The organism is Tsuneonella suprasediminis, assembly GCF_003605755.1.
GTDB classification, from domain to species: Bacteria; Pseudomonadota; Alphaproteobacteria; order Sphingomonadales; family Sphingomonadaceae; genus Tsuneonella; species Tsuneonella suprasediminis.
The window spans coordinates 1-53,307 of sequence record NZ_RAHJ01000022.1 but is presented as its reverse complement, the minus strand read 5'-3'; the positions used below and the strand labels follow the sequence as shown (position 1 = coordinate 53,307).

Sequence of the window (53,307 nt, the reverse complement as noted above, 5' to 3'; positions counted from 1 at the left end):
AATGGCGAGGGATTCGAATCCTTGCCCAGGTAACGGGGAATTATCGCATGACCTTCCAACGCCAACTTCTGGCCGCATCGGCCGCCGCCGTGGCGCTCGCTTTCGCCAGCCCGTCGGTGGCGCAGGAAATGACATACGAATACGCGCAGCCCGGGCAGGCCGCTCCGGTCTATACCGAAGAACCGGTGGTGCAGCCGCTGCCCGCTGCCCCCGCCGCAACGCCTCCCGCAGCGCCCCTGCCCGCAGCGCCGCCGATGCATGTTGCCCCCCCTGCGGAATGGCAGCATGACCATCGCCATGCAGAGGGCAGCCCGTGGGCAGAGCCAGTTCCTGCACCGGCCCCCTACCCTGAATATGCCGCGCCTATGGGCGGATATGCACCGATGGCCTATCCCGGTCCGGTCGGTGCACCGGCCTATGGCTATGGCGCGCAAGCTCCGGCCCCTGCACCGCAGTTCGACCGTGACGCCTGGCTCGACAATTGTCAGGACCGGCTGCGCGGAGTGAAAGAAAAAGATCGCGCTGGCGTGATCGGCGGCTTGCTGGGCGCAGTGGCTGGTGGCGTTGCCGGCAACCGCATCGCCGGATCTGGTGAACGGCTGGCCGGATCGCTGATCGGCGCCGGGGTCGGCGGGCTGGCCGGGATCGCCATCGGCAGTGCCATAGGCGCATCGAACAATCACAAGCGCCGCGCCGAATGCGAGGCCTATCTCGATCGCTACACTGGCGGATATCCGCAGCAGGGCGGATATGCCTATGGCTATCCCGGCTACGGCTATGGCTATGCCTACACAATGGTGCCGATGATGGTGGCCGTGCCGCAGCGCCGCGTGGTGCATGAAACAGTCACCGAAGAATGGGTCGATGTGCCCGCCCCTGCAGTACGCAGCCGCAGGATCGATCGCCCAGCGCGCCGTTCGGTCCCCTCACCAGCACCAACCGGTGATAAACGGATCAAATATACCAAGACCCACTAGACCTGCCAGCATCCGCCTCTGGTACGTTGAGTGATGCGATATACGTTCTCGGCCCAGAGGCAGGTGCGAGGCGGCAACGGTTTATCTCTCACCGTCCAAATAAAACGGACCTGTCTTTTCTGCCGGAATACAAGGCGACCGCAAACCGGCAATGGCGCGTCCCGCAGCTGAGGGCCCACGAATCGTTATATCAAGCTCACTTCCAATGCGAGGTCGATCAGATGTCGCCGCCTGTCAGCCGTTGGCAAATCAGATCGAGTTGATCGAGCGTCCGGTATCGGATCGATACTGTGCCTGCGCGCGGATCGGCATCTGTCTTGATCTGAACGCTTAGCCCCAGAAATTCTTCCAGATGGCGCTGAACTGCGGCGATATCTGCATCGCTTGCCGGATTTCGAGCTGCCCGGGTCTTACGCCTGCCACTCGGTTCTTCGCCGCTAGCACTGCCACGCCGCACGAGACGCTCCACCTCACGGACGGACAACTTGTTCTTCACCGCCTGCCGCGCCAGTTCGACCGCATTGTCATTGCCGATCAGGGCGCGGGCGTGCCCCATGGTCAGCGAATCCGCCTCCACCATATCGAGCACTTCTTCGGGAAGGAGCAGCAACCGCTGCAAGTTTGCGACGTGGCTGCGCGACTTGTCGACCAACTGTGCGATTTCAGCCTGCGTCATTCCTTCCAGATCGGCAAGCCTTTGATAAGCCCGACCTTCTTCAACAGGATTGAGATCTTCGCGCTGAACATTCTCAATCAACGCGAGCGCCATAACCTCACGCTCGTCCAGATCGCGAACCAGTGCCGGGATTTCGTGCAGCCGCGCCTTCTGCGCGGCGCGCCAGCGACGTTCGCCGGCCACAAGCTGATAACGCCCCCCCGCCAGCGGGCGAACGATGATCGGCTGAATAACCCCTCGCTGTGCGATCGACTGGGCGAGCTGATCCAATGCATCGGCATCGAAATGCTTACGGGGCTGGTCGGGAAGTGGCTCTATCGACGCGACTGCAAGGCTGGAAAGTCCAGAATTTACTGATATTTCAATACTTTGGTCGCCACCGTTAGTGCGATCGGATACCAACGGCTCCTCCCGCCGCGTCTCCCCCAACAGGGCGCCCAGCCCTTTGCCAAGCTTCTTCTTGGGATCACTCTTAGGCCGCTCGGGAATGGAAAAGCGAATGGCGGAATCCTTGGAATCGCTCATGCCGCCTTCCTTTCACCCGGAATTCGCCCGATCAATTCCCGCGCCAGCGAAATATAAGCGCGACTACCAGGGCAGTTATGATCATAGACCAGCGCGGGCAGCCCGTGGCTCGGTGCTTCGGAAAGGCGGACATTACGCGGGATCACCGAGTCAAACACCAGATTGCCCAGACAATCGCGCACATCGTCTGCCACCTGATCGGTCAATCGATTACGCCGGTCGAACATGGTCAAGGCAATACCGATAATTCCAAGATCGGGATTGAACCGATTTTGCACCCGTTCCACCGTTTGCAAAAGCTGGCTCAACCCTTCGAGCGCGAAAAACTCGCACTGGAGAGGAACCAGCAAAGTATCCGCCGCACTCAATGCGTTTAGCGTCAACAGACCAAGCGACGGAGGGCAATCGATAAAGGCGATATCATGCCCGATATGCCCGGAGAGCGCATTCGACAGGCGCGCGGTGCGATCTTCGACTGCAACCAGTTCCACTTCGGCGCCGCTCAAATCCTGAGTGGCCGGAACGATATCCATTCCGGGAATGCTGGTGGGCTGAATGCACGATGCCAGTGGAGCGCCTTCAACCAGCAATTCGTAGCTCGAACTCTCCCGGTCGTCGTTGCCAAGGCCAAGACCTGTTGAGGCATTACCTTGCGGATCGAGATCAATCAGCAACGTCCTCCAAGCGGTGGCGGCCATAGCGGTGGCGATATTGATCGCTGTCGTGGTTTTTCCCACCCCGCCCTTCTGGTTTGCAATGGCGATTGTGATCATACGGGCTTCGCCTCCTTGGCTCTTCCGATGACGATACCCGATTCGGGATCGGTTAGCGAGGGTTCCACGTGAAACATGCGACGCAGTTGTCGCGGTAGCTCGCTCACTTCATGCCCCGCTGAACGCCCCTTGGGCAACAACCATAATGTGTCGTCTGTGGAAAATCGCCGCGATAAGTCGAGCAGTTTTGGCAACGGCGCAAAGGCACGAGCCGAGATGACCGATGCTGGGACAGGATCGACAAGCTCCAAACGCTTCCCTTCAATCCGGCATTGCCGCAGGTCAAGTTCGGCAATCATCGCCCCCAACCATTCGACCCGTCGTTTACGCGACTCGACCAGACAAACATTCCAATCAGGTCGTGCAATGGCAATCGCCAAGCCCGGAAAGCCAGCCCCAGTCCCTAGATCGAGCCATAAATCCATCGCTGTTTCACGTGGAACATGGCGGAGCAGCTGGACCGAATCCGCGATGTGGCGCTGCCACACAGAATCCAGCGAAGCGGCCGATACCAGATTCTGGCGTGTATTCTCCTGCCGCAGACGATCAGCGACAAGTTCGAACCGCGCGATGCTATCTGAACCGCATAGGTTTAATACCAACTCTCTCGCTTCGTACTCACTACTGATCATGCCGCAATACCCTCATTGTGCCGACGGACACGCACTAGCAACGCTGCGAGGGCAGCTGGTGTCACGCCCGCCACCCTACCTGCAGCTGCGAGTGTCACCGGGCGCGCAGTTGTCAGGCGTTCGATCATTTCATTCGAAAGACCCGGAACGGAGGCATAAGAAAAGTCCCCGGGAATTTGCACTGCATCGCTGGCACGCAAATCCCGCAATTCCGCTTCTTGGCGTGCCAGGTATGGAGCGTAAGCAGCATCTTCGGCCAGCTCCAAACCTATATCATCCTCGTTAAAACCCTCCGGCAACCATTGGGTTAAGCCCTCAGCGCTCAATTGCGGGTGCGCCAGCCATTCATGCAATGGCTTGGGGCCGGCATCCCGCTTCACGTCGAGCCCGGAATTAAACAGATCAACTGACGAAACTGAAGCTGCCAGCGCATCGTTCCACGTGGAACGTTTGACGGAGCGATCTGCAAACCAGGCCGCCCGTTGAACCCCCACACATTGTGCGGAGATCGCAAGGGGGGTCAGCCGCGTACCTGCATTGCTGGCCCGCAAACGAAGTCGGTACTCGGCACGAGCCGTCAACATGCGATATGGCTCACTCGCGCCGTGGAGTGTCAGATCATCGATCATGACGGCGATATAGGAATTCGTTCGGTCCATCATCGCAACGTCGCGCTGTTGTACAGCCGCTGCCGCATGCATACCTGCCACCAACCCCTGAGCCGCCGCCTCCTCGTAACCGGTGGTGCCATTTATCTGACCCGCGCAATAGAGGCCGGGAATGGCCCGCACCTGCAAACCGCCATCCAGAGCGCGAGGATCGATATGATCGTATTCCACTGCGTAACCCGGCACCATCATCTCTACACGTTCGAGACCGGCCATTGTGCGCAGAAATGCCAACTGCACATCAACCGGCAATGAGGTGCTAATCCCGTTGGGATATACCAGATGCGTGGCCAGCCCTTCCGGCTCCAGAAACACCTGATGCCCGTCCCGATCACCAAAACGGTGGATTTTATCCTCAATCGAAGGGCAGTAACGAGGCCCGGTTGCCCCGATTGCACCGCTGAAGAGAGGCGACCGGTGGAGGTTGGCACGGATCACATCATGGCCCGCCTCTGTGGTTCGGGTTATCGCACATGCAAGCTGCGGATTGATACGCCGCGGCGTGAGCGGCGACATTGTCCACTGCTCCGCATCGGACCGCTGCTCTTCAAGGCGTGCCCAATCAATGGTGCGGCCGTCAAGACGAGGCGGGGTTCCGGTCTTGAGACGAGCCATTGGCAGATCCGCCTCGCGCAACTGGGCAGCGAGGATCTGCGCCGAACTCTCTCCGATGCGCCCTCCATCAAACCGCTCCTCCCCGCGAAACAGCGTACCACCCAGAAATGTTCCTGTGCACAGAACAACGGCAGCTGCGTGGATACGGGAACCGTCGGCCAGATCGAGACCGACGATCCGGCCCCCATCCAATACCAGCGCCGCCGCTTCACCTTCGACAATGGTCAGATCGCCTTGCGTGCCCAGCATCTGCTGAACCGCCGCTTTGAACAGGGTCCGGTCCGCCTGAACGCGTGGGCCCCACACCGCGCTTCCTTTCGAGCGGTTGAGCATTCGATAGTGGATGGCCGCAGCGTCTGCCGCGCGTCCGATAATGCCATCGAACGCATCTACCTCGCGTACCAGATGCCCCTTGCCCAAGCCCCCGATGGCCGGATTGCAGCTCATTGCACCCACCGTCTGCCGGTCGAATGTCACCAGCGCTACACGCGCACCCATTCGGGCGGCAACAGCCGCCGCCTCGACGCCAGCATGTCCGCCGCCGACTACGATGATATCAAATTGCTTCATGTGGCGTACTAAATACGGCAGCTATCGAAGCGGGTCAAAGCCTTGTTCCACGTGGAACCTGCCGTTCACCTCAGCTTGCCGTGTTTCACGTGAAACACCCACGTCACTTGCCGATACAGAAACGCCCAAACAACGCATCAAGCATATCTTCGGTGGTGGCGCGCCCGGTCAATCTGTCAAACGCCACACGGGCAGAACGCAGCTGTTCGGCTACGATCAGTGCATCTCTCTGAATATCGATGCCGTGCAGCGCTTCATAGGCATCCTGAAGTATTGCATGCTGGCGGGAGTTAAGAGCCCCCTCCCCCGGCTTGGGAAGACAGGTGCGGGCATGTTCAATCAGTTGACGTTTCAGCTCGCCAATGCCGAAGCCGTCGCTGGCAGACACCCGCAATCTGGGAGAAGCCTTTGTCGCATGACCTGCATCGGCCTTGCTCTCAATCTCCCAAGCATCATCAGGCCCCTGCCCTTCCGGGCCAAGCCAGAGCACCAGGTCGGCATTACACATTGCTGCCTGTGCTCGCCCGATTCCTTCGCGCTCGATCGCGTCCTCGCTGCCATCATGCAAGCCCGCAGTGTCGACGAAGGTGAACGGTACTCCATCAATCGCGACAGAGCGCTCGATAATGTCACGCGTTGTCCCTGCTATCGGAGAGACAATTGCCGCTTCATTTTCCAACAAAGCATTGAATAAGCTTGACTTTCCAGCATTCGGCGGGCCAGCCAGCACCACTCTGAACCCTGCCTTCAGCGGTTCGCTACGCGGCCTTGCCAGCCACTCGGCAATGTCTTCCGCCAACGTATCGACTCGTGATCCGAAATCGCCGGGAAAACCGTTGACATCGTCCTCATCTCCGAAATCGAGCACCGCCTCGACCAACGCCGAAAGACCCAACACGCGCTCGCGCCAGTCATCGACGGTTCGCGACAAGGCTCCCGATGCCAATGCCATCGCCGCGCGCCGCTGCAGTTCGGTCTCCGCTTCAAGCAGGTCGGCCAGCCCCTCAGCCTCGGCCAGATCGATCCGTCCGTTGGCAAAGGCGCGGCGGGTGAACTCTCCCGGCTGGGCCCGTCGCAGCCCCGCTTCCGCGAGCGCAGCCTCCACGGCGGACACGACCGCGCGTCCGCCGTGGAGGTGAAGTTCCACGGTATCTTCACCGGTCGCGGTGCCTGGCCCCGGAAGCCACAGGACCAGCGCCCGATCGAGCAGATCGCCTGCGGTACTATATAAAGGAGTCGCCACGGCCCGCCGCGCCTGAGGAACTTTGCCAGACAGCGCCGCCAAAACGTCGCGCGCGCGCGGACCGCTGATCCGCACAACAGCAATCGCTGCGGGCGGTGCACCGCTCGATAAAGCAAAGATCGTGTCGATCACCGCGGCTGCCTGCCGATAAAATTCAGCGCTGAATTCTACTTGTCCTTATCGGATTTGCCCGCGGCAGCACCGCTGGCCGCACCCTGCGCCTTCACCGCGCCTTCAATGAAATTCTGAAACAGCTTCATTCCCACCTGCCCCATCGGGGCAAGCTGATTGGCATATTCCTGAAGCTTTTCAGTGCTGCCCACGCCCTTCATCGCCTTCGTCATCATCTCGACATAGACATCGTTGGCCTGGCCGACATCCGGCAATCCCATGAAGGCCCGCGCTTCTTCCGGCGTGCAATCGATTTCGACATGGACCTTCATCACAGCTTCTCCGTTATACGTAAGACTGTACATCTTGGCTTGCCGCACGCCATCCGCAAGCCCTACGCGTAAATCAGCATCGAAACACGGGAGATATTGCGTGACTACCGAAACCACGATCGACACCCTTTCGGGCGACTCCAGCTTTTCCGCATATGTTGCCAAGCCGGCCAGCCAGCCCAAGGCCGCCATAGTGGTTATTCAGGAAATCTTCGGGGTGAATGCAGGCATTCGCCGCAAATGCGATCTGTTTGCCGAACAGGGTTATCTGGCCGTTGCCCCCGACCTGTTCTGGCGACTGGAACCCGGTATCGAACTCGATCCCGATATCGAGCCGGAATTCCAGCGCGCGCTCGATCTGATGGGCAAATTCAATCAGGATCAGGGCATCCGCGACATCGAAGCGACAATCAAATGGGCCCGCGCGGAAAGTGGCGGCAAGAAAGTCGGTGCAGTGGGCTACTGCCTTGGTGGGCGGCTCGCATACATGACCGCCGCCCGCACCGATGTTGATGCATCCGTGGGGTATTATGCAGTGGGCATCCCCGATCTGCTGCGCGAAAGTCACGCCATCGCCAATCCGCTGATGCTGCATATCCCGACAGCCGACGGATTCGTCCCGCCAGAAGCGCAGAAGGCGATGCACGAGGGGCTGGACGATCATCCCAGGGTTACCTTGCACGACTATGCCGGATTGGATCACGGATTCGCCACTCAGTTCGGCAAACGACGTAACGAAGAAGGGGCTACTCTGGCTGACACCCGAACCGATGCCTTCTTTGCGGAGCATCTGGGCTGATGATTTTCAGTTCGGCGACGCGACACCACACCGAAAACCTGTTCGCGCGAATGTTGCCACTGGCCCTGATGGCCGCGCTCAGCCTGTTGCTGTTCTGGGCAGGAGGGGCATGGCGATGGGGCCTTCTGGCGACGATTCCCCTGTTGGCAGTGGCTGTGTGGGATTTCTTTCAGAGTAAGCACACGCTGCGCCGAAATTACCCGCTGCTTGCCCGCGTGCGTTGGGCGATGGAAGATCTGCGCCCATTCGCACGAGCCTATATCGTCGAAGGCGATCTGGAAGGGCGGCCCTTTAATCACGACGAGCGCGCGCTGGTCTATGCACGGGCGAAGAAAGAGCTGGACGATCATCCGTTTGGCACCGAACTGGATGTCTATTCCGACGAATACGAATGGCTCGCCCACTCCATCGTACCGAACGAGAAAGCACCCGAAGACTGGCGCGTGACGGTCGGCACGGAGCAATGCAAACGTCCTTATTCCGCTGCTTTGCTGAACATTTCCGCGATGAGTTTCGGTTCGTTGTCCGCCAACGCGATCATGGCGCTGAACAAAGGGGCCGCGCTTGGTGGATTCTATCACGACACCGGCGAAGGCGGCCTGTCGAAATATCACCGGACACACGGCGGCGATCTGGTCTGGGAAATCGGCAGTGGATATTTCGGATGCCGCGATGAAAAAGGTGGTTTCGATGAAGGGCGGTTCAGCGAAACCGCCAGTATCGATCAGGTCAAAATGGTCGAGATCAAGCTCAGTCAAGGGGCCAAACCGGGGCACGGCGGAGTGTTGCCGGGTCCGAAGGTAAGCCAGGAAATCGCTGAAACCCGCCATGTGCCCGTGAGACAGGATTGTGTATCCCCCGCTGCCCACTCCACCTTCTCCACGCCAATCGAATTGCTCGAATGGGCGGCCCGATTGCGCGAACTCTCCGGCGGCAAACCTGTCGGTATCAAGCTATGCGTGGGTCAGCCACACGAAGTGTTCGCGATCATGAAGGCGATGCGCGAAACCGGTATCCGGCTCGATTATATCGTCGTTGACGGTGCCGAAGGTGGCACTGGTGCTGCACCGGTGGAACTATCCAACCGTGTGGGCATGCCATTGCGCGAGGGTCTGATTCTTGTCCGTAATGCATTGATTGGATGCGATTTAAAGGGTGAGATCAAGCTAGGCACATCGGGCAAGGTGCATTCGGGGGCAGGCCTGGCGATGAATATCGGCCTTGGTGCCGACTGGTGCAATTCCGCGCGCGCGATGATGTTTTCGCTGGGCTGCATACAGTCGCTGCGCTGCCACGAAGATACTTGCCCCACCGGAATCGCCACGCAGGATAAGACCCGGCAACGCGGTCTGGTGGTGGAAGACAAGGCCGAACGTGTCGCCAATTTTCAACATGCGACGATCGATGCCCTCCGCACGATCGTTGTCGCGATGGGGCTGGACAATCCCTGGCAGATTACCCCGGATCACATCAACGAACGGCTCAACAGCGCGCGGGCCCGTGCGATCGACAGGATCTACGATTTCCTCCCGGCCGGAATTCTGTTGTCCGATCCAGAATCTACACAGTATGCTCGGTACTGGAATGCCGCACAGGCACACACTTTTGAGAGGTTGAGATGAGCGCGCGCAAGGGGCTGGAAAACTGGCATCGCATTCTGAATGGTGGAAACCAACCGGAAGAGCTTGCGACGATTATCCGCGAAGATGCGGTGTTCCATTCCCCGGTCGTGCATACCCCGCAAATGGGGCGCGACATTGTCATCGCCTATCTCGCGGCGGCAGGCGTAGTGCTCAATACCGACAAATTTCACTATGCGCGCGAGCTGGTGGATGGAAATCAGGCAATGCTGGAATTTTATACAGAGCTGGACGGCATTCAAATCAACGGTATCGACCTGATCACTTTCGATGACGATGGAATGATCACCGATTTCAAAGTGATGGTTCGCCCACTGAAGGCGATTAACAAAGTATGGGAAATGATGGGCGCACAACTGGCGAAGGCATCAGCCTAACCGCTCAATCACAAAATCGGCCCGTTCAGCGGGGCTGACAAACGGCAAGTCGATCAGGTCGTAGCCATAGTTCCGCCAGGCCGCGCATACCGCGCCATCGCTGGCCTGCGCCTCGGCCCAATCCTGAATCCGCTCTTCATCCGAACGGTAGATTTCCTGCCACGGCGGCGCACGAAATATTGGGCCAGAATACCGTACATCGCGGCATATCCGATCCATTGCTTCCGGCAGCGGTAGCCCTTCGAGCCGCAAAAAACCCACAGTATCGGGAAAGCCCCGATCGAACACTGTGGCGCCTTCACGCGCCCCCGCCCGCTCAAAACTAGCAAGCTCTTGCGCAAACATCGCATCGGCAAAGCCCTGTGGATCGTGCTCTCTCAGCGTCATGCCATCGGGGGCTTGTAAAATGGCGCGCGCGGCCTCTTCCTCCACAGAGAAACCGCGCCGCGCCAATTCGGCCAGCAAAGTCGACTTGCCCGCACCCGGGCCGCCGGTAACTACCGCGCGGATCGGGCCAGACATCGACACCTACTGATTCATTGTTGCGAAGAAATCTTCGTTGGTCTTGGAATCCTTCATCTTGTCGAGGAGGAATTCCATCGCATCGACAGTACCCATCTGCATCAGGATACGGCGCAGGACCCACATCTTGGAGAGTTTATCCTTCTCCACCAGCAGTTCTTCCTTACGCGTACCGCTCTTACCGACATCCAGTGCCGGGAAGATGCGCTTGTCGGCCACCTTGCGGTCAAGCACGATTTCGCTGTTACCGGTGCCCTTGAACTCTTCGAAGATCACTTCGTCCATCCGGCTGCCGGTATCGATCAGTGCAGTTGCGATGATCGACAGCGATCCGCCCTCTTCGATGTTGCGCGCCGCGCCGAAGAACCGTTTGGGCCGCTGCAACGCATTGGCATCGACACCGCCGGTCAGCACTTTGCCGCTGCTCGGCACCACAGTGTTGTAAGCACGGCCAAGACGCGTGATCGAATCCAGCAGGATCACCACGTCTTTCTTGTGTTCGACCAGACGTTTCGCCTTTTCAATTACCATTTCGGCCACTTGCACGTGGCGCTGCGCCGGTTCGTCGAAGGTGGAGGAGATCACTTCCCCCTTCACGCTGCGCTGCATGTCGGTCACTTCTTCCGGGCGTTCGTCGACCAGCAGGACGAGCAGGAACACCTCAGGGTGATTGTCGGTGATCGCCTTGGCAATGTTCTGCAACAAGACAGTCTTGCCGGTGCGCGGCGGCGCCACGATCAGGGCGCGCTGCCCCTTGCCCTGCGGGCTGATGATATCGATCACCCGCGCGCTCTTGTCCTTCACTGTCGGGTCGAGCGTATCGAGCGACAGCTTCTCTTCCGGGTACAACGGAGTCAGGTTGTCGAAATTGGTCCGGTGGCGAACAGCGTCCGGGCTATCGTAATTGACCGCTGTGAGGCTGGTCAGAGCGAAATAGCGCTCGCCTTCCTTGGGTGCGCGAATTTCGCCTTCCACTGTATCGCCAGTGCGAAGGCCCCATTTGCGAACCTGATTGGGTGAAACGTAAATATCGTCAGGGCCAGCGAGATAGTTTGCTTCAGGGCTGCGGAGAAATCCGAAACCGTCGCTCAGCACTTCGATCGTGCCGATGCCCATGATTTTTTCTTCGTATTCCTCGTCTTCAGCGAGTTCGCGCAGGATGGAAAACAGCAGATCCTGCCGCCGCATCGTGCTGGCGCCTTCGACGCCCAGTTCTTCGGCCATGCTCACGAGCTCGGCCGGTGCTTTTTTCTTCAGTTCTTTCAAATGCATGGAATGATTCCAGTTGGAGGTGTCACGGCCGGCCGGTCATCTGGGCTTGGAGAAAGCGGACCGGGGCAGATCGCTCAAAATGCGATGCTGCCCGAAGCCGGTTGATAGGCAGAGGAAATAATGCGCGCCGCGAGCGGCGTCAATCGAATGCGTATGCGGTTCGTCGTTCGGTCATATCGGACGAACGATCACCAGCACCACGATAAGCGCAGCGACAATCCCGGGCACTTCGTTCAGCAAACGCAGCTGTTTATCACGCAGCGGCCGTTCGCCACGGGCCAGTTTCTTCGCATACCCTGCCATCCATCCGTGATAGCCGGACAGCAACAGCACAAGAAACAGCTTCGCATGCAACCACGGCTCGGCCCACAAATGCTGAGTGGTGGCGAGCAATATGCCAAGAACCCAAACAACGATAATCGAAGGATTGAGGATGATTTTGAGCAATTTCCGCTCGCGGTCGATCCATTTGGCATCTTCGGGGGATCCGACATCGGATTCCTGATGATAGATGAAATAGCGTGGGAGCATGAACAGCCCCGCCATCCAGAAAATCACGAAAATGATGTGACCGGCCTTCAGCCACAGGTACGTCATCGCCAGCGCGCCTTGCATGATGTCCAGATAGGGATTGAAAGCCGCATAGTCACCCCCTCCAGTTACGAACTGTGTTTTTCAACCGTTCAACGTGTTCGATCGGAGTACGCCGGTCGATCCCGTGCCCCAGATTGAACACATGCGGACGACCGGCAAAGGCACGCAGAATTGTCTGGGTGCGTTGTTCCAGCGCCTCACCGCCAGCCAGCAGCAGCAACGGATCCAGATTGCCCTGCACCGGCATCCCGGCAGGCAATTCGCGCGCAGCCCATTCGGGGTCGATTGTCTCATCCACGCCCACTGCATCGACACCGGTTTCGCGAGCATAGGTGGGGAGCTTTTCGCCCGCACCCTTCGGAAAACCGATCACCGGCACGCCGGGGCATCGCTCATGGATAGCCGCGGCGATGGCGGCATTGGGCGCAATGACCCAGCGGGCAAATTCGTCCGGGGCAAGACTGCCTGCCCATGAATCGAACAACTGCACCGCTTCGGCACCGGCCTCGATCTGACCCACCAGATATTCGACCGTCACATCGATGATCGCATCGATGATGGCGCCAAATCCCGCCGGATCGCTATAGGCCATTGCCCGCGTTTCGTGCTGGTCGCGGCTGCCCTCGCCATTCACCATGTACGTCGCAACGGTCCACGGACTGCCTGAAAAGCCCAGCAACGTCGTCTCAGGGCCAAGCTGTGCCTTCACGCTGGCCACGGTCGCGTAGATCGGATCTAGGCGCTGAGGGACCGCCTGAAGCGACGAGAGCGCATGATCGACCAGTCGCGGAGTCAGCTGCGGCCCTTCGCCTGCCAGAAATGCCAGATCCTGACCCATCGCATATGGAACGATCAGAATATCGGAAAACAGGATCGCCCCGTCGAACCCGAAGCGGCGGATCGGCTGAATCGTCACCTCTGCCGCGGCCGCGGTATCATAGACCAGTTCGAGGAAACCGCCCTTGTCCGCTCGCAGCTCGCGATATTCGGGAAGGTAGCGCCCTGCCTGACGCATCAGCCACATGGGCACCGTGTCGGCACGCGTTCCGCGCAGGGTATCGAGAAGGAGACCGGGCATCGTTTTAAAGGTCCAATCCAATACAAATAAGATTCTTAGATAAGATGATGGAGTCTGTTGGCCCTGTGGATTGTGGGGACAGCCGCGCCCTGCCCGAATTCTCCCCCGCTGAACAGGGCAAACGGACCAACGAATCATTACAATTCCGCGTCAACCAAAGGTTATCCCCGCTGTCCCCAGCGTGGGGAAAGGTCAGCGAACCTGTCCACAAACTGCCGGTTGCCGGACTCGTAATGGGCATGAAACGGCGGGCTTTGCTTGTCCGCAGCCTTGTCCCATGGTTTATGCCGGTGGTTGTCCACAACCTGCCAGAGCCTGTTATCGATGCCGCGCCTCCACCTTCACCTGTTGTCGGATTCCACCGGCGAAACGCTTGAGATGATCGCCAAGGCGGCTCTCGCGCAGTTCGAAGAAACCGATATTCAGCGCCATTTCTGGCCAATGGTTCGCAGCCGCCAGCATCTCGACCGAATCGTGCCCGATCTGGCCGCCAATCCGGGGCTGGTACTGTTTACGTTGGTCAATGCGGAAACCCGTGCCCGGCTGGAAGAGCATTGTCGTACCATTGGCTTGCCCGCGGTTCCTGTGCTCGACGCAGTCACAGAGGCGTTGGAGACGCAGCTTGGCCAGGCCGCGCATGGTCGCCCCGGTCGCCAGCATTCGATGGACGATGCCTATTTCAAACGGGTGGAAGCAATCCACTACACCATCGCGCATGACGACGGGATTGCATACGAAGACTGGGAAGATGCCGACATCATTCTGGCCGGGGTGTCGCGCAGTTCGAAAACGCCAACCAGTATCTATCTCGCCAATCGTGGGTACAAAGTCGCCAATATCCCGCTGGTGGTGGAAAGCCCCCCGCCCGATCTGCTGTTTCGTCTGCGTCGCCCGATGGTTGTCGGCCTGACGACCGCGCCCGAACGTCTGGTACAGGTGCGGCGGAACCGGTTGCTGACAATCGCAGACGGGCAGGAAAGCACTTATGTCGATGCGGAGCGGGTGGCCGAAGAAGTGCGCTTTGCCCGGCGCATGTTTGCCGACAATGCCTGGCCGGTGATCGATGTGACCCGCCGGTCGATCGAGGAAACCGCCGCGGCGGTAATCAAGCTGTATAACGAACGCGAAGCGCGCGAGATTCCTCCGGTCGTGGGGCCCAAGCCAATATGACCCTGATCCTTGCATCCAAAAGCGCCAGCCGCCGCGCTATGCTCAACGCCGCCGGGGTAGTTTACGAAGCGATACCTGCCGATGTCGATGAACGGGCGATAGAGGCGGAACTTGGCAACAGCGATCCGGCGCATGTGGCGCTGGCATTAGCTAAGGCGAAGGCCATCGCTGTGGCCAATACCAATCCGGGGCATCTGGTGCTGGGCAGCGATTCACTGGTCAGCGTCGGTGGCAAGCGGTTCGATAAGCCTGCATCGCGTGCGGATGCCGCGCGTCACTTGCGGGAATTTTCGGGCAAGCCAATGGAATTGCACAGCGGTGCGGCGTTGGCGCGGGATGGCGCGGTGTTGTGGAGCGGGGGCGATCTTGCCCGCTTGCATGTACGCGATCTCTCCGATGCGTTCATCGAAAGCTATCTCGGTGCCGAATGGCCGGAAATCGCCGGTTGTGTCGGCTGTTTTCGGATCGAGGCGCGGGGTGTGCAATTGTTCGAGGCGATAGAAGGCGATCAGTTCACTGTGCTGGGGATGCCGCTGATAAAAGTCCTTGGCGCGTTGCGCGACCTGGGAGTGATGCAGGCATGACCACTGGTGCAGCCAATAAACCTTATGCCGAAGTGATCGGTGATCCGATTGTACAAAGCAAATCCCCCGTGATTCACGGATTCTGGTTGGAAAGGCTGGCGATTGACGCGGACTATCGCGCTACATTGGTGGCGAATGGGGGCCTGCCGGATTACCTCGCATCGCGCCGGGCCGATGCCGATTGGCTGGGGTGCAACGTAACGATGCCGCACAAACAAGCGGTCATCCCGTTGCTCGACCGGCTCGACCCCGTTGCGGAACGGATCGGCGCTGTGAACACCATTGTTCGGGAGGGGGACGCGCTTGTCGGGTATAATACCGATGCGGCGGGTTTTCTCGAACCGCTGGCGGATCGGCTGGCAGAGGCGCACTATTTCCGCATGGCCCGGATCATTGGCACTGGCGGTGCGGCACGGGCAATTGTCGCGGCGCTGGCGGGTGAGGGGTTCACTCTGGTGCTGGCGGGTCGCAATCCCGACAAAGCGCGCAATTTGCTCGACACTCTCGATCCGGGGGGGGAGCATCACGCCATCGATCTGGCGCACTTTGCCGATGCGACCGATTTTCCATTCGATGATCGTGAGGGATGCCTCGATCTGGTGGTCAACGCGTCCCCTTTGGGAATGCGGGGGCAGCCTTCGTTGAATTTCGACTGGAGCCATGCACCGCCGGGATCGGTGGCATACGATATCGTCACCGATCCGGTGGATACCGCGTTTCTGGCCAGCGCCCGTTCGCAGGGTCTGCAAACAATCGATGGGCTGTCGATGCTGATCGGTCAGGCCGCGGCGGCGTTTGAAAAGTTTTTTGGTATGTCCGCTCCGCGCGATGCGGGCAGTGAGGCCGCCCTGCGTCAACGGTTGATAGCATGACGCGCCCGGTGATTCTCGGCCTGACCGGTTCGATCGGCATGGGCAAATCGACCGTAGCGGAAATGTTCATGGAACTGGGGGTGCCGGTGTTCGATGCCGATGCCACCGTGCGCCGATTGCAGGGGCCGAACGGTGCCCTTGTTGCGGCGATAGAGGCAGCGTTTCCCGGATCGACCGGCCCGGCAGGTGTGCGGCGAGAGGCGTTGGGCGAACAGGTGTTTGGCGATATGGCCGCGCTCGCCCGGCTGGAGGCGATTGTGCATCCGGCGGTGGCGGAAGAGCGCGGCGCGTTCATGATCGAACATGCCGGGCAACCGCTGGTGGTGTTCGACATTCCGCTATTGTTCGAAAAAGGCGGGGCAGAGCAGGTCGATGTTGTTGCCGTGGTGTCGGCACCGGCGGAAACTCAGCGCACCCGTGTGCTCGCGCGGCCAGGTATGACTCCGGAAAAGTTCGCCCATATCCTGTCGTTGCAAGTACCCGATGCGGAAAAGCGGATGCGCGCGGATCATGTGATCGACACCGGTACGACGCTGGCGGAAACCCGCCAGCGGGTGAAACGACTCGTGGCTGCGCTGACTGGCCGGTAACCGCCGCGAATTCGTGAGTCGCGCCCTTGTCACATGGGTGTTTCAGGGCGATATAGTTGCTGATGCGCGAGATCGTTTTCGATACCGAAACAACCGGGCTTGATCACAAGACGGGCGACCGCATGGTCGAGATTGGCTGTATCGAAATGGTCAATCGGGTGGCCACGGGTCACACATTCCACGCCTATTATAATCCCGACCGCGATATGCCCTCTGCGGCGGAGGCGGTGCATGGATTGTCTGCGGCGTTCCTTTCGGACAAACCGCGGTTCCATGAACAGGTGGATGAACTGCTGGCCTTTATCGGGGATGCCCCGCTGGTGGCGCACAATGCCAGTTTCGACTTCGGCTTCCTCAATGCCGAACTGGAAATCGCCGGGCGCGAGCCGGTGTCGCTCGACCGGATGGTGGATACCATTGCGATTGCCAAGCGGCGGCATCCGGGCGCCAAGCTGACGCTGGACGCATTATGTACCCGTTATGGCATCGACCGCAGTCACCGTATCAAGCACGGCGCATTGCTCGATGCCGAATTGCTGGCACAGCTTTACGTCGAACTGACCGGTGGCCGCCAGATCGGGCTGGAGCTGGCAGCGGGTGAGACCGACGGCGATGACAGTGTAGTGGGCATGCCCACACGCCCCGAACGACGGCGCGAATTTCGTCCGCCGCGTCCGCATTCCGCATCGGAAGAGGAATTAGCCCGCCATCGGGCATTTATTGGCCAGATGGACGGAGCGATTTGGAACAGTTGAACGTTCCGAATGTGAGCGATCGCTAGTGGTCGCACCAGAAGAGGAGTAGGTTGACGATGGATATTCGCGTTTCAGGCCACCAGATCGAAACTGGCGCTGCGCTGCAGGAACACGTTGCTGATCGGCTTAACGCTATCGTCGATAAATATTTCAATCGCGCGCTGTCGTCCAATGTCACGTTCGGCAAGGCGCCTGCTGGCGCGTTCAGTTGCGACATCGTGACTCACGTGATGCAGGGCCTCATCCTCAAGGCGCACGGTGTGGCGCAGGATGCCCATCAGGCGGCCGATGCGGCTGCGGAAAAGCTCGATAAGCAGCTCCGCCGATATAAGCGCCGCCTGCAGGATCGCAACGCACAAAGCCAGCAGGCCGTGCTGGAAGAAGAGGCCGCCTACACGATCTTCGCCGCACCCGAGGAAGATGCGGAAGAAGAGACGGGCGGCGATGCGCCGATGATTATCGCGGAAACCACCGCCGATATTCCAGAGGCCAGCGTCGCAGATGCTGTGATGATGCTCGATCTGCGAGATACCAACGCTATGTTGTTCAAAAACGCTGGAACTGGACGGCACAATATGGTTTATCGCCGTCGTGATGGTTCGATCGGCTGGGTTGAACCGCGGTAGATCGCGATCTTCGGGAGAGGATACGTGATCGGTCCTCTCCTTTTCCATGATCGAGTGTTTGGTTTTTTAAGACCATGATGAATGTTATCTTCAAATTGCTGCCGGAGGCTGTGTGGGTCGATGATCTGCACGACAAGCGCTCCATTATTGAAGCTCTCGCGACCCGTTTCGCGAAAGTCTATTCGCTCGACCGTACGGCTGTGCTCGAAGGGCTGGAAGAACGCGAAGCGCTTGGCAGCACCGGGTTCGGTCGTTCGGTTGCCTTGCCCCATGCGCGGATAGACGGGCTGGCTCGCCCGGTGGCGGCACTTCTCAAGCTGGAAAGCTCGGTCGATTTCGATGCAGCGGACAATATGCCGGTCGATATCGTGATTGGCCTGCTGTCGCCTACCAATTCCGGCGCGACCCATCTCCATGCGCTGGCCGCGCTGTCGCGGATGGTGCGGGACGAAGATATGCATCGTGCGCTGACCGAAGCGCAGGACACCGAAGCGCTCTATGCCCTGCTGACCAACGCATCGGACCGTGACGCTGCCTGACCATGCCCCAGATGGTGGCGCCGGGGCCGCCCTGCATCATCGCGCGCTGGAACGGCTCTATGCCGCCGCGCCGGTCAACCGGCTGTTCAATTCACGGCTGGAAATCACCGGTGACGGTGCGGCCCGCATTCACTTCACGATAGACGAACGAGTCTATCACGCGGCGGGTGCGGCGCACGGTACGGTTTATTTCAAGATGCTCGACGATGCGGCGTTTTATGCGGCCAACACGCGGATCACCGATCGTTTCCTGCTGACGACATCCTTCAACCTGCATTTTACCAAGCCGGTGAAATCGGGAGAGGTCATCGCGGAAGGCCGCTGGATCAGCGGGCGCAAGCGCGTGCTGGTAGGTGAATCGCGCCTGACCGATGCGGAAGGCGACGAAATTGGGCGCGGCACGGGCACGTTCATGCGATCGCGCATCCCGCTATCGAGCCTGCCGGGCTACGCCGATCCGGCATAGCGATGGATTCGCGCCTCCCTGCCCATCTGGAAGTCGGTGCGATTCGCCGCCTGGCCGAGTCGCAAGGCGGGTTCGCCACTGTGCTTTCGCGGGGCGAGCGTGACGCCGGCACCATAGCAATCGTAATTATCGGTCGTGATAAACCCGACGCGCTGTTCGAACGTATGCCGCAGTTGGACGGGACCCGTGCTTTTGTGCGCGTAAAAGAAGAAGATATTGAAAATAAACAAGAATTTACGGAATATTTGAATCAGCGCAGGGAACGGGATCCCGATTTGTGGTTAATAGAGGTAAACGTCGCTGATGAAGAACGGTTCATCGCAGCTTTGCCGGGATAATCGCCGCCAGAGTTGACTTCGCAGCCGCAGCATCTATTTGCGCCGCCACCTTTACGGGCGCAGGCGGCTCGGGCGACATGGGGTCGGCCGGTCAGCGCGCAGACGGGGGGCGGCCGGCAGGCAATGTGCAGAACCCACTGTTAACGCACACGTTGCGATAAGGGTTCCCAGTCTGCGACGGGCGCGTCCACCGCCTAAACCGACGGATAAATGAAGTTTCATCGCGCCACTCTCGCGGCAATTGCCGCGACGACAGTGTTTACGCTCTCGTTCGCCGATGGTTCCGGCGCAAATGCCCAGCCGGGCGAGAACCAGCCTCAGATTGCTCTGCCGTTGACCGAAGAAACGGTTCCGCAGGCAGAAAACGTCCAGTTCGTGTCAGAACCGGTCGTACAGGCGATTACCGAACAACCCGAAGATCAGGTGGCTGACGGCAACGATGCCGATATGCAGGCATTGCCGCGCAACGCCGGTTCGCTGCGTCAGCTTGTCGCTACGGTGCCTTCCGGTGAAAAGCTGTCGCGGCAGATGAAGTGCCTCGCCGGTGCGATCTATTTCGAATCCCGTGGTGAGCCGCTCGCCGGGCAGCTTGCTGTGGCGAAAGTGATCATCAACCGCGCTGAATCGAGCGCCTTTCCGTCGGATTATTGCGGTGTTGTCTATCAGCGTTCGCAGTTCTCGTTCGTGCGCGGTGGCCGCATGCCGCATATCCGCACGGCCTCTGCCGCGTGGAAGCGTGCCAAGGCAATTGCCCGGATCGCGCACGAGGATCTGTGGGAAAGCAAGGCCGACGATGCGCTGTATTTCCACGCTCGCCGTGTGAACCCGCGCTGGAGCCGCAATCGCGTGGCGGCAGCTACCATCAGCTCGCACGTTTTTTACAAGTAAGCTGTTGCAGGCGCGCGCCTGCAGCCGGGATCAGCCAGCGATATCCACCCATACAGGGGTGTGATCGCTGGCTTTTTCGCGTCCGCGATATTCACGGTCCACCCCGGCGGCGGTCATCCGGTCGGCCAGTTCGGGGCTGAGCAGCAGGTGATCGATGCGAAACCCGTGGTCCCGCTGCCACCCGCCAGCCTGATAATCCCAGAACGTCCACACCCCGCCACGCGGGTTCAGCGTGTCGATGGCATCGGTCCATCCATCGCCCAGTAAACGGGCATAGGCATCGCGCGATTCGGGTTGCATCAGCGCATCGGCGGCCATCGCCTTAGGCGACCAGACGTCTTTATCTTCTGGAATAACGTTGAAATCGCCCACGACCGCGCAAGGGATTTCCTGATCCCACAACTCGCGCATGCGGGCGCGCAGCCGCTCCATCCATGCCAGCTTGTATTCGAATTTCGGCCCCGGCACCGGATTTCCGTTGGGCAGATAGATGCATGCGATCCGCACCCCGTTCACATCCGCTTCGATATAGCGTGAATGATCGTCGTCCGGGTCGCCGGGCAGAGTGCGCTGGGTTTCGACCGGCTCGACTCCGTCGGCCAGAATGGCGACGCCGTTAAACCCTTTCTGCCCGTGCCAGATCGCGCGATAGCCGATTTTCTCGAACGCGTCGGCGGGGAAGCCTTCATCCTGGCTTTTGATTTCCTGCAGGCAGGCGACCGTCGGCCGGGTTTCTTCCAGCCATTCGATCAGTCGGGGCAGGCGCGCTTTGACGCCGTTGATATTGAAGGATGCAATCCGCATCCGGCGACTATTAGATGCCGAAGCTGGAACCGCAACCGCAACCGGCGGCGGCCTGCGGGTTTTCAACCCGGAATGCCGCCCCGCCCAGCGATTCGACGAAATCGACGGTGCTGCCCGCCACCAGATCGAGGCTGACCGGATCGACCACCAGCTTCACCCCGTCGGTCTCGCTGACGCTGTCGTCGGCATCGGCATCGTCGGACAGGTCGAATTTATACTGGAACCCGGAACACCCGCCCCCTTCGACCGAAAGGCGCAGGATCGCCGGTTTCGACTGGCGTTGAGCAATCGCCGCCACACGTTTGGCGGCAGTCGGAGTCAGGATGAGCGGATCGGGCATAAACACGATGTAGGGAGACTGCCGCCCCCACTCAAGATCATGCAGACTGTATATAAGTCCGCATCGCTTCCGCCTCTGTGGCGATAGCATCGACCTGCGCCTTCACCAGATCGCCGATCGAGATGAAACCGCACATCTGCCCGTTCTGAATCACCGGCAAGTGGCGGATGCGCCGCCGGGTCATCAGCCCCAGTGCTTCGTCCACCGATGTGCCCGGCTCCACTGTAATGGCAGGTGCGGTCATCACTTCGCCCAGCGGTTTGGAAAGGCTCGCCTCGCCTTCCTGCCCCAGACAATAAATGACATCGCGTTCCGAAAAGATGCCCGCCACTTCGCCGTGGCGCATCACCGGCAGTGCGCCGATTCGCCGGGTGGCAAGCACCGCAAGCGCTTCGCGCATCGGTACATCGACATCGCACGTCACGATATCCGAACTGGCGCGGCCTGCGATCAGCTGGGCAATATCCATCGTTCGATCTCCCCATCATATATCGTTGTCTTGCGGGCAAGAATGCCACGATCCGCCGTGAAAGGCCAGCGGAGGGCATTGCTATGGCGGCTGGTAAGGGCCATGTGGGGCGGGTGAAGACCAATCCGCCCCCTTCCCCGCTCGACGATCCAGAGAATGCCGCATTCGCCTGGAACAAATACCGGCGCATGATGCAGATCGTGGGCGGAGTGACAGTCGTGGTCGTGATCGCTTCGCTTGTCGGCCTGTGGCTGACAGTGGAAGATGCATCGATTCACTTTTACATCGCCACCGGGCTGGGCGTGGCATTCACCATGCTGCTGGCCGGGGCGCTGATGGGGCTGATGTTCCTGTCGAATGGCACCGGGCACGATGCCGCCGTCAGCGATCCGTTCGACGGGGAAGAGTGGCCGGGCAAGCGGGATTAGGGCCGCCTTCCATTAGATCGTTATTTCGAGGAGCGGTGCGGCAATTCGTGTAGGTACGTCGTTTCCATCACAACCGTCGCCATAAGCAGTGTCTTTGCGCCATGGATTGCTTCACTGCGTTCGCAATGACGAAGGGAGGCGGAGGTGCGTGGGACATAGAGGGTGGCGGCAGACGCCCCCTCTGCGGCACGGCAGTCCCCGCCAACAACCCGCGCAACACCACCGCTCGCGCCCACTCCCCCCAGCCCAGGCACACCGTCGCCCCGGACCTGATCCGGGGCGACGCTTTTCTTCCCGCACCGCGTTGGAGGAAGCTGGACCCCGGCTCGGCGGCCGGGGTGACGGAGTGGTCTGGTGACGGGATGGTGGGTGGAGCGACTCAGCGACTACCGCGCCGCCCCCTCCCCTCGTCATTGTGAGGCGACGTGAGGCGACGTGGCAATCCATGTACTGCCCTTAGCAACCGTCACAACCGCCGCGATGGAGGGGCCTCGGGAGAAAGCTTGGTTCACACGAAGGCACGAAGGCACGGAGTGGGGTTGGTTCAGGGGTTGGAGCCGCGCTGCCGATGATTGGCCAATACTATAGCGTGCACCGCCCCCCCCTCGTCATTGCGAGGAGCGTAGCGACGCGGCAATCCATGGACCATTCCTTGTCACAACCGCAGTCGTGGCGGCTGAGCACGCTTTCGCTCTCCGTGTCACTCGCTACCCAACTGCCGTGTCAGTCGTCCGCGTTACTTCGCAGGCGCAGTTCCTCCACCGGCTCTCCGCCGATCAGGTGCTGCTGAATTATCTTTTCCAGCGCGGCCTCGTCGCACGAATGATACCAGACCTGATCGGGCCAGACGACGGCGATCGGCCCGGCCTCACACACTTGCAGGCAATCGGCCTTGGTGCGCTGCACGACCGATCCGGCCAGCCCCAGTTCCTTCAGCCGCCGCTTGAGATATTTCCACGCGCGTTCGCCATCTTCGCGGCGACAGCATTTCTGCTTGTCCGACACGGCGCACAGGAAAATCTGCCGCTTCACCTGTTCGCCGCCGATTTTCGACAGCGCGTTGCGGGCTTTCTGCAGGTTGGCCTGAGAGTTGGCGGGCGTGCTCATACCGGGCGATGTAGTGACTCGACCCGGTTGCGGGAAGGGCTCGCGCGACTAACCGCGCTTGCCGGCAATTCGACTGATTTCGGCCTTCACCAGACGTTCGACAATCTCGGGCAAGTTGCGATCGAGCCATTCGGCCAGCATCGGGCGCAGCAGGCTGCGCGTCAGTTCTTCCAGCGATGTTTCGCCCGAACGCACGATTTGCGGCGGCTTCCCGGGTTCGGCCAGCATTGCCAGCGCGGCGAGATTGTCGCGCATGGCGTCGCGCACTGCCTCTGTGGTCAGCGGGCCGAGATCGTCATCCGCATCGTCAGCACTGTCAGTTGTGGAATCGGCCGAGGGGACTTCTTCCGCCAGATGGCTCGTGCCGAGATCGAGGATCTCTTCATCGTCCGCGATATCGCTATTGCTGGCGGGGGCCGGAGCGTCCATCACACGGGCGATTTCGGCCAGTCCGTCGTTTTCGCGGCGCTTGCGGGTTTCCATCGCGATATTGCGATTATCCCGGGCGATCACTTTCTTGATCGATTCGAGGATTTCCTCGACCGATGCTTCGCCGTCTTGTCGCATTGGCATGTTGCCCCCGTAACCTGCCTCAGTTGATCCCATACCGCCTGTGGCGAATCAGTTGCCGGGTGTTTCGGTCACTGATTCGGCGGACGGGGGAATTTCCGCTCCGGGCGCGGGGATGTCAACGGTTCGTGTCGATTGCGGTTGCGGATCGGGATCGTGAGCCCAATCGTTCCACTTGCCCTGCACCCGGTCGTAATAGACCGCCGGATCATACAGCGGGCCATCGTCGCCCAGCCCCAGATCGCGCGCCTCCGCCCGGCCCATCGCCGCCAGCAGACTGAAACCGGCGACATAGGCATTGCGCCGCGCAGTCACCAGTTGCGCGCGCGCCTGTACCAGTTCCTGTTCCGCGTTGAGAATGTCCAGAATCGTGCGATTGCCGACGGTGTTTTCCGCCTGCACCCCTTCAAGGCTGAGCGAAGCCGCGTCGATTGCCTGCTGGCTGCTTTCGATAATCGCCTGCGACGCCTTCCAGCTGGCGTAAGCAGAGCGGACTTGCGCGATCAGGTTGCGCTCGGCGCCGATCTGTTGTTCCAGCGCAGCGGAAGAGCGGGCCTGTGCCTGTCGTTCCTGCGCCGCCGGGCGGCCGCCCTGATACAGCGGCAGGCTCAGCTGAACCCCCGCCTGCACCGCAGTGGAGGTTTGCGGATAGCTGGTTGCGACTGCCCCGCTTTTGAGCGAGCCGAGGTAATTGTTATACGTGCCGCCGGTGAACAGCGACACAGTGGGCAGGCGAGCGGCCCCGGCCACATCGATATCGTATCCGGCGGCCTTGGCGCGTTCGCGCGCGGCGATCAGGTCGGGGTTTTCGACCAGCGCGGTGGACACGGCATCTTCCAGACTGTCGGGCAAACCGGGCAGCGGCGGTGGGGCCTGCAGATCATCGGGCGCCAGACCGACAATCGCGATATAGTTTTCCCGCGCGGCGATCAGGTTCGATTGCGCGCTTTCCAGATCGCTCTGTGCGGTGGCGAGGCGGGCCTGCGACTGCGCGACATCGGTGCGGGTGAGATCGCCGATTTCGAACCGGTCGCTGGTCGACTGGACATTCACGCCCAGCACTCTCACCTGATTGGCCGACAGAGCGACCAGCGCTTCGGCGCGGATCACATCCATATAAGCGGCCACGACCTGGCTGAAGACCGAGGATTCGGTGCCGCGCAAATCCGCCCTGCCCGCCTGCACGCGGGTTTCAGCTGCTTTGATCCCGTTCCTGACCGCCCCGCCGGAATAGATCGGCACTGCCAGATCGAGGTTGGCCACAACGTTGCGCTTGGGGGCGATCAGGCTGGTCGAACTGGATTTGACGAATTCGATGTACTGCGAATTCGTGGTCACACTTGGGCGGCCGGCAGCCTTCTGCAGCGGGACGTTTTCGTCTGTCGCGCGCTGTTGGGCGCGGGCCGCTTCCAGTGTCGGGTTACCGCGATAGGCCGCTTCCAGTGCGTCGCGCAGAGTGTCGGCATGCGCCGGAGCGGCAGCGGCGGCGGTGAGCGCAGCCCCTGCCATCAGTGCGGCCCTGCAGTGTGCGCGGGCCACGATCAGAAGCTCCAGCTCTCGGCCTTGTCGAACTGCGTCAGCCGCGGAATGCCGATTTCAGCCAGCGGCCACAGCGCGACAGCGCCCGCAGTCTTGCGACCGACAGCCAGCCGGGTGACACCGCGGCGCACCAGCCCGGTGACAAGGCGGCCATCGTCGGCTAGCCGGTTGGTCAGGCTGTCGGGCAGCTCTTCCACCGCCCCATCGATCAGCAACAGCGTGAAATCCCCGCGCTTGCGCGATGCAGCGACGGCATCGTCCGGGGTGATAACGGTGATCGATCCCACCAGCGGTTCGAGCAGCGCGGCCAGATATCCGCTGCCGCCATCGACCACCAGCGCTTTATCGTCGAGCGTAGGGGCCGCTTCGGCCAGCATCCGGCCGTGGACCAGCGGCGCGGCCAGCATCTTGCCATCGCCCAGCGGCACGGCGCGGTCGATGTAAGCGGCGGCGCGCGCGGATTCGGGCACGAAATCTTCCCGCGGGACCGCGGCCATGCGTGCGATCACCCACGGTTCGTTGACGCCGCTGGTACGCAGTTGGCTGTCGATCATCGCCTTGCGGGCGGTGACAAAATCGGTTGCGGTGCTGGTTGCGACGGTCATTCGATAACTACCTGTATTGCGCGTCTGGTCCTGCCGGGCGGGATGGCATTTCCCTTATGCATAAAGCCACCCTCTCGCCAAGCGCTTTGACGGGGTAGCGCGGATGCGCCTATCGGGCTGTGGCGATTCGATCAGCAGGAGTTTGGTTTCGATGAGTGACTTGGTGACTATCCGTGAAGACGACCTGATCGAAAGCGTCGCGGACGCCTTGCAGTACATCTCCTACTATCACCCGATGGACTATATCCGCGCGCTGGGCGAAGCATACGAGGCGGAGCAAGGCCCTGCCGCGAAAGACGCCATCGCGCAGATTCTGACCAACAGCCGGATGTGTGCCGAAGGGCATCGCCCGATCTGTCAGGATACCGGCATCGTCAACGTGTTCGTCAAATGGGGGCAGGAATGCCGCCTCGATTCGCAGCGCAGCTTGCAGGAAGTGGTCGATGAAGGTGTCCGCCGCGCCTATGGTAATGCGGAAAATAAGCTGCGCGCATCGGTGCTGGCCGATCCGGCGTTCACCCGCCGCAACACGCGCGACAACACCCCTTCGGTGCTCAGCGTCGAAATGGTGCCGGGACGCACGGTGTCGATCGATGTCGCGGCCAAGGGCGGCGGCAGCGAAGCCAAATCCAAGTTCAAGATGATGAATCCCAGCGACAATATCGTCGACTGGGTGCTGGAAATGGTCCCGCAGATGGGTGCCGGGTGGTGCCCGCCGGGGATGCTGGGCATCGGCATCGGCGGGACCGCGGAACACTGCGTCAAACTGGCGAAGCAGTCGCTGATGGACCCGATCGACATGGGCCAGCTGAAGGCGCGCGGGCCGCAGAACGATATCGAAGCGCTGCGGATCGAGATTTTCGACAAGGTCAATGCACTGGGCATCGGCGCGCAAGGGCTGGGCGGGCTGGCCACCGTGCTCGACGTGAAGATCATGGACTGGCCGTGCCACGCCGCGAACAAGCCGGTGGCGATGATTCCCAACTGCGCCGCCACCCGCCACGCGCATTTCACGCTCGATGGTTCGGGGCCGAGCTATCTGGAAAAGCCCAACCTGGCCGACTGGCCGCAAGTCGAATGGACGCCGAGCGCCGAAGCGAAGCGGGTCAATCTCGACACGCTGACCGCGGAAGAGGTGCAGAGCTGGCAACAGGGCGACCGTCTGCTGCTGAATGGCAGGATGCTGACCGGGCGCGATGCCGCGCACAAGCGGATTCAGGATATGCTGGCCGCCGGCGAGCAGCTTCCGGTCGATTTCACCGGGCGGGTGATCTATTATGTCGGCCCGGTCGATCCCGTTCGTGACGAAGTCGTCGGCCCGGCCGGCCCGACCACGGCCACCCGCATGGACAAATTCATGGAGATGATGCTGGAGCAAGGCCTGCTGGCCTGTGTCGGCAAGGCGGAACGCGGCCCGGCGGCGACCGAAACCATTGCTCAACACAAAAGCGCCTATCTGATGGCAGTCGGCGGCGCGGCCTACCTCGTCGCTCGCGCGATCAAGGAAGCCAAAGTGGTGGCATTCGAAGATCTCGGCATGGAAGCGATCTACGAATTCACTGTGCAGGATATGCCGGTAACAGTGGCGGTCGATGCCGATGGCAAAAACGTCCACCAACTCGCCCCGGCCCGCTGGCAGGAAAAGATCGCTGCTGAACATCTGCTGCCAACAGCCTGATTTTCGGCACCTTCGTTCGGCCCCATCCGTTCGACGAAGGGTCGATTCACTTCGACGCGCGCGCTGGCCTGCGCGCGCGTCGTAAGGCACTACACCTTATGACTATGGCCGATTCTGCCACCCTTCCCGATACAGAGGCACCCGTGCGGGTCGAATTCCGCACGGTGCTGCTGTCTATTGTCGGGCTGTGGGCGTGTTATTTCGTTCTCGTATCGCTGCGCGCCTCGCTGGGGCTGGAATTGCAGTACGAACTGTTGTGGCGCCGCGCGGTCGTCACATTGGCGGGGATCGGGATCACGCTGGTATTCTGGATGGTGCTGCGCCTGTTCGACCGGCGCGCGCTGATGGTGCAGATTATCGCCGCGCTGCTGCTGGCGATCCCGGCATCGATTATGATTGCCACCGTCAATCAGCAGGTTTTCGCCAGCGTGCAGGACGATGTCGAAGCGGCGATGGCGGAAAAGCGCGGTTTTCAGGTCCGCAAGGACGGTAAAGGCAACAAGATTATCGAAGCCCGCCCTGTGGCCAGCCCCGATGTCGATGGCCCGCTGGGCCCCGATGCCACGGTGCGCGGGCGGATCGTGGTTCCGGCCGATCTGGGTGAAGAGGAACGCTGGCAGGGCGTGCTGGAAATCGCGCTGGGCCGGTATTTCCTGCTGTTCGCATGGGGTTCGCTCTATTTTGCGCTGGTCGCCATCGAACGTGCGCGACTGGCCGAACGGCGGGAGGCGCGCTTTCGCAGCGCGGCCAAGGCCGCCGAATTGCGGAGCTTGCGGTATCAGGTCAATCCGCACTTCCTGTTCAACGCGCTCAATTCGCTGTCCTCGCTGGTGATGACCGGCAAGGCCGAGCAGGCGGAAGAGATGATTCAGGAACTGTCCAACTTCTATCGTCACTCGCTGGCCGATGAAGCGACAGTGGATGTCGAACTGGGCGAGGAATTCGCGTTGCAGCAACACTATCTGGCGGTCGAACAGGTGCGCTTCCCCAGCCGCCTGAAAGTCGCCATCGATCTGCCGCCTGCGCTGGAACAAGTGCGGGTGCCGGGGATGATCCTGCAACCGCTGGTGGAAAATTCGGTGAAATATGCCGTCGCCCCGGTCAATCGCCCGGTCACCATCACGCTGTCCGCCCGCGCGGAATATGGGCGGCTGGTGCTGACTGTCAGTGACGACGGGCCGGGTGCGCCCAAGGGGGGCACATCGGGTTTCGGCATTGGTCTGGCCAATGTCCGCGACCGGATTCAGGCCCGCTTCGGCAGCGATGCGATCATCGAATCCGGCCCTGTGCCCGGCGGATATCGCACCGAATTGCGCTTGCCTGTGGTGACCCATGCCTGATTCTGCTGCCGAACGCCCCAAAATGCGGACTCTGATCGTTGATGACGAGCCGCTGGCAGTCGAACGGATGCAGGTGATCTGCGCCAGAATGGACGGGCTCAGTGTCGTGGGCACCGCTAGCGACGGCGCGGCGGCATTGCGCCTGATCGGGGCACTCTCCCCCGATCTCGTGCTGCTCGACATGACGATGCCGGAGGTTGACGGGCTGGCGGTGGCGCGCAAGCTGGCGAAGCAGGACAATCGGCCGGCGGTGATTTTCGTAACTGCCCACGATCATTTCGCGGTTGAGGCATTCGATCTCGACGCGGTTGACTATGTGTTGAAGCCGGTCACCCCCGAACGGCTGGGTCGCGCGATCGAACGGGCCGACAGTCGGCGCTCTACTGTGGAGCGGGCAGAGAGCCAGTGGCTCGACGAATTGTGGGTGCCGCACCGCTCCGAATTGCTGCGGATCGAAGTGGCGCAAGTCGCGCGGATCGATGCAGAGCGCGATTATGTGCGGCTGCACGTCGAAGATCGCAGCTATCTGCTGTTGCAGACCATCGCCGGGCTGGAGGCGCGGCTGGACCCGGCGGAATTCATCCGCATCCACCGCTCCACGATCCTGCGCCGCGACCGCATTCGCGGCCTGCGCCACGATGGGCTGGGCGTGTGGTCGGTGGAACTGGAAGATGGCGACGCGATGCGGATCGGTCGCACTTATCTCCCCCGTGTGAAGGCGATGGCCGGGCGCTGAGCTTTGGTGCTTCGCGGCCATCGCGAATGCGGGCGTAATCGATCACGCACGGGCAACGTCTGCCGCATCGGTTGTGGCGGGGGCGACGGGCGGGCGATGGATTGCCGCGTTGCGCGCCAGACAAGCGAAAGCCCGAGCCGGGGGACTAAGACCGGCTCGGGCCCGATTCCCACCGGGTACAGCGGGAGCTCGTTCGTTATTCGGTTCAGCTGTCGGCGCGCGCTTTGCGAACTGCGGCGGCGACAGCGGCAGTGGCGGAGCCGACCGCCTGATTGTAGCACCGCGCCGATTCCGAAGATCGGATGCGGGTGCCGGTGGTCTTGTCGTCCATCCCGCAAACGTCGCGGGCGGCCGATTTGATGCGTTTTTGCAGCATTTCCTGCCCGGCGGGTGTCGACAGGTTCAGATCGTCGAACTTCACTTGCATGGTCGGTGCTGGCGAAGTGGCTGAAATGGCGCTGGCAAGGGCAATCGCGAGAAGGGGGCTAGACATGGTTCGTTCCTTATACTGGGTGCGAAACCATGCTGGGGCGCATCGATCGCACGGTGAATCATCCTCTTTCCGGTTGCAGGAACGGCGCCATTTCCTGTGGGCTGGCGACCTCTCCTGCGAAGCCATTCCTACGCCAGGGCGGCGGTGCGATCAGCAAAGCCTCGACAATGTGCCGCCGGGTTCCGACCATCGAATCCGCCAGACGACCGATGGCGCATTTCGCCGGATGAAAGGCATTTGCAGCCCGACGAACAATGCGGCACATTCGCGGCCATGGTGCTGGTCGTCATTTTCATGCTGGGAATCGGCAATTTCGCGGTTCACAAGGCTGTGCTGGAAAGCAGGCACCCATTGCTTGGCCGGATGCCGTGGTACGTTCACATGCTGGGTGGCCGCGGAACGCTGGTGACAGAGTTTCTGGTTTTGCTGGCTGCGATGCTGCTGGCTGCCAATGGCTGGCCCTGGCTTGGATGGGTCTATGCCGGGTATTCCGCGCTGAATTTGATTGGCGCATGGCTGATTTTGTCAAATCGGGTGTGATCCCCGTCAAGTGAGGATGGTTATGTGTCAACGGGAACTGTCTGTGCGTATTTGCGCTGATGCAGCATGACGGACAATCGGCTCACATGGTTGATTTATAACGGTTCCAGCGGAAGCTTCGACCGCACTTTACTAGGTGAAGTGACTGTAATGTTGCGCGATGCGGACTATGCCCCCGATCGTGTAACTGATTGTTGCGAAGGCGAAAATTTAAGCGCGGATCAGGCCAGCCTTGCAGGCGTAAAACTGATCGTGATTCTCGGCGGCGATGGCACCCTCAGCCGCACTATCGCCGGGCTGGAAGGGTTCGACGGGGCGGTGCTGCCATTGCCGGGCGGAACCTTCAACTTGCTCTGCCGGACGATTTTTGGGGAGCGTGATCCCCTTGAAATATTGAAAGATTTTGCTGAGGGGCGGCTTACACCCCAGCGGCGCGCCTGCATTCGGGGTGACGGCGGGCTGTTGGCTTTGTCCGAAGTGCTGGCCGGGCCGGGCGCGACATGGGCCGATGTACGCGAAGAATTGCGGGACGGTAACATACCGGAATTATTGGCAAAAAGTATTGAGGCCGCGTCCGAAAGCACTGCCGGTCCGATGGTCGCAGTGGTCGATCCTCCGCGCGGACGACCGGAAGGGTACTCGGGCGTGCGGCTCGTCCCCGGCCCTTCCGGGATGGCGATCGCGGGTTATGGGGCCGAGGGATTTCTCACATTACTTCAACAAGGTGCGGCGATTCTTGCGCGCGATTTTCGGGCTGGTCCGCACGATGATCTGGCCACGGCGGACAAGGTCGTCTGCCGATCTGTGGAGAATGCACCTATCCCGTTGATGATCGACGGAGAACGGTCGGAAGGCGGCCCGCAAGTCGTGTTTTCGCTCGACACCCTGGGTGTCGATCTGCTTGGTCCTGCAGATGGCCGATAAACCGTTGTTATTCCACCTGTCCGACGTTCATTTCGGGCTCGAACACAACCGTGCGCTCGATTGGGTCGCTGCGGAAGTGGCGAATCGAAAGCCTGATGCGGTGGTCATTACCGGCGATCTCACGATGCGCGCACGTCACCGCGAATTCGCTGCCGCGCGCGACTGGATACTGTCGCTGGAGGCACCGGTCACGGTCGAAGTGGGTAACCACGATCTCCCGTATTTCAATCCGTTGGAGCGTTTTTTCGATCCATATCGCCGGTTTCACGGGATGGAGCAGGTCGTGGAAAAGGAAATCGACCTGCCAGGCATGGCGGTGGTGTCGCTCCGCACGACGGCCCGCGCACAACCCCGCCTCAACTGGTCGAAAGGATGGGTCGGGGATGCTGCATTGGCCAGATGTCTGGCGGCGATCGACGCACTTCCCGAAGGAACACAGGTACTTGTTGCCGCACATCACCCGCTGGTGGAGGTGGGTACACGGGGAACGGCGCTCACCCGCGGTGGCACACGGGCGTTGGCCGAACTGGCAAAGCGCAATGTGGTTGCTGTGCTGACCGGGCATGTCCACGACCCGTTCGATCTGATGGCCGACACCGTCAATGGCCCTGTCCGGATGGTGGGGGCGGGCACTTTGTCGCAGCGCATCCGCTCGACTCCCCAAAGTTTCAATGAGTTGACTTTCGTCGATGGCAAATTGTGCGTCGAGGCGCGCAATCTGCAGGCGGTCCCGACCGAGGATATGAAGATCGATTCCGTCCCCGAAGATGCCATGCCCCCGCGTGAACCGGGCGAACCCGTGGCCCCGGTCGGTGCCGTCCCGCGCACCGATCCGCCGGTTTACTGATCTCGGTCAAATCTTTGCTGGATTTGGTGATTTAAGACCTGTCCTCCAGTCGTTTAGGGACCGAGAGGAGGGGCGCGATGATCCGCCTTGCATTGATCCTGCATTTCATTGTGGCAACCGTGCTGATGGGCGTGGCGATTACTGCGTTGTTAGTAATCAACAAATCCGATCCGACATCGCTGTTGTTGGGCGCATTGGGCGGCTTCGTTGTTGCGATGCCGGTCAGTTGGGCAGTGGCCCGCGCGATCACGCGCAGCACCGCAAGCTGATCCGCGCCAAATGAAAAGGGCGACCCAAACGGGCCGCCCTTTCGAAATTCGTTCGTTCCGAAACGCTTAGCGCTTCGAGAACTGGAAGCTGCGACGTGCCTTCGCACGGCCATACTTCTTACGTTCGACCACACGGCTGTCGCGGGTGAGGAACCCGGCGGCCTTGACGGTGGACCGCAGGGCCGGTTCGTACTTGCTCAGTGCCTGGCTAATGCCGTGCTTCACAGCACCAGCCTGACCCGACAGGCCGCCGCCGCGTACGGTGGCGATAACGTCATACTGGCCAGTGCGTTCGGTCAGGCCGAAGGGCTGGTTGATAACCAGACGCAGCGTCGGACGTGCGAAATACACTTCCTGATCGCGGCCGTTGACGGTGATCTTGCCGGTGCCCGGTTTGATCCACACGCGAGCCACAGCGTCCTTACGACGGCCGGTGGCATAGGCGCGGCCATGCTGATCCAGTTCCTGCTCGCGCAGCGGCGCAGCGGGAGACTGAGCGATCGCCTCGGCGTCCGCCGCGGGGGCGTCGCCAGCGATGTCCTTGAGGTCGGCCAGATCCGACACGGTGTTGTTTTCGTCAGCCATCACTTGGCAACCTTGTTCTTGCGATTCATCGAAGCGACGTCGAGCACTTCGGGCTGCTGCCCGTCGTGCGGATGCTCGGTCCCGGCATAAAGGTGCAGCGCCTTCATCTGCTGACGGCCAAGCGGGCCACGCGGGATCATGCGTTCGACAGCCTTTTCAAGCACACGCTCGGGGAAGCGGCCTTCCAGCACCTTGGCAGGGCTGGTTTCCTTGATGCCGCCAGCATAGCCGGTGTGCTTGTAATAGCGTTTGTCCTGCAGCTTGCGCCCGGTGAAACGCACCTTGTCGGCGTTGATCACGATCACGTGGTCGCCGCAATCGACATGCGGGGTGAAGCTCGGCTTGGTCTTGCCGCGCAGGATGTTGGCAACGATCGTCGCAAGGCGACCGACGACGAGACCGTCGGCATCGATCAGGTGCCATTTCTTTTCGACCTCGGCCGGTTTGATCGACCGGGTCGTCTTGCTGAGCGCCTTCATGGCTGGTGTTCCTTAATTCGTGTTCACGCCCGTCGCCGGGCGATCATGGGCGGAGAATCGGGGCTCACCCCGTTCCGCGAAGGTGCGCATTTGTCCCGCAAGGTCCGCGAAGTCAAGCAAATCCGGGCGTTTCCGGAGCGGTAAAATAATACCACAAGGCCTATTGTTTGGTCTATGTGCTGGAGCGACTCATTGAAATTGGCACCGGGTACTTGTCTGCGATGGTTTGGGCGGCGTGGACGAATTTGGGGCAGTATCTGGCGGTTGCGATATGGACCATGGATAGGAAGCTTTCAGCGAGCTGGTCGTAGCGCGTGGCGATGGCGGGGTTGATTTTCAGGCGTCCGAAGAAGCGCTCGATCTGGTTGCGCTGCTTGTAGAGTTCGCGGTCGTGCCCGGTTTTCACGCGGCGGTTTGAGCGCCCGGGAATGACAGCCTCTATGTCCCGGTTCGCAAGGTCGGCGCCCATATCATAGTCAATTGTCAGCACGCTGATATGGCTGCCGGACCGTCGCGCTATCTCGGCCAGTTGGCCGTGGATCGCCGCGTTGGCGTTGTCGTCGACAAGAAGGGCGTCGGCGCCGGCGAGCATGAGTTCCTCAGCGACCCGCGCGGCGCCCACCTCTAGATCCCGTTCGGCGTCGCCGTAGATGGCTTTGGCCTTGGGCAATGCCCCTTGGCCAAGATTTTCGTCGAACAGGGCCTCGGCAAGACGTGTCTTGCCCATTCCTGACAAGCCCACGAGCCGCGCCACGCCACCTGGCTCGCGCAGGGCGGCACGTATATTCGCGATTGCTGAATGCATGTCGACCAAGTCGTCGCCGAACGTCGCACGGGCCTGGTCGTCAACGATATAGGGCTTGCTGGTGGCGCCTTCCGTCGACCAGTCGCCATAGGGGCGCCATCCGCCTAGCGAGCGGCCGCCTTGGCCGAGCAGCCAGATCGCTACGCCGGGATGCCGATTGGCCCAGCGCGCAATTCGATCGGCCCCATAGAAATCGATTTGAATCCGGTCAGCCTGTTCGAGATCGCCCAAGCTGTCTCACATCGCCTTCAAGCGATTGTCCATCGCCGACTTGGTGGGATCCTCGGTCGAGAAGATGACATAGGCCCCGGCTTCGGTGGCGAGCTCGGAAAAGATCGGGCGCGGCTTTGCCGCAGGCCACATCTCGTCGCGAATCTTCGCCGGGCCCATCGCTTCGGTCTTGCACTGAAAAAAGATCAGCCGCCGCGGCAACCAGTCGGCCGGCTCGGGCAAGTCGTTCCACCGTATCGATGCATCAACGTCGCCATCGGCTGCTGTCTGATTTCCGCCGACCGCGATGGCGAAATGCGAAATGCCCCGCAAATTGGCCTCGGCAACAAGCAGGCGTTCAAGAACGGCGCGCAGTTGAACATCGTCCAGCCCTGCGACAAGTTCCTTGGAGACCTCGAACGGTCCCATCTCACCCTCCACGAGCGCCGAAACCAGGCTGCCGCTTCAGTTCGGACAGTTGATTCGCTACCATTTCGATCGACGGTCGGTAACCATCGAAGCGTTCGTAGAGCGGTTCGACGAAATCATGGACGACATCCTCGAGACTGCGCTCAAGGTCGGATACTTGCGCTGCCGTGGTGAGTTCGACCTTGTGCGAGCGTGCGCGCAACCGATGGTCGAGAACGTCGCGCAGCAGCGGCTTTGCCCAGGTGATCAACGTGCGGCCCTCGAGTCCCGTATAGCGAGCTACGAAACGGATTTCGGTCGTATCGCTGGCACCCAGCAAGCGGGCGAAATTCATTGCATGCAGGAAGAACTCGGCAGTGCGCCAGATAGGCAAAGTGAGGTCGAAGATCGTACCCGGCTCGAGATTGTCCGGACCGTCCTCCTGATAGCCGCGCTGGAGATAGGCGAAGGGATCGCGCGTGACGCGCCAGAAATCGCTATGCGCCGCATCGCGAAAATGCCGGTCGGTGTCGGGCCGGCCCAACCAGCATTCGAGCGCACCGTCCTCGATGACGGGTCGTAGGTCCGGCCGGGTCGGAACCCAGAACGGGGTCCATCCGGAACTCCTGGGGATGTCGGTCAGGAGCTCGCGAAGCTGGCTGGGTGGAGGAACATCCTCGAGGCCGAGGATGGCGTAGGTCTGTTCGCTGTGCCCGAGCGGTTGGCGCGAGGGGTGATCGGACGGTAGCGGTGCGACGAGGTCTTCCCATCGGCGACGCGAGTCGTGCAGGAAGCTCTCGAAGCTGCCCTCGTCGGCGGGTCGCACGAAGAGGTCCAGCGCTTCGAGAATCGCGATTACCCTTTCAAAGCGCAGGTTGATCTGGCCCTGCTCGAACGCATTGACCGTCGGCAGGCTCACGCTGGCCAGTGCAGCTAGGCTGCGCTGGCTGAGACCTTCTTCCTTGCGGCGGCGAATGGCTTCGTCGACCGTTGCGCGCCAATCGATCGGCCAGTCGGTCATGTGAAGATCCTTTGCGCATGGCCCTGGATGACGTTCCGATAGGTTTCGCGGAAATCATCGGGCTGAACCTTGTCCCCGAACGCGAGCGTGCGCGCGGTCGCCAACCCCTTGCCGAGCGCGGCAAGCGTGCGCTCGACGGCAGCGCGGGGCAAGCCGATATCGAGGCCGAATTGCTCGACGATCTTGCGGTCGACCGTATCGAATTCGCGTTTGCGTCCGCCGATCGAAAGCGCGGTAATCCGGTCGTAGACGGGGTAGGCGAGCGTGTTGATGAGGTCGTATGCGGGCGAGAGCCGCAGGCCTTCGGGCCGTTCGAGCAGCGAGAAGTTCTTGAGGTGCGCGTCGGCGTTCCCAAGACCAGATTGAAGACGATAAGACGGAAGAACCGGTCGAGGTCGACCCGGCCCCGCGCGGAATAGCGGGTCACAATTTCGGCCGCTTCCTCGTAGCTCCCGTCATATTTGCCTTCGAAGGTCCGCCCCCGTGGTCGGCTGAGGATTTGCGCAAAATCCTCGAGACGCAGCCGCTCCTCGCCTTGACTGTCGAAGCGTTCGACCAGAAGCGCGATCCCGTCGATATCGTGCAGCTTTGCTAGCTGCGCGCGCGTGACATCGTCTTCGCCGAGAAGCTCGCGGGCCGGGCTAAGCGAAAGATGCTCGTTCTGGACGATCGTGGGAAGATCCTCGCGGTTAAATTTGGCGATATGCGTGGCCGGGTCGGTGGCCTCCACGGCTGGCCGGAAGCCATCGTCGGCGCGAAAGGCGAGCAGCTTCTTCTGCATCGGGTCGAGTGAATGGCAGCTTCGCTTATTGTCGCGCCTACAACCGGTCAGTCGGCGAACGGCTCAACTCGCGGCCATCAGCAAACCTTTGCCAAATGTGCTCCGTCGTCGGTTTCCGAGAAGCGAAAAATCCTCCCCGAAAATCGTTCGATCAGGTTCACAGCAGTGCGGGTGTGCTCGCTGAGCTTGACTGTGGTGAACGCTCCACGGCCGGCCATTGCGAACGGCAGTAGCAACTGGTCTTGGAGGTAAGGTCCGGCAAAGGCCTGCGATGCCAGATAGCCCGCCATACGCTTGGCCGCTATCATGAGCAGCGCATTCCCCGGGCCGTTCTCAGCCGGGAGTTGCACTGGAGCGAAGGCTTCGTCCGGCCATTCGGCCACCTTTCAGATATCTTGCAGGCAATCGTGGTGCCAGCTGGCCAGAGCGACCGTGCAAAGGTTTTGACCGCATTCCTCAATAGCCGCATCGCGGTCTGGTACGCCTTTCACGGCACCGCTTCATTCGGGTCAGACCGTCCAGAGGTCACCCTTTACGATCTGGCGAAGGCGAGAAGCTGCTCGGTATCGTGACCGTCCGCCGCTTGCAGCGCCGCGATATAGGCTTTTCGGGTTGCACTCGGATCGACGAGGCTCATTCGCCCCCATGTGAAGGGCTTCTGCCCGAGTTGAACGGCAAGCACGTCGGCAACCATGCGGGAATGACGCCCGTTTCCGTTGGGGAACGGGTGGATCGAGACCAGCCGATGCGAAAACCGCACGGCGATCTCATCGGGCGGATAGGTCTCATGCTCGACCTGATGCCGCACATCGTCCACGAGTTGCCGCACCTCCATCGGGATACGGTAGGCATCGATACCGATATTGCGCGGGGTCGTGCGATATCCACCCGCCCACTGCCAAACCTTGCCGAACATGCGTTTGTGCAGTTCGCGTAAGAATGCATCGTCCAGCACCTCGCGCTTGCGCGACGAGAGCCATTTGGTGGCCTCGCTGATATTGGCGAGTTCCGCTTCGTTCAGTTCGCGGCGCTGCGTGATATAGGTCGGGATGAGCTGTGCGCGTTCCTCCTCTGTCAGAGGGGTGTTGGCTTCATCATCCTCGTCAAACAGCGGATCGCTCATTGCTCATCCCACAGGCGGCGCATTGAGCCTGCCAATAGCTCGTCGATCAGGCGCTGGCGTTCATCCGCAAGATCGCGGTCCTCCAGCGACTGGTTTTCCAGACTCATCGTGTGATGGATGCGGCGCAATTCCTGTTCGGCGCGTTTGGCTGCCTGCTCGCGGATAAGATCATCAAGTGAGGCTTCGGGCACGATGGCATAAATAAATTTGCAGCCCAGAGCTTCGGCGGCTTCCCTGATTGTTTGCAAGGATGCAACGCCGCTGACTTCGGCTTTTTCAAGCGCCGCGATACGAGGTTGTTTCACCCCGAGGCGAGCGGCAAATTGCGTGGCATTGATGCCCAGCGCGTCGCGAATGGCGCGAATCCATCCTTTTGGCGGGCGCGTCATTTCAACGCTTTGCATGGCGGCAAAGCGTCTATCGAGGCTTTTTCGGGCGAGTGCGGCGTGGTTCATCATAATCTGTGGATTTCAATATCCATTGCATCTTATAATTTATGAGCTCTAAATGCAATAATAAAAACGAATCCACAGATTATAGATATAAGTGCGATCTATAACCCGTGGATTTTACAAACCTCGTGAGGCCGCATCAAGCGGCGGCCTCGTTTTCCTTGTCTGCCGTCTCGCGCATGACGATGCGACCATTGAGCGGCAGAGCGTTGAGGGTGAGCGTAAAGCCCCTCCCGTCGCGGGTTGCCCACGCCACGCCGATATCTGTCCAGCGGGCGGATTTTCCTTCGCCCGTCACGGAATAGAGACGGAAGGCGGGACGGTTTTTGGTGGTGTCAGACATATGATTGCTCCTTTTCATTTGCCGCATGGATGATTCCGTCGGCTTCATGGGAGCGAAGAAAGACACGGGGGCTTGAGGCGCGGGGTCAAATGCCGGAACGCCCCGTTCACGGGGGGCGGAGCTGCACGGAATGAATGGAATGATTGGAGGAAGCGAGCCGCATTGATCCCCGCGCCGCACGGGCCTTGGAATCCCCATGAAGAAAGCCGAAGGGTTCATCTGGCCTCCGCACAAATGACCAATGAGGAGCAGTTCACTCGAACACCGCCAAACCCGTCAAAACGGAATATCGTCATCTTCCGATGGGTCGAACAATTCGCTCTGGGCTTCGTCGAAGGCCAAGGCATCCTGCAACTGACGGAAATACGCAGCGTTCACGCGATCCTGTAGCCGCAGCATAATGATCGCGAGCCGTGGAATTGAGGAAATCGGCAAGACAGGCTCGCCGCTTTTGATTGCGGCAATCTCCCGTGCGCTCGCCATACCGATGTTCGCCGCGAAATCGGCAAGATCGACCTGCAAGGTGCCGCCAGCCCTGCGCAAAGGTCATAGAGATCAACTCTTCACTCATTGAGCATTTGTGCAGATATGCGCGCCATATCGGTGGTCCTTTCCCTGATGCTGAAGCAGGGAAAGGGGCTATGCTCACAGTGTATGAGCCTTGGGGGAAAGCTTGCGCCAAAGTCGCAGGCATGATGAAATGATGATCGGGGGCAAGAGGATGGCATCCAGCACAGATTTCATACTGAAAACGGTCGCGCCGTCGGACATGTCGGACGAGGCTAAAGATGCGTTCAAAGCGCTCGTGATCTCGGCGGGCGAGGTCAATGCTCAGACATTGCCCGCCTTGGTCGAAGCGGCGGTCGCCCTCGTCATGCTCTATGATGGGGACAAGCTGTTTGGCACTGCGGCTGTCAAACGTCCGCATGACAGTCATCGGCGCGACTATTTTCGCAAGGCGAAAGTCGGTGCATCCGCCGATTCATATCTTCTCGAATTGGGCTGGATCGTCGTTCATCTTGATTATCGCGGTCAGCACCTTGCCTCGAAGCTGATCGGCGCGGCCCTTGAGGGGGCGGGCGGTTCCAAAGGCATTTACGCCACCACAAAAAACGACAAGATGCTGGGGCCTCTCGCCAAGTTCGGTTTTGTGGTTCAGGGTGAACCTTTCCCCTCAAGCCTCGACAACACAGTCAATCTGACCTTATTCGCAAGGTCGTCTACATGAAGCCCCGCGCCCGTGCCGATGATGGGCATGGGCGCGCCGATTTTTCAGCGCACTAATTTTATAATAGCTTCATCTGCTCGTCGGACGGGTTGGGAATCCCGCAATACTCCCGTGCGAAGGCTATCGTCCGCTGCCCTTCAAGGATGGGCGGAGTCAGCGCCCATCCAGACTTTCCAGCCCAAATTTTCAGGCCCGCGCCTTGATAGGCAACGCACAAAGCACCGCGCCCGCCTGTTCCGCCCGCAATCCCGAGCTCATAGCGCAGGGCTTCGGCAAGCTCTTCATCGGTCAGACCAAATTCCGCACGGGCCGCCCATCGCTCCGCCGCTTCCACGACGCTATTGGTAGCGCGGCGGAACGCCTCTTCCACGTCCTCGCGTGTCAGAGTTTCATTCAAAGTCATAGCAGCCCCCCCGAAGCGGAGTGGGCACGTTCGCGGGGAACCTGCTGTACGAAACGTCAAGTGAAGGAAGCTGGGCGGAACGTGATGCGAAGCGCGCTGGGGGCAGCGACCCAGCATTAATCCGTTAGTGATCGTCACCGAACGGCGGAGACATCGGCTCCGTGAGCGCCAGCGAATAGATCGCGGGCCGTTAGGCAACGGCAACCCCCAAGGGCAAACACATTCCCTCGCGGGATCGATTTTCTCTGAAGATTTCCAGCGGGGACGGCTTCGTTTATCTCCCCCTCCATATTTCCGAAGCGCCCGTCAGGGCGCGCTGTTCTCAATCAACCTACCGCATATTCCAGACGGACATGATGCAAGGCGTAAAGCCTGCATACGGATTCCCTTTGCTTCCTCGAAATTCGAGGAATGCATCACCTCTGACACCACGGATTCGGCTTCTCGTGACACGCGGCTCATGCCGGGACGCGGCAATATAAAGGAGGAGACGATGAAACTTACCCGTGAGAACCTGACCAAGAAAACCGATGCCCAGCTCCGCGACCTGTTCGCCCAAGCCCTGCGTTGCCAGACAGAAGCGCCCCGTCGCTCGGCATTCAACGATGCCTCATACGCCGTCCGCATGATCGGTAGCGAACTGGCACGGCGCGGGATCGCACTGCGCTGATTGCGAGTTTACCTTCGGAGGTCTAAGCTACCCAGTCTAGCCGAGGTCCAGCGGGTTTTTGATCTTGGCTCGAGCCCCCTAAAACACTCGACTTCATCGACGTTTACACTAGGAAACAGTCTAGCCGGGTATCGGCGGGGCTAAGCGCAGCGCGCGCTTTCGAGTTTACTACATGGTGAACCCCGCGATGCGCCCTCTCGACAAGAAGGGGAGCAAGGAGGACGTGCGGGATGCCGTCGCCTTCTGGGTCGATATTGACCCGAAGGAGGGCGAGGACCCGGCGACCGCCCGGGCCGCCGCAATCGCTCGGCTCGAGGCTTTCGAGCTCCGGCCGTCTGTCATCGTGGACAGCGGCAATGGGGTGCAAGGTATTTGGCTGCTACGGGACGGGCCGTACATTGGCGGTGACATACCGACTGCCAAGGAGGTCGAGCGCTTCAACAAGTACCTCGAGGAGCAATTCGGGGGCGATCACTGCCACAACTGTGACCGCATTCTCCGCCTGCCCTTCACGATCAACTGGCCAAACGCGAAGAAGCGCGCAGCGGGTCGCCGCCTTTGCCCATGTTCTCGATTGCCCAACCGAGGAAGTCCTCAGAGCGAACCTCAGCACGGTTCAGTCGGAGTTCCTTGGCCCGCCGGGCGGCCTTCGCGGCTTCGTCATCGTCAAGCTCGAAGCCGGTGATCGCCGCCTTCGAGAACGCGCCGACATCCGCCATCGCTTGAAGAAAGGCGCCGTCACCGCAGCTCGGCTCGAGGACCTTGTCAGGCTTGAGGTCGGCAATCCAGCGGGCGATGAAGGAAGCGAGATCGAGGGGGGTGTAGTAGCCACCCCGCAGCTTTTGGGCCGTCTGATCCTCGATGAACTTCACATTCGCTCCTTCCGCATCGCTCGTGCGGTTCTACCGGGTGGAGCACTATTGGGCAACCTGATAGTGAGTCAGAGTCAACGATAGGAATCACCTTCAGTTACCTCGAGAGTTCCCTAGCGGTTGCCCCGGCAAACTGAGGCCCTCCCGATGCCCCAATAAGCCCTTGAAAACGTGGCGCACCCGACAGGATTCGAACCTGTGACCTCTGCCTTCGGAGTTAGAACCACAACGCTACGCTAGGCTTTTCAATCCAACGCCAGAGCTCTCTAAGTAACTGTTTATGCAGTGATTTATTGACAATGAGGGTATTCCAGACTACGCAAAGTCACCCCACAGTTTTCGATCTGGTGGTGAGATTTTGGTGAGTTTTCTGGACCCGCTCTAGCGAGGTGCAAATGCCAAAACTGACGAAAACCGTCGTCGACAAAGCCGACCTGCGCGATCGGCAATATACTATTTGGTGCAGCGATCTGAAAGGCTTCGGCGTATTCGTGCTGCCTTCAGGCACGCGAACTTATTTTGTCGACTATCGCAATTCCAACAATGTCCGGCGCCGTATGAAACTCGGTCGTCATGGCACCGTCACGGCGGAGCAGGCGCGGACGTTGGCGATCCAGGCGCTAGCTGATGTCGCCAAGGGCAACGACCCGCTCGAAGATCGAAACGGCGCCCGCCGGGCGATGTCGGTCAAGGAATTGTGCGAGCTGTATATGGCGGAATTGGAAGCCGGCCGGATTCTCGGCAAAGGCGGACGGCCCAAAAAGGCCAGCACAAAGATTACCGATCTCGGCCGGATCACGCGCCACATCATCCCGTTGCTCGGCTCGAAGCGCGTAACCCACGTCACCAAGGCGGACGTGACAGCGATGATGAAGGACATCATGGCCGGCAAAACGCGCTCCACAGAGAGGACGAACAAGCTGCGCGGCAAGTCCATTGTCCGAGGTGGCCTTGGAGCGGCTAGCCGGACGGTCGGTCTGCTGGGCGGCATCTTCACCTATGCGCGGGATGAGCTTGGCATAATTGAATGCAATCCTGCTCACGGAGTCCGCAAACCAAAAGACGCGGTGCGCAAGCGTCGGCTAAGCGAGGATGAATATCGCACTCTTGGGCGTATCCTCGACAAAGCAGCAATGGACCCGCGCTACACGAGAACGGTCGATATCATCCGGCTCATCGCTATGTCAGGGTGCCGACGCGGAGAGATCATTGAGGCTAAGGCAGCGGAAATAGACACGGCAGGCAGCGCCTTCCGGTTCGAGGACACCAAAGAAGGCCAGTCAGTTCGGCCGATGGGACTGCCCATCGTGGAGTATTTCGACGAGCGCCAGATGGGCGAGGACAGCGTCTATGTGTTTCCAGGCGAGAGGAACCCCGAAGGGCCGTTCGGCAGCTTCCCCCGTCATTGGGAAAAGATCTTCGCCGATACAGAGTTATCGGATCTCACCGCCCATACGCTTCGACATAGCTTTGCCAGCATAGCGAACGATTTGGGTTTCACCGAGATCACGATTGCGGCACTACTCGGCCACGCATCGGGTTCGATTACTAGCCGTTACGTCCACACCCTCGATGCTGCGCTCATCATGGCTGCCGACACAGTGTCGGGTTACATTCAGGCGTTACTCGACGGGGCAGCGCTCTCCCACAAACATTTCGCGCTAGATCGAAGCTCCCGGAAGGCGGCGCTTGGACGTTTCCTTATGCTGCAAGCGCACGGGCCAACCGCGGCAAAGGAAGGCCAGCGGGGAATAGCCTATCCGAACGGCAGCCTCGGCTGATGTCCCAATCAACTCTCTGGCAAGGGCTATTACAGGGTTTCGGAAAAATCGTCGCGCATGGCGGCGGCCTGCCATGCAACTTCGCTGACATTCAGACTGAGTGCGACGTTTGCGTCCTCGAGGTCCGCAAGGTCGAACCATCTGGCTTCGAGCGCATCATCACCAGCAACAGGTTCGCCTGAACACCATCGGCATAGCACGGCAATAAGGATAAAGTGCCGACGAAGCCCGCCATGCTCATCATGGTCGAAGACATCGACGGCGGTGAAGGTCTGCAAGGCCTCGCCTCGGATCTCGGTTTCCTCGTAAAGTTCGCGAATGGCAGCCTGTTCGATGGTTTCGCCGGTTTCGATCTTGCCGCCGGGAAAACCCCACCGCCCTGCATCTGGCGGATTGGCCCTGCGAACCAGCAGGACCTGACCCTCACGCAAAACCACTGCAATGGTTGCCGCTATCGGACGTTGTGGTCCTTCTGTCATGATGAGATCCTTTCAGCTCCGTACACGCCATCTGGTTATCAAGTCGGCGTGATCAGCCGATTTGCCTCTCCGCGCAGGATTCCACACATATCCTCCGCGGCAGATGAAGCGGTTTGCGAGGTGAGCAGGCGGATTTCGATGGGAGGCAGGTCGGGAAGGCCGAACCTGCCGTCGACGCAGACCATATCCTCCGGGACGCCATGCGCAGTGCGCACAGCTATTCCAAGCTTCGAGCGAAGTGCAGCCCAGACATAGGAGAGGCTAGGGGTTGTCACCGCCGCGCGCCACGGCAGTCTGGCACGGTCGAGGGCGGAGAGCGCCGCCTTGCGAAACAGGCAGGGGTGGTCGAACATCACCAGCGGAACTGGCTTCGCCCCCGCGGGCTTGAAGCTCTCATGGGCAAGCCAGCGCATCGGCAAGGTGCAGAGCAGCTCCCCTTCGCCACCGGAACCCTCGTCGAAATAGACGATGGCGCCGTCCAGCCTGCCTGCGGCAACTTCCTCGGCAAGCTTGTGATTTTGACCAGCGCGGATATCGACCTGCGCCGTCGGATGCCGACTGGAGAACGCGGTGAGCGTTGCCGGCATTACGTCCTCGAAAAAATCCTGCGGCAATCCGAGGCGCACAACACCGGTATTGGTGGCAGCGCCCAGGGCGAGCGCCGCTTCGTCATTCAGGTCCACGATCTTGCGGGCATAGGCGATCAGCGCTTCGCCGACGGCGGTGGGGACGAGCCCCCTGCCTTTGCGCGCGAACAACTGCGCGCCTGCCTGCTCCTCAAGCTTCTTGAGTTGCATGCTGATCGCCGATTGCGAGCGCCCTAGTTGCACCGCTGCGCGCGAGAAGCTGCCCAGGTCTGCGCCGACCACAATGGCCCGCAGAGAGTCGATGTCGAACGAGGTTTTCACTTTCGAATTTATGAACTCACAATTCAAATACATTCGTTATTCGAATTGATAGGTGGGTGCTACGCAGCGGTCAAGTTTCGGCCTCTTCTCAGGGGACTGAACCAATCGGGAGCAGAACGCGCGTTGCCAGTCATCGACGAGACATCCACGCCGCACAAGCGTTCGATGCTCCCAGTCATTCTCGCTGGTGGGGTAATACTGGCGCTAGCCTTTGGGGTCCGCTCAGTATTCGGTGGTATCGTCGAACCGCTCTCGAACGACCTGTTTAGCGGCAGGATCGAGATATTCTCACTCTCGATCGCGATCCAGAATCTCGTATGGGGCCTCGCACAGCCCGTCTTCGGCATGATTGCCGACCGCTATGGCGACCGGCGTGCCTTGTGGATCGGCCTTGGCTTTTACACCCTGGGCATGGTCGTCTGCGCGCTCGGGACGACACCACTAGCCCAGCATCTGGGCGCCGGACTGCTGGTCGGAATGGGCATATCGGGCACGGCATTCGGCATTGTCCTGGCGGTGGTCGGCAGAGCCGCACCCGTCGAAAAGCGCAGCCTCTATCTCGGCATCGCGTCAGCTTTGGGCTCAGCGGGACAGGTCGTTGTACCGCTCGTGGCTGCGTGGCTCATGGAATGGCTGGACTGGCGGCTGACCATGCTCGTCCTCGCGGCGATGCTTGCGCCGATGGCCCTGTGCATTCCCTATTTGCGAACCACCCCCAGCCAAGGCGACAGGCCCGGCGAAAGCCGGCGCATCGCTCCGGCCGCGCTTGTCGGCACGGTTGTGTCTGCCTGCCGACACCCCGGCTTCCTGTTCCTGAACGCGGGCTTCTTTGTCTGCGGATTCCATCTCGGCTTCATCACCGCCCACCTGCCCAATTATGTCGAGAATTTCTGCACCGGCACCAGCATGTCGCCGGAGGAATTGCGCGCGTTCGGCCTCAAGGCCCTGTCGATGGTCGGGCTGGCCAATATCCTCGGCACGGTTCTCGCCGCACAGCTGAGCATGATCTTTCCCAAACCCTACATCCTGTCAGCGATCTACGCCTTGCGGGCCTTGGTCATTCTCTCTTTCATCAGCCAGCCGGTCACGCCCCCATCGGTGATGATCTTCGCCTTCGGTATGGGTGTTTTGTGGCTCTCGACCCTGCCGCTGACGAGCGCGCTGGTGCTGACGATGTTCGGACCACGCGTGATGGGCACGCTGTTCGGATTCGTGTTTCTCAGTCATCAGCTTGGCAGCTTCGCTGGCGTCTGGCTCGCCGGGGATTGGTATGACTACTACGGCAATTACGCGCTGATCTGGCGCGTATCGATCCTGTTGGGCTTGCTCTCTGCCGTGCTGCACTTGTTCGTAAGAGAGCGGCCCCTCACGCCCGGGCTGGCGACCTAGCCAATGGAGAACTTGGCTTTCCTTCTGCTCGCAGCCTTCCCACTCATGGGGAGCCCCGGCCCGGTAACGGTGAGCCTTGCCGGGCTCGGATCGGCATTCGGCTTTCGCCCCGGCTTGCCCTATCTGTGCGGCGTCATGGCCGGAACGGTCGCTGTGCTCCTGATGATCGCAAGCGGCGTCACGGCATTGCTGCTTGCCTGGCCAGCCGCGCTCACCGCGCTGATGGTGCTGGCGCTCGCCTATATCCTCTATCTTGCATGGAAAATCGCGAGCGCGCCCGTGGGCCACGTTGCGACGTCTGCCACGAAGCCGCCCGCTTTTGTGCCGGGATTTGCGCTCGCCGTTGCGAACCCCAAGGCCTTTGCCGCGATCGGTGCGGTCTACTCAGGACATAGCATTGTTGCAGATGATCTGCTGCTGGACATGATCGCCAAACTGGCTTCGCTAACCGGCGTGATCATCGTCAGCCAGACAGCATGGCTCGCCTTCGGGGCGACATTCTCGAAATTCCTCAACCATCCGAAAACCGGCCGGGTAGCCAACATCGCCTTCGCACTCATGCTGCTCGCCTCGGTCGGACTGGCCCTGTTATGAAGGAGGAACAGACATGCACGTTCTGCTGACCGGATCTTCGGGATGGCTCGGCCGCTTCCTGGCGCCGATGCTGGCCGAAGAGGGGCACGACGTCACCGGGTTCGATATCGCGCCCGGCGAGTACACTGGGATTGTCGGTTCGGTTTCGGATCGCAGTATGGTCGACCGGGCATTTTCCAATGCGGATATCGACGCGGTGATTCATGCGGGCGGACTGCATCAGCCCGACCTTGCCCGATGCCCCTCCTCTGCCTTCGTGGACACCAATGTGCAGGGCACGCTGAACATGCTGGAGGCATCGCGCGCCGCCGGGGTCGACCGCTTCGTCTTCACGTCGACCACATCGCTTATGGCCTGCGAGGCCGTGCATAGTGGGACATCCTCGAGAGCGGTCTGGTTTGACGAGAGCTATGCTCCGCTCGAGCCGCGCAATGTCTACGGCGTGACCAAGCTCGCAGCGGAACAGCTATGCCGCCTGCATTCCCTTCAGCATCGCATGAACTGCATCGTCCTGCGACCAGGCCGGTTCTTCCCCGGAGAGGATAGCGCACAACCGGATCTGAGCGCGGACAACCACAAGGCAAATGAATTTCTGAATTGCCGCCTGATGGTCGATGACGTTGCGCGAGCACATGTCCTCGCCTTGGAGAGAGCACCGGCGCTTGGGTTCGACACGTTCATCCTGTCCGCGCCGACACCCTTCGTGCGCGACGACACAAACGACCTCAAACGCAATGCCAAGGCAGTCATCGGACGTCTGTTTCCAGAGGCAGCCCGGCTGTTCGCCCGCCGGGGGCGGCAACTGCCGGCATCCATCTCGCGCGTCTACGATTCAAGCCATTCGCAAAGCGTTCTCGGCCTGCGCTACGACACACGCTTCTCCGACATTCTGACAGCATTGCGGGAGGGCGAAGACCTTCCGTTTGCCACGGATCGATCACCGGGCTGCGAACAGAACCCCGACCTTCAGAGAATGGAGAAAGACCTATGACCTATGACGATTTCAGAACGTCTCAACCCGACGCCCACGCAGCGCTGCTCGCCTTGGGCAAATGTGTGGATGATGCCGGGCTTGAGAAGGAGCTGACCGAGCTGGTGAAGCTGCGCGTGTCGCAAATCAACGGCTGCGCCTTTTGCATCCAGCTCCATCTCAATATCGCCCGCAAGCTGCCTGTCGATGAGACAAAGCTTGGGCTGGTTGCAGCCTGGCGCGACGCCGGCATTTTCTCGGAACGCGAAATGGCGGCGCTGCGCTGGGCAGAGCTGCTGACGGAGCTCGCCTGCACATCCCCCGGCGAGAGCGATTGGGAAGACCTGCGCGCTGTGTTCGATGAGCAAGAGGCAGTGCTTCTCACCGTGACAGTCGGCGCAATCAACAACTGGAATCGCATCGCTGCGGGCCTGCGTTTTCCGCCTCCGATTCCCCGCTAGCCATTCCGCCAGCCCGTCCTTCCTCTCCCTGAATACGAAGAATTCCCATGATCCATTTGGTCCCGTTTACCGCTGAGCATTTCGATCTCGTCTGCAGCTGGTTCACCAATGAAGTCGAAGCCGTGCAATGGGGCGGCCCGACCGTCAGCTATCCTCTCACAGCACAAATGCTTCAGGCGATGCTCGACGAAGGAAGGACGAATCCTCCCATCCGGCTCTGCTGGATGGCGCAGGAGGACGGCGAATTTGTCGGTCACATCCAGCTCGCGCTGGATTGGCGCAACGGCAATGCGACCCTGTCGCGCGTGGTCATTGCTCCGCAAATGAGGGGCCAGGGAAAAGGCAGCCAGATGCTGCGCCTCGTCACTGAGCATGCCTTCGGCTTCGAAGCGATCGAGCGTGTCGAATTGAATGTCTACGCCTGGAATTCGGTGGCCATAAAAACCTATGAAAAACTGGGCCTCAACCGTGAAGGCACACGCCGCTCATCCGCGTCGGTGAATGGGGAACGCTGGGACACATGCATTATGAGCGTGTTGCGGGAAGAATGGCATCAGCCGCTCACCTTTAGGCATGCCGAAACGCAAGAGGATGTGGCGCTCTGTTTTCCTCTGATGCAACAATTACGACCGCACCTCGAAAACGAGGGCGATTTCATTGCGCGATGGCAACGGCAGAAAGCTAGCGGATACAGTCTGCTCGCGCTTTGGAAAGGCGAGCAACCTGTCGCGCTGGCCGGTTACCGCATCCAGGAAAACCTCATTTACGGTCCGCATCTCTACGTGGACGATCTCGTGACCGACGAGGATCGCAGGGGAAGCGGTGCCGGGCATCGTTTGCTCGAGAGACTCAAGGCCGAGTGCGGCAAGCACGATGTCAGTCTGCTGGTTCTGGATACGGCGCTTTCGAATTCACTGGGGCACAGATTTTACTATCGCGAAGGATTGCTGCCCCGCGCACTGCGGTTTTCCTATGATATCAACTCCGACCACGCGCCGTTTCCGGCATGAGCATCCTGCATATCAGCGCCAGCCCGCAGCAGGCCGGGTCTCACAGTCGCGAATTGGGCCGCCACCTTGTCGAGCGGCTCAAAAGCGCGATCGATCTCCCGGTCGTGGTCCGCGATCTTGCCGAAACGCCGCCGCCTTTCCCCTGCGCCAGTTTCGTGCAAGCCAGCCTGTCAGCGAGCACGAGATCATTTGCAAACAAGTCGGACGCTCTGACCGTATCGGAGCACCTGATCGCCGAAGTCGAACAGGCAAGCGCGATCATCATCGACATGCCGATGCACAATTTCACGGTGCCTGCTGCTTTCAAGGCGTGGATAGACATGGTTGTGCGTCCCGAGCGCACATTTCGGCCCACCTCGTCGGGCAAGATTGGCCTGCTAGAAGAACGTCCGGTGGCGCTGATCATCGCCTGTGGCGGCCTGTTTTCGGGGGGCGCGGCGAGCCAGCCTGATTTTCTGACTCCCTACGTGACAAGGATCTTCCAAACGATCGGCCTTGGAGACGTGACCTCAATCCGATTGGAGGGAACCGCACGAGCGCCAGAGTTTGTCGCAAAAGCCAAAGCGCAGGCAAAAGCTGAGCTCGATAAGATCGCAATAAGGTTCGAGACGATTCTGCTTTCCGAACTTTCGCATTCTGCGCCGCGTCACGAGCGCAGCTTTGATTGAACTGAAGCAATTGAGGTATCTTCTGGCAGCAGCTGACGCTGGAAGTTTCAGCCGTGCCGCGCGTCTCCTGAATATAAAACAGGCAACGCTCAGTCGACAGATCGGCCACATCGAGAAACGGCTCGGAATGCATCTATTTGATCGCAGTTTGCGCGGCGCCAAGCTCACGGAACATGGCGAGTTCTATATTCGATCTGTCGAACGCCTAGTGACGGAATTTGATGAGTTGAATTCGTGGGTTCGAGCAACATGCTGTGGAACGACCGGACATCTGACAGTCGGATTTCACACATCCTTTTCGGCAGGCAACCTGCGAGCGACCGTAACCGAGTTCGGCGATAAGCACCCAGACGTTAAAATGCGCGGCGTCGAACGTGAGCGAAAAAGGCTCCTTGGGGGATTGGAAAACCGAACACTCGACCTCGCTGTGATGGCGGGCGAGATTTTCTATGCGGGGCTTCGAGCCAGACCGTTTTGGAGCGAACGCATTCTGGTGGCGTTACCGGAGCAACACGATCTGGCAGTGCGCGAGCGGATTACCTGGCCGGACCTTGCAGGTGAGCATTTTCTCCTAGCAGCGCATGAAACCGGCCCAGAAAATGCTCAAATATTATACGGAAAGCTCGCCAATTCAGGGGTACGCCCCACCATCGATGTCGAAGAAATCTGCCGAGACTCTCTCCTTAGTGTTGTGTCTCTTGGCAAGCATATTTCAATTGTCACAGAGACCGCAGTTGGATTTCACTACCCGGGAATAATCTTCCGAGAGATCCACGAAAATGGCGGCCAGGTCTGGCTTGGATTCTCGGGCTATTGGCATGAAGAGAACGACAATCCTGTGCTAAAGCGCTTCCTCGATTTTGTAGAAGCAAGATATTCCCTCCCCCCTGTGAACGGTTGTCCCAGATCGAGGGGTTTTACGCGCGATGCCCAGACTTAGCGTGTGGTCGCGAGGAAAAGGCTGTTGGCCAGATAATCTACAAAAACTCGTACTTTGGGAGACACAAAGCGGCTTGAGGGCCACAGGAGGCGAAACGTGGCAGAATGCTTCACCGTGTCGTCCAAAACACTGATGAGCTGACCTGACTCAAGGTATTGATTGACTGAAAAATCTGGCAGGCATGCGACGCCGAGTCCGGATTTCGTCATTTCCAGCAGCGGCTCGATAGCGTTCGAAACGGCCGCTCTTGGCAAGTTGTCCGAAGACACCCCATCGCCATCACCGGGAAACCAAAGCTCAAACTTACCGGTCGAAGGATAGCGGTGAAGCAGGCAGCGATGAGAGGTGAGCTCCTCCACCCGGGAAGGAACCCCGTTGCGTTCAAAATAGGCCGGTGTTCCGACCAGCTTGAAGCGAACTTCGCCGAGTGTGCGTGTCATCAGCCGTGAATCGCTGACATCGCCGGTACGGATGACCGCATCGAACCCTTCCTCGATCACATCGACGACGCGATCGGTAAAATCGATATCTAGCTCGATATCGGGCCAGGTCTCCATGAAGGCAGACAATGTCGGCATCATCAGCATGCCCACCAGTGGCATGCTGACACGCAGTAGCCCGGTCGGCTTCTCCCGTGTCTGCGACAGTTCGAGTTCGGCGGCTTCCATCTCCGCCAGGATCTGGCGACACCGGGCAAGGAACATGCTGCCTTCCGGCGTGAGTGTGATCGAACGCGTCGAGCGATGCAGCAGCTTCACTCCCAGCCGCTCTTCAAGCCGCGCGACTGCCTTGCCCACGGCAGATGATGAGATGCCCAGCCGCTGACCGGCGAGCGTGAAGCTGCGCGCTTCAGCCGCCTGCACATATACGCTGAGCGGGCCAAGTGAACCGCCCCGGGATTGCCGGAGGCCATTTGGTTTAAATTATGCCGCCATGGGCGTGTCGTCCAGCATGGCGTAGTATCGTGCTTCAGCTTCGGCAGGCGGGATATTGCCGATGGGCGCGAGCAGGCGCCGGTTGTTGAACCAGTCGACCCATTCGAGCGTGGCGTATTCCACGGCTTCAAATGATCGCCACGGACCTCGGCGGTGGATGACCTCGGCCTTGTAAAGGCCGTTGATCGTTTCGGCCAAGGCGTTGTCGTAGCTGTCGCCAACACTGCCGACCGATGGTTCGATCCCGGCTTCGGCAAGACGCTCGGTATACTTGATCGAGACATATTGGCTGCCACGATCACTGTGGTGGATCAGGCCGCCACGGTGAACAGGCCGTCGGTCATGGATCGCCTGCTCCAGGGCATCGAGTACAAAGCTGGCATGCGCCGTTCTGCTCACCCGCCAGCCCACGATATAGCGGGCGTAAACGTCGATCACGAAGGCGACATAGACGAACCCGGACCACGTCGCGACGTAGGTGAAGTCCGAGACCCACAGCATGTTGGGTGCCGGTGCATGGAACTGGCGGTTGACCTGATCGAGCGGACATGGCGCTGCCTTGTCGCTCATCGTCGTCTTCACCGGCTTCCCCCGGATCACGCCCTGCAGGCCCAGCTCACGCATCAGCCGTTCCACCGTGCAGCGGGCAATATCGAAGCCCTCGCGCTGCATCTGCCGCCACACCTTGCGATACCCGTAGACCTTGAAGTTGGCATCGAACACGCGCTGAACCTCGGGCTTCATTGCTTCGTCGCGCTGGGCGCGTGGTGACAGGCGCGACGGATCGCGGCGCTGTGCGACACGCTCGTGGTAGGTTGATGGGGCGATCGGCAGAACCCGGCAGATCGGCTCGACCCCATACTCACCCCGA

The 53,307-nt window shown here is 60.3% G+C and carries 67 protein-coding genes and 1 pseudogene; 32 read left to right on the top strand and 36 right to left on the bottom strand.

All coding sequences use genetic code 11. The features are described from left to right. Positions 1 to 47: 47 nt before the first annotated feature. On the top strand, positions 48 to 977 hold the full coding sequence (locus D6858_RS16165) for a glycine zipper 2TM domain-containing protein (RefSeq protein WP_240623856.1): 930 nt from the start codon (positions 48 to 50) through the stop codon (positions 975 to 977). A gap of 217 nt (positions 978 to 1,194) precedes the next feature. Here D6858_RS16165 and D6858_RS14410 read toward each other — a convergent pair whose 3' ends face one another. The 6 genes from D6858_RS14410 to D6858_RS14385 form a co-directional block, all read right to left on the bottom strand. Further along, positions 1,195 to 2,178: a ParB/RepB/Spo0J family partition protein gene (locus D6858_RS14410; RefSeq protein WP_120112173.1), complete on the bottom strand. Its 984-nt coding sequence runs from the start codon at positions 2,176 to 2,178 to the stop codon at positions 1,195 to 1,197. Then, on the bottom strand, positions 2,175 to 2,951 hold the full coding sequence (locus D6858_RS14405) for a ParA family protein (protein ID WP_120112169.1): 777 nt from the start codon (positions 2,949 to 2,951) through the stop codon (positions 2,175 to 2,177). Before D6858_RS14405 ends, D6858_RS14410 begins: the two co-directional genes overlap by 4 nt. Further along, positions 2,948 to 3,583: a 16S rRNA (guanine(527)-N(7))-methyltransferase RsmG gene (gene rsmG / locus D6858_RS14400; protein WP_120112166.1), complete on the bottom strand. Its 636-nt coding sequence runs from the start codon at positions 3,581 to 3,583 to the stop codon at positions 2,948 to 2,950. The genes D6858_RS14405 and rsmG overlap by 4 nt, the downstream gene beginning before the upstream one ends. Next, on the bottom strand, positions 3,580 to 5,436 hold the full coding sequence (gene mnmG / locus D6858_RS14395) for a tRNA uridine-5-carboxymethylaminomethyl(34) synthesis enzyme MnmG (RefSeq protein WP_120112163.1): 1,857 nt from the start codon (positions 5,434 to 5,436) through the stop codon (positions 3,580 to 3,582). The genes rsmG and mnmG overlap by 4 nt, the downstream gene beginning before the upstream one ends. Positions 5,437 to 5,539: 103 nt before the next feature. After that, positions 5,540 to 6,811 carry a tRNA uridine-5-carboxymethylaminomethyl(34) synthesis GTPase MnmE gene (mnmE, locus tag D6858_RS14390; protein WP_120112160.1) on the bottom strand — a complete coding sequence of 424 codons (1,272 nt, stop codon included), beginning with the start codon at positions 6,809 to 6,811 and terminating at the stop codon, positions 5,540 to 5,542. A 35-nt stretch (positions 6,812 to 6,846) separates the two neighbouring features. Beyond that, positions 6,847 to 7,122, bottom strand: a complete 276-nt coding sequence (locus D6858_RS14385; protein WP_120112157.1) for a DUF6489 family protein — start codon at positions 7,120 to 7,122, stop codon at positions 6,847 to 6,849. 100 nt (positions 7,123 to 7,222) lie between these two features. On the opposite strand from D6858_RS14385, the gene D6858_RS14380 reads away from it, so the two are divergent. From D6858_RS14380 to D6858_RS14370, 3 genes are read left to right on the top strand one after another with little or no spacing between them, the layout of a single operon-like run. Next, entirely contained in the window at positions 7,223 to 7,921 is a 699-nt protein-coding gene (locus D6858_RS14380; RefSeq protein ID WP_120112153.1) for a dienelactone hydrolase family protein, read from the top strand. Beyond that, positions 7,921 to 9,543, top strand: a complete 1,623-nt coding sequence (locus tag D6858_RS14375; RefSeq protein ID WP_120112149.1) for an FMN-binding glutamate synthase family protein — start codon at positions 7,921 to 7,923, stop codon at positions 9,541 to 9,543. The genes D6858_RS14380 and D6858_RS14375 overlap by 1 nt, the downstream gene beginning before the upstream one ends. Beyond that, positions 9,540 to 9,938: a nuclear transport factor 2 family protein gene (locus D6858_RS14370; protein WP_120112145.1), complete on the top strand. Its 399-nt coding sequence runs from the start codon at positions 9,540 to 9,542 to the stop codon at positions 9,936 to 9,938. Before D6858_RS14375 ends, D6858_RS14370 begins: the two co-directional genes overlap by 4 nt. On the opposite strand, the gene D6858_RS14365 is transcribed toward D6858_RS14370, so the two are convergent. From D6858_RS14365 to hemE, 4 genes are all read right to left on the bottom strand, one after another. Beyond that, the gene (locus D6858_RS14365) at positions 9,930 to 10,460 is read right to left on the bottom strand and encodes an AAA family ATPase (protein ID WP_120112716.1); all 531 of its coding nucleotides are present in this window, start codon (positions 10,458 to 10,460) and stop codon (positions 9,930 to 9,932) included. The genes D6858_RS14370 and D6858_RS14365 overlap by 9 nt on opposite strands. A 6-nt stretch (positions 10,461 to 10,466) precedes the next feature. Continuing rightward, complete coding sequence (gene rho, locus D6858_RS14360) at positions 10,467 to 11,732, bottom strand: transcription termination factor Rho (protein WP_120112141.1); 1,266 nt, start codon at positions 11,730 to 11,732, stop codon at positions 10,467 to 10,469. 171 nt (positions 11,733 to 11,903) lie between these two features. Further along, on the bottom strand, positions 11,904 to 12,329 hold the full coding sequence (locus D6858_RS14355) for a CopD family protein (protein WP_240623855.1): 426 nt from the start codon (positions 12,327 to 12,329) through the stop codon (positions 11,904 to 11,906). Between the two features lie 49 nt (positions 12,330 to 12,378). Continuing rightward, positions 12,379 to 13,404, bottom strand: coding sequence for a uroporphyrinogen decarboxylase (gene hemE, locus D6858_RS14350; protein ID WP_120112134.1), 1,026 nt, complete (start codon positions 13,402 to 13,404; stop codon positions 12,379 to 12,381). Between the two features lie 324 nt (positions 13,405 to 13,728). Between hemE and D6858_RS14345 the strand changes: the two genes are divergently transcribed. The 10 genes from D6858_RS14345 to D6858_RS14300 all read left to right on the top strand — a co-directional run bounded on the left by D6858_RS14345 (position 13,729) and on the right by D6858_RS14300 (position 20,232). Further along, positions 13,729 to 14,574, top strand: coding sequence for a pyruvate, water dikinase regulatory protein (locus tag D6858_RS14345; RefSeq protein WP_120112131.1), 846 nt, complete (start codon positions 13,729 to 13,731; stop codon positions 14,572 to 14,574). Further along, positions 14,571 to 15,158: a Maf family protein gene (locus tag D6858_RS14340; RefSeq protein WP_120112128.1), complete on the top strand. Its 588-nt coding sequence runs from the start codon at positions 14,571 to 14,573 to the stop codon at positions 15,156 to 15,158. The genes D6858_RS14345 and D6858_RS14340 overlap by 4 nt, the downstream gene beginning before the upstream one ends. Next, positions 15,155 to 16,030 (top strand): shikimate dehydrogenase, encoded by an 876-nt coding sequence (aroE, locus tag D6858_RS14335; RefSeq protein ID WP_120112124.1) that lies wholly within the window; start codon positions 15,155 to 15,157, stop codon positions 16,028 to 16,030. The genes D6858_RS14340 and aroE overlap by 4 nt, the downstream gene beginning before the upstream one ends. Then, complete coding sequence (coaE, locus tag D6858_RS14330) at positions 16,027 to 16,620, top strand: dephospho-CoA kinase (RefSeq protein WP_120112121.1); 594 nt, start codon at positions 16,027 to 16,029, stop codon at positions 16,618 to 16,620. Before aroE ends, coaE begins: the two co-directional genes overlap by 4 nt. A 62-nt stretch (positions 16,621 to 16,682) precedes the next feature. Continuing rightward, positions 16,683 to 17,375 (top strand): DNA polymerase III subunit epsilon, encoded by a 693-nt coding sequence (dnaQ, locus tag D6858_RS14325; RefSeq protein ID WP_120112117.1) that lies wholly within the window; start codon positions 16,683 to 16,685, stop codon positions 17,373 to 17,375. Between the two features lie 56 nt (positions 17,376 to 17,431). Beyond that, on the top strand, positions 17,432 to 18,001 hold the full coding sequence (gene hpf / locus D6858_RS14320) for a ribosome hibernation-promoting factor, HPF/YfiA family (RefSeq protein ID WP_120112114.1): 570 nt from the start codon (positions 17,432 to 17,434) through the stop codon (positions 17,999 to 18,001). A gap of 77 nt (positions 18,002 to 18,078) precedes the next feature. Beyond that, positions 18,079 to 18,540 carry a PTS sugar transporter subunit IIA gene (locus D6858_RS14315; RefSeq protein WP_102155132.1) on the top strand — a complete coding sequence of 154 codons (462 nt, stop codon included), beginning with the start codon at positions 18,079 to 18,081 and terminating at the stop codon, positions 18,538 to 18,540. Beyond that, positions 18,527 to 19,006 (top strand): PaaI family thioesterase, encoded by a 480-nt coding sequence (locus D6858_RS14310; RefSeq protein ID WP_120112111.1) that lies wholly within the window; start codon positions 18,527 to 18,529, stop codon positions 19,004 to 19,006. The genes D6858_RS14315 and D6858_RS14310 overlap by 14 nt, the downstream gene beginning before the upstream one ends. A 2-nt stretch (positions 19,007 to 19,008) precedes the next feature. Continuing rightward, a complete protein-coding gene (locus tag D6858_RS14305; protein ID WP_120112107.1) occupies positions 19,009 to 19,344 on the top strand; it encodes a DUF1491 family protein in 336 nt (111 codons plus the stop codon). Positions 19,345 to 19,554: 210 nt separating this feature from the next. Beyond that, positions 19,555 to 20,232, top strand: coding sequence for a cell wall hydrolase (locus tag D6858_RS14300; RefSeq protein WP_120112104.1), 678 nt, complete (start codon positions 19,555 to 19,557; stop codon positions 20,230 to 20,232). 30 nt (positions 20,233 to 20,262) lie between these two features. On the opposite strand, the gene xth is transcribed toward D6858_RS14300, so the two are convergent. The 3 genes from xth to D6858_RS14285 are packed head-to-tail and all read right to left on the bottom strand — an operon-like array spanning position 20,263 to position 21,845. Next, on the bottom strand, positions 20,263 to 21,036 hold the full coding sequence (gene xth, locus D6858_RS14295; protein ID WP_120112101.1) for an exodeoxyribonuclease III: 774 nt from the start codon (positions 21,034 to 21,036) through the stop codon (positions 20,263 to 20,265). 10 nt (positions 21,037 to 21,046) lie between these two features. After that, a complete protein-coding gene (gene erpA, locus D6858_RS14290; RefSeq protein WP_120112098.1) occupies positions 21,047 to 21,376 on the bottom strand; it encodes an iron-sulfur cluster insertion protein ErpA in 330 nt (109 codons plus the stop codon). Positions 21,377 to 21,413: 37 nt separating this feature from the next. Further along, complete coding sequence (locus D6858_RS14285) at positions 21,414 to 21,845, bottom strand: CBS domain-containing protein (protein ID WP_120112095.1); 432 nt, start codon at positions 21,843 to 21,845, stop codon at positions 21,414 to 21,416. 83 nt (positions 21,846 to 21,928) lie between these two features. On the opposite strand from D6858_RS14285, the gene D6858_RS14280 reads away from it, so the two are divergent. Beyond that, positions 21,929 to 22,273, top strand: coding sequence for a hypothetical protein (locus tag D6858_RS14280; RefSeq protein ID WP_120112091.1), 345 nt, complete (start codon positions 21,929 to 21,931; stop codon positions 22,271 to 22,273). A 723-nt stretch (positions 22,274 to 22,996) separates the two neighbouring features. Here the strand turns inward: D6858_RS14280 and D6858_RS14275 are convergent. Genes D6858_RS14275 through D6858_RS14260 form a run of 4 tightly spaced genes read right to left on the bottom strand, consistent with a single transcriptional unit; the run spans position 22,997 to position 26,094 of the window. Continuing rightward, positions 22,997 to 23,380 carry a (2Fe-2S) ferredoxin domain-containing protein gene (locus D6858_RS14275; RefSeq protein ID WP_120112088.1) on the bottom strand — a complete coding sequence of 128 codons (384 nt, stop codon included), beginning with the start codon at positions 23,378 to 23,380 and terminating at the stop codon, positions 22,997 to 22,999. Positions 23,381 to 23,428: 48 nt separating this feature from the next. After that, positions 23,429 to 23,947, bottom strand: a complete 519-nt coding sequence (locus tag D6858_RS14270) for a DUF2497 domain-containing protein (protein WP_120112084.1) — start codon at positions 23,945 to 23,947, stop codon at positions 23,429 to 23,431. Between the two features lie 54 nt (positions 23,948 to 24,001). Continuing rightward, positions 24,002 to 25,459: a TolC family outer membrane protein gene (locus tag D6858_RS14265; RefSeq protein ID WP_120112714.1), complete on the bottom strand. Its 1,458-nt coding sequence runs from the start codon at positions 25,457 to 25,459 to the stop codon at positions 24,002 to 24,004. Positions 25,460 to 25,491: 32 nt separating this feature from the next. Continuing rightward, on the bottom strand, positions 25,492 to 26,094 hold the full coding sequence (locus D6858_RS14260; RefSeq protein ID WP_240623854.1) for a protein-L-isoaspartate O-methyltransferase family protein: 603 nt from the start codon (positions 26,092 to 26,094) through the stop codon (positions 25,492 to 25,494). A 151-nt stretch (positions 26,095 to 26,245) separates the two neighbouring features. On the opposite strand from D6858_RS14260, the gene D6858_RS14255 reads away from it, so the two are divergent. From D6858_RS14255 to D6858_RS14245, 3 genes are all read left to right on the top strand, one after another. Next, positions 26,246 to 27,772: a fumarate hydratase gene (locus D6858_RS14255; RefSeq protein ID WP_165859713.1), complete on the top strand. Its 1,527-nt coding sequence runs from the start codon at positions 26,246 to 26,248 to the stop codon at positions 27,770 to 27,772. A 104-nt stretch (positions 27,773 to 27,876) separates the two neighbouring features. Continuing rightward, positions 27,877 to 29,112 (top strand): sensor histidine kinase, encoded by a 1,236-nt coding sequence (locus tag D6858_RS14250; RefSeq protein ID WP_225082841.1) that lies wholly within the window; start codon positions 27,877 to 27,879, stop codon positions 29,110 to 29,112. Further along, positions 29,105 to 29,848, top strand: a complete 744-nt coding sequence (locus D6858_RS14245; RefSeq protein ID WP_120112076.1) for a LytR/AlgR family response regulator transcription factor — start codon at positions 29,105 to 29,107, stop codon at positions 29,846 to 29,848. The genes D6858_RS14250 and D6858_RS14245 overlap by 8 nt, the downstream gene beginning before the upstream one ends. A gap of 205 nt (positions 29,849 to 30,053) precedes the next feature. On the opposite strand, the gene D6858_RS14240 is transcribed toward D6858_RS14245, so the two are convergent. Both D6858_RS14240 and D6858_RS15910 read right to left on the bottom strand, forming a co-directional pair. Further along, complete coding sequence (locus D6858_RS14240) at positions 30,054 to 30,341, bottom strand: UrcA family protein (RefSeq protein ID WP_165859712.1); 288 nt, start codon at positions 30,339 to 30,341, stop codon at positions 30,054 to 30,056. A gap of 58 nt (positions 30,342 to 30,399) precedes the next feature. After that, on the bottom strand, positions 30,400 to 30,606 hold the full coding sequence (locus tag D6858_RS15910; RefSeq protein ID WP_165859711.1) for a hypothetical protein: 207 nt from the start codon (positions 30,604 to 30,606) through the stop codon (positions 30,400 to 30,402). An 8-nt stretch (positions 30,607 to 30,614) separates the two neighbouring features. On the opposite strand from D6858_RS15910, the gene D6858_RS14235 reads away from it, so the two are divergent. The 4 genes from D6858_RS14235 (at position 30,615) to D6858_RS14220 (ending at position 32,921) form a co-directional block, all read left to right on the top strand. Beyond that, a complete protein-coding gene (locus tag D6858_RS14235) occupies positions 30,615 to 30,881 on the top strand; it encodes a hypothetical protein (RefSeq protein WP_120112710.1) in 267 nt (88 codons plus the stop codon). Between the two features lie 66 nt (positions 30,882 to 30,947). After that, positions 30,948 to 31,805 (top strand): diacylglycerol/lipid kinase family protein, encoded by an 858-nt coding sequence (locus tag D6858_RS14230; RefSeq protein ID WP_120112069.1) that lies wholly within the window; start codon positions 30,948 to 30,950, stop codon positions 31,803 to 31,805. Further along, positions 31,795 to 32,652, top strand: coding sequence for a metallophosphoesterase family protein (locus D6858_RS14225; protein ID WP_120112065.1), 858 nt, complete (start codon positions 31,795 to 31,797; stop codon positions 32,650 to 32,652). Before D6858_RS14230 ends, D6858_RS14225 begins: the two co-directional genes overlap by 11 nt. Before the next feature lie 77 nt (positions 32,653 to 32,729). Further along, entirely contained in the window at positions 32,730 to 32,921 is a 192-nt protein-coding gene (locus D6858_RS14220) for a CTP synthetase (protein ID WP_120112062.1), read from the top strand. 66 nt (positions 32,922 to 32,987) lie between these two features. Here D6858_RS14220 and rpsI read toward each other — a convergent pair whose 3' ends face one another. The 11 genes and pseudogenes from rpsI to D6858_RS14155 form a co-directional block, all read right to left on the bottom strand. Beyond that, a complete protein-coding gene (gene rpsI / locus D6858_RS14215; RefSeq protein ID WP_102154778.1) occupies positions 32,988 to 33,506 on the bottom strand; it encodes a 30S ribosomal protein S9 in 519 nt (172 codons plus the stop codon). Further along, a complete protein-coding gene (rplM, locus tag D6858_RS14210; protein ID WP_102154779.1) occupies positions 33,506 to 33,985 on the bottom strand; it encodes a 50S ribosomal protein L13 in 480 nt (159 codons plus the stop codon). Before rplM ends, rpsI begins: the two co-directional genes overlap by 1 nt. 172 nt (positions 33,986 to 34,157) lie before the next feature. Then, positions 34,158 to 35,021 (bottom strand): transposase, encoded by an 864-nt coding sequence (locus tag D6858_RS15990; RefSeq protein WP_205664965.1) that lies wholly within the window; start codon positions 35,019 to 35,021, stop codon positions 34,158 to 34,160. A 6-nt stretch (positions 35,022 to 35,027) separates the two neighbouring features. Next, entirely contained in the window at positions 35,028 to 35,429 is a 402-nt protein-coding gene (locus D6858_RS14200; protein WP_120112059.1) for a hypothetical protein, read from the bottom strand. Position 35,430: 1 nt separating this feature from the next. Then, on the bottom strand, positions 35,431 to 36,429 hold the full coding sequence (locus D6858_RS14195; RefSeq protein ID WP_120112055.1) for a helix-turn-helix domain-containing protein: 999 nt from the start codon (positions 36,427 to 36,429) through the stop codon (positions 35,431 to 35,433). Next, a pseudogene (locus tag D6858_RS16340) lies at positions 36,426 to 37,210 on the bottom strand (HipA domain-containing protein). The gene D6858_RS14195 and the pseudogene D6858_RS16340 overlap by 4 nt, the downstream one beginning before the upstream one ends. A 77-nt stretch (positions 37,211 to 37,287) precedes the next feature. Beyond that, on the bottom strand, positions 37,288 to 37,593 hold the full coding sequence (locus D6858_RS14180; protein ID WP_225082239.1) for an RNA 3'-terminal phosphate cyclase: 306 nt from the start codon (positions 37,591 to 37,593) through the stop codon (positions 37,288 to 37,290). Positions 37,594 to 37,742: 149 nt separating this feature from the next. Further along, the gene (locus tag D6858_RS14170; RefSeq protein ID WP_120112044.1) at positions 37,743 to 38,333 is read right to left on the bottom strand and encodes a mobile mystery protein B; all 591 of its coding nucleotides are present in this window, start codon (positions 38,331 to 38,333) and stop codon (positions 37,743 to 37,745) included. Beyond that, positions 38,330 to 38,791 carry a mobile mystery protein A gene (locus tag D6858_RS14165; protein WP_120112041.1) on the bottom strand — a complete coding sequence of 154 codons (462 nt, stop codon included), beginning with the start codon at positions 38,789 to 38,791 and terminating at the stop codon, positions 38,330 to 38,332. The genes D6858_RS14170 and D6858_RS14165 overlap by 4 nt, the downstream gene beginning before the upstream one ends. A gap of 133 nt (positions 38,792 to 38,924) precedes the next feature. Continuing rightward, a complete protein-coding gene (locus D6858_RS14160) occupies positions 38,925 to 39,128 on the bottom strand; it encodes a hypothetical protein (RefSeq protein ID WP_120112038.1) in 204 nt (67 codons plus the stop codon). Between the two features lie 276 nt (positions 39,129 to 39,404). After that, entirely contained in the window at positions 39,405 to 39,650 is a 246-nt protein-coding gene (locus D6858_RS14155) for a hypothetical protein (RefSeq protein ID WP_133305303.1), read from the bottom strand. Between the two features lie 178 nt (positions 39,651 to 39,828). On the opposite strand from D6858_RS14155, the gene D6858_RS14150 reads away from it, so the two are divergent. Beyond that, entirely contained in the window at positions 39,829 to 40,356 is a 528-nt protein-coding gene (locus D6858_RS14150; RefSeq protein ID WP_120112033.1) for a GNAT family N-acetyltransferase, read from the top strand. Between the two features lie 58 nt (positions 40,357 to 40,414). Here D6858_RS14150 and D6858_RS14145 read toward each other — a convergent pair whose 3' ends face one another. Further along, the gene (locus D6858_RS14145; protein ID WP_120112029.1) at positions 40,415 to 40,759 is read right to left on the bottom strand and encodes a hypothetical protein; all 345 of its coding nucleotides are present in this window, start codon (positions 40,757 to 40,759) and stop codon (positions 40,415 to 40,417) included. Between the two features lie 493 nt (positions 40,760 to 41,252). On the opposite strand from D6858_RS14145, the gene D6858_RS15895 reads away from it, so the two are divergent. After that, entirely contained in the window at positions 41,253 to 41,429 is a 177-nt protein-coding gene (locus D6858_RS15895) for a hypothetical protein (RefSeq protein WP_165859710.1), read from the top strand. Between the two features lie 515 nt (positions 41,430 to 41,944). On the opposite strand, the gene D6858_RS14135 is transcribed toward D6858_RS15895, so the two are convergent. Further along, positions 41,945 to 42,301, bottom strand: coding sequence for an N-6 DNA methylase (locus D6858_RS14135; RefSeq protein ID WP_120112021.1), 357 nt, complete (start codon positions 42,299 to 42,301; stop codon positions 41,945 to 41,947). A gap of 395 nt (positions 42,302 to 42,696) precedes the next feature. Between D6858_RS14135 and D6858_RS14130 the strand changes: the two genes are divergently transcribed. After that, a complete protein-coding gene (locus D6858_RS14130) occupies positions 42,697 to 44,082 on the top strand; it encodes a tyrosine-type recombinase/integrase (RefSeq protein ID WP_120112017.1) in 1,386 nt (461 codons plus the stop codon). 29 nt (positions 44,083 to 44,111) lie between these two features. Here the strand turns inward: D6858_RS14130 and D6858_RS14125 are convergent, their stop codons facing one another. Together D6858_RS14125 and D6858_RS14120 are read right to left on the bottom strand one after the other, a co-directional pair. Then, complete coding sequence (locus tag D6858_RS14125) at positions 44,112 to 44,561, bottom strand: NUDIX hydrolase (protein ID WP_120112013.1); 450 nt, start codon at positions 44,559 to 44,561, stop codon at positions 44,112 to 44,114. Between the two features lie 38 nt (positions 44,562 to 44,599). Then, the gene (locus D6858_RS14120) at positions 44,600 to 45,469 is read right to left on the bottom strand and encodes a LysR substrate-binding domain-containing protein (RefSeq protein WP_205664963.1); all 870 of its coding nucleotides are present in this window, start codon (positions 45,467 to 45,469) and stop codon (positions 44,600 to 44,602) included. 123 nt (positions 45,470 to 45,592) lie between these two features. Between D6858_RS14120 and D6858_RS14115 the strand changes: the two genes are divergently transcribed. From D6858_RS14115 to D6858_RS14085, 7 genes are read left to right on the top strand one after another with little or no spacing between them, the layout of a single operon-like run. After that, the gene (locus D6858_RS14115) at positions 45,593 to 46,858 is read left to right on the top strand and encodes an MFS transporter (protein ID WP_120112009.1); all 1,266 of its coding nucleotides are present in this window, start codon (positions 45,593 to 45,595) and stop codon (positions 46,856 to 46,858) included. A 45-nt stretch (positions 46,859 to 46,903) separates the two neighbouring features. Then, a complete protein-coding gene (locus D6858_RS14110) occupies positions 46,904 to 47,452 on the top strand; it encodes a LysE family translocator (protein ID WP_205664961.1) in 549 nt (182 codons plus the stop codon). Positions 47,453 to 47,465: 13 nt separating this feature from the next. After that, a complete protein-coding gene (locus tag D6858_RS14105; RefSeq protein ID WP_120112003.1) occupies positions 47,466 to 48,443 on the top strand; it encodes an NAD-dependent epimerase/dehydratase family protein in 978 nt (325 codons plus the stop codon). Further along, the gene (locus tag D6858_RS14100; protein WP_120112000.1) at positions 48,440 to 48,883 is read left to right on the top strand and encodes a carboxymuconolactone decarboxylase family protein; all 444 of its coding nucleotides are present in this window, start codon (positions 48,440 to 48,442) and stop codon (positions 48,881 to 48,883) included. Before D6858_RS14105 ends, D6858_RS14100 begins: the two co-directional genes overlap by 4 nt. Before the next feature lie 47 nt (positions 48,884 to 48,930). After that, complete coding sequence (locus D6858_RS14095; RefSeq protein ID WP_120111996.1) at positions 48,931 to 49,893, top strand: GNAT family N-acetyltransferase; 963 nt, start codon at positions 48,931 to 48,933, stop codon at positions 49,891 to 49,893. Next, positions 49,890 to 50,561 (top strand): FMN-dependent NADH-azoreductase, encoded by a 672-nt coding sequence (locus D6858_RS14090; protein WP_120111992.1) that lies wholly within the window; start codon positions 49,890 to 49,892, stop codon positions 50,559 to 50,561. Before D6858_RS14095 ends, D6858_RS14090 begins: the two co-directional genes overlap by 4 nt. Beyond that, positions 50,554 to 51,501 (top strand): LysR family transcriptional regulator, encoded by a 948-nt coding sequence (locus D6858_RS14085; RefSeq protein ID WP_120111989.1) that lies wholly within the window; start codon positions 50,554 to 50,556, stop codon positions 51,499 to 51,501. The genes D6858_RS14090 and D6858_RS14085 overlap by 8 nt, the downstream gene beginning before the upstream one ends. On the opposite strand, the gene D6858_RS14080 is transcribed toward D6858_RS14085, so the two are convergent. Both D6858_RS14080 and D6858_RS14075 read right to left on the bottom strand, forming a co-directional pair. Then, complete coding sequence (locus D6858_RS14080; protein WP_120111986.1) at positions 51,498 to 52,364, bottom strand: LysR family transcriptional regulator; 867 nt, start codon at positions 52,362 to 52,364, stop codon at positions 51,498 to 51,500. The genes D6858_RS14085 and D6858_RS14080 overlap by 4 nt on opposite strands. A gap of 60 nt (positions 52,365 to 52,424) precedes the next feature. Next, positions 52,425 to 53,307, bottom strand: an 883-nt coding sequence (locus D6858_RS14075) for an IS3 family transposase (RefSeq protein WP_120106458.1), incomplete at its 5' end; no start/stop codon positions are given.

Excerpts from the sequence above, each read along its gene's own strand:
- D6858_RS14240 (WP_165859712.1), bottom strand. The coding sequence starts at position 30,341 with ATGTCTAGCCCCCTTCTCGCGATTGCCCTTGCCAGCGCCATTTCAGCC.
- D6858_RS14375 (WP_120112149.1), top strand. The coding sequence starts at position 7,921 with ATGATTTTCAGTTCGGCGACGCGACACCACACCGAAAACCTGTTCGCG.
- D6858_RS14250 (WP_225082841.1), top strand. The coding sequence starts at position 27,877 with ATGGCCGATTCTGCCACCCTTCCCGATACAGAGGCACCCGTGCGGGTC.
- D6858_RS14125 (WP_120112013.1), bottom strand. The coding sequence starts at position 44,561 with ATGACAGAAGGACCACAACGTCCGATAGCGGCAACCATTGCAGTGGTT.
- D6858_RS14090 (WP_120111992.1), top strand. The coding sequence starts at position 49,890 with ATGAGCATCCTGCATATCAGCGCCAGCCCGCAGCAGGCCGGGTCTCAC.
- D6858_RS14255 (WP_165859713.1), top strand. The coding sequence starts at position 26,246 with ATGAGTGACTTGGTGACTATCCGTGAAGACGACCTGATCGAAAGCGTC.
- D6858_RS14245 (WP_120112076.1), top strand. The coding sequence starts at position 29,105 with ATGCCTGATTCTGCTGCCGAACGCCCCAAAATGCGGACTCTGATCGTT.
- D6858_RS14270 (WP_120112084.1), bottom strand. The coding sequence starts at position 23,947 with ATGCGACAAGACGGCGAAGCATCGGTCGAGGAAATCCTCGAATCGATC.
- D6858_RS14275 (WP_120112088.1), bottom strand. The coding sequence starts at position 23,380 with ATGAGCACGCCCGCCAACTCTCAGGCCAACCTGCAGAAAGCCCGCAAC.
- dnaQ (WP_120112117.1), top strand. The coding sequence starts at position 16,683 with ATGCGCGAGATCGTTTTCGATACCGAAACAACCGGGCTTGATCACAAG.
- D6858_RS14365 (WP_120112716.1), bottom strand. The coding sequence starts at position 10,460 with ATGTCTGGCCCGATCCGCGCGGTAGTTACCGGCGGCCCGGGTGCGGGC.
- D6858_RS14130 (WP_120112017.1), top strand. The coding sequence starts at position 42,697 with ATGCCAAAACTGACGAAAACCGTCGTCGACAAAGCCGACCTGCGCGAT.
- D6858_RS14305 (WP_120112107.1), top strand. The coding sequence starts at position 19,009 with ATGGATTCGCGCCTCCCTGCCCATCTGGAAGTCGGTGCGATTCGCCGC.
- D6858_RS14225 (WP_120112065.1), top strand. The coding sequence starts at position 31,795 with ATGGCCGATAAACCGTTGTTATTCCACCTGTCCGACGTTCATTTCGGG.
- D6858_RS14100 (WP_120112000.1), top strand. The coding sequence starts at position 48,440 with ATGACCTATGACGATTTCAGAACGTCTCAACCCGACGCCCACGCAGCG.
- hemE (WP_120112134.1), bottom strand. The coding sequence starts at position 13,404 with ATGCCCGGTCTCCTTCTCGATACCCTGCGCGGAACGCGTGCCGACACG.
- D6858_RS14145 (WP_120112029.1), bottom strand. The coding sequence starts at position 40,759 with ATGACTTTGAATGAAACTCTGACACGCGAGGACGTGGAAGAGGCGTTC.
- rsmG (WP_120112166.1), bottom strand. The coding sequence starts at position 3,583 with ATGATCAGTAGTGAGTACGAAGCGAGAGAGTTGGTATTAAACCTATGC.
- hpf (WP_120112114.1), top strand. The coding sequence starts at position 17,432 with ATGGATATTCGCGTTTCAGGCCACCAGATCGAAACTGGCGCTGCGCTG.
- D6858_RS14150 (WP_120112033.1), top strand. The coding sequence starts at position 39,829 with ATGATGATCGGGGGCAAGAGGATGGCATCCAGCACAGATTTCATACTG.
- D6858_RS14110 (WP_205664961.1), top strand. The coding sequence starts at position 46,904 with ATGGGGAGCCCCGGCCCGGTAACGGTGAGCCTTGCCGGGCTCGGATCG.
- D6858_RS14230 (WP_120112069.1), top strand. The coding sequence starts at position 30,948 with ATGACGGACAATCGGCTCACATGGTTGATTTATAACGGTTCCAGCGGA.
- D6858_RS14285 (WP_120112095.1), bottom strand. The coding sequence starts at position 21,845 with ATGGATATTGCCCAGCTGATCGCAGGCCGCGCCAGTTCGGATATCGTG.
- D6858_RS14300 (WP_120112104.1), top strand. The coding sequence starts at position 19,555 with ATGAAGTTTCATCGCGCCACTCTCGCGGCAATTGCCGCGACGACAGTG.
- D6858_RS14315 (WP_102155132.1), top strand. The coding sequence starts at position 18,079 with ATGAATGTTATCTTCAAATTGCTGCCGGAGGCTGTGTGGGTCGATGAT.
- rpsI (WP_102154778.1), bottom strand. The coding sequence starts at position 33,506 with ATGGCTGACGAAAACAACACCGTGTCGGATCTGGCCGACCTCAAGGAC.
- D6858_RS14405 (WP_120112169.1), bottom strand. The coding sequence starts at position 2,951 with ATGATCACAATCGCCATTGCAAACCAGAAGGGCGGGGTGGGAAAAACC.
- D6858_RS14355 (WP_240623855.1), bottom strand. The coding sequence starts at position 12,329 with ATGACGTACCTGTGGCTGAAGGCCGGTCACATCATTTTCGTGATTTTC.
- D6858_RS14220 (WP_120112062.1), top strand. The coding sequence starts at position 32,730 with ATGATCCGCCTTGCATTGATCCTGCATTTCATTGTGGCAACCGTGCTG.
- D6858_RS14265 (WP_120112714.1), bottom strand. The coding sequence starts at position 25,459 with ATGGCAGGGGCTGCGCTCACCGCCGCCGCTGCCGCTCCGGCGCATGCC.
- D6858_RS14170 (WP_120112044.1), bottom strand. The coding sequence starts at position 38,333 with ATGAGCGATCCGCTGTTTGACGAGGATGATGAAGCCAACACCCCTCTG.
- D6858_RS14165 (WP_120112041.1), bottom strand. The coding sequence starts at position 38,791 with ATGATGAACCACGCCGCACTCGCCCGAAAAAGCCTCGATAGACGCTTT.
- D6858_RS14105 (WP_120112003.1), top strand. The coding sequence starts at position 47,466 with ATGCACGTTCTGCTGACCGGATCTTCGGGATGGCTCGGCCGCTTCCTG.
- D6858_RS14095 (WP_120111996.1), top strand. The coding sequence starts at position 48,931 with ATGATCCATTTGGTCCCGTTTACCGCTGAGCATTTCGATCTCGTCTGC.
- aroE (WP_120112124.1), top strand. The coding sequence starts at position 15,155 with ATGACCACTGGTGCAGCCAATAAACCTTATGCCGAAGTGATCGGTGAT.
- rho (WP_120112141.1), bottom strand. The coding sequence starts at position 11,732 with ATGCATTTGAAAGAACTGAAGAAAAAAGCACCGGCCGAGCTCGTGAGC.
- D6858_RS14345 (WP_120112131.1), top strand. The coding sequence starts at position 13,729 with ATGCCGCGCCTCCACCTTCACCTGTTGTCGGATTCCACCGGCGAAACG.
- D6858_RS14200 (WP_120112059.1), bottom strand. The coding sequence starts at position 35,429 with ATGGGACCGTTCGAGGTCTCCAAGGAACTTGTCGCAGGGCTGGACGAT.
- D6858_RS14280 (WP_120112091.1), top strand. The coding sequence starts at position 21,929 with ATGGCGGCTGGTAAGGGCCATGTGGGGCGGGTGAAGACCAATCCGCCC.
- erpA (WP_120112098.1), bottom strand. The coding sequence starts at position 21,376 with ATGCCCGATCCGCTCATCCTGACTCCGACTGCCGCCAAACGTGTGGCG.
- D6858_RS14385 (WP_120112157.1), bottom strand. The coding sequence starts at position 7,122 with ATGAAGGTCCATGTCGAAATCGATTGCACGCCGGAAGAAGCGCGGGCC.
- D6858_RS14235 (WP_120112710.1), top strand. The coding sequence starts at position 30,615 with ATGGTGCTGGTCGTCATTTTCATGCTGGGAATCGGCAATTTCGCGGTT.
- xth (WP_120112101.1), bottom strand. The coding sequence starts at position 21,036 with ATGCGGATTGCATCCTTCAATATCAACGGCGTCAAAGCGCGCCTGCCC.
- D6858_RS14370 (WP_120112145.1), top strand. The coding sequence starts at position 9,540 with ATGAGCGCGCGCAAGGGGCTGGAAAACTGGCATCGCATTCTGAATGGT.
- D6858_RS14195 (WP_120112055.1), bottom strand. The coding sequence starts at position 36,429 with ATGACCGACTGGCCGATCGATTGGCGCGCAACGGTCGACGAAGCCATT.
- D6858_RS14410 (WP_120112173.1), bottom strand. The coding sequence starts at position 2,178 with ATGAGCGATTCCAAGGATTCCGCCATTCGCTTTTCCATTCCCGAGCGG.
- D6858_RS14260 (WP_240623854.1), bottom strand. The coding sequence starts at position 26,094 with ATGACCGTCGCAACCAGCACCGCAACCGATTTTGTCACCGCCCGCAAG.
- mnmG (WP_120112163.1), bottom strand. The coding sequence starts at position 5,436 with ATGAAGCAATTTGATATCATCGTAGTCGGCGGCGGACATGCTGGCGTC.
- D6858_RS14340 (WP_120112128.1), top strand. The coding sequence starts at position 14,571 with ATGACCCTGATCCTTGCATCCAAAAGCGCCAGCCGCCGCGCTATGCTC.
- D6858_RS15910 (WP_165859711.1), bottom strand. The coding sequence starts at position 30,606 with ATGTGCCGCATTGTTCGTCGGGCTGCAAATGCCTTTCATCCGGCGAAA.
- D6858_RS16165 (WP_240623856.1), top strand. The coding sequence starts at position 48 with ATGACCTTCCAACGCCAACTTCTGGCCGCATCGGCCGCCGCCGTGGCG.
- coaE (WP_120112121.1), top strand. The coding sequence starts at position 16,027 with ATGACGCGCCCGGTGATTCTCGGCCTGACCGGTTCGATCGGCATGGGC.
- D6858_RS14160 (WP_120112038.1), bottom strand. The coding sequence starts at position 39,128 with ATGTCTGACACCACCAAAAACCGTCCCGCCTTCCGTCTCTATTCCGTG.
- rplM (WP_102154779.1), bottom strand. The coding sequence starts at position 33,985 with ATGAAGGCGCTCAGCAAGACGACCCGGTCGATCAAACCGGCCGAGGTC.
- D6858_RS15895 (WP_165859710.1), top strand. The coding sequence starts at position 41,253 with ATGAAACTTACCCGTGAGAACCTGACCAAGAAAACCGATGCCCAGCTC.